At 38.5% G+C, this 57,671-nt stretch carries 57 protein-coding genes, 1 other RNA gene and 1 riboswitch (1 of these 59 running past the window's edge); of the genes, 40 read left to right on the top strand and 18 right to left on the bottom strand.

The annotated features are described in order from the left end of the window. The 7 genes from gltB to kapB all read left to right on the top strand — a co-directional run. Positions 1-2,411 carry the 3' portion of a glutamate synthase large subunit gene (gene gltB / locus N0O92_RS06830; protein ID WP_315614093.1) on the top strand. It extends 2,185 nt beyond the left edge of the window, so the window shows 2,411 of its 4,596 coding nt (coding positions 2,186-4,596); the start codon falls outside the window, past its left edge; it ends in the stop codon at positions 2,409-2,411. Positions 2,412-2,535: 124 nt separating this feature from the next. Next, entirely contained in the window at positions 2,536-4,023 is a 1,488-nt protein-coding gene (locus N0O92_RS06825; RefSeq protein ID WP_315613915.1) for a glutamate synthase subunit beta, read from the top strand. A gap of 97 nt (positions 4,024-4,120) precedes the next feature. Then, a complete protein-coding gene (locus tag N0O92_RS06820) occupies positions 4,121-4,777 on the top strand; it encodes a YpjP family protein (RefSeq protein WP_315613914.1) in 657 nt (218 codons plus the stop codon). Positions 4,778-4,918: 141 nt separating this feature from the next. After that, entirely contained in the window at positions 4,919-5,257 is a 339-nt protein-coding gene (locus N0O92_RS06815; RefSeq protein WP_315613913.1) for a hypothetical protein, read from the top strand. A gap of 94 nt (positions 5,258-5,351) precedes the next feature. Next, the gene (locus tag N0O92_RS06810) at positions 5,352-5,603 is read left to right on the top strand and encodes a hypothetical protein (RefSeq protein WP_315613912.1); all 252 of its coding nucleotides are present in this window, start codon (positions 5,352-5,354) and stop codon (positions 5,601-5,603) included. 4 nt (positions 5,604-5,607) lie between these two features. Further along, the gene (locus N0O92_RS06805; protein WP_315613911.1) at positions 5,608-5,805 is read left to right on the top strand and encodes a hypothetical protein; all 198 of its coding nucleotides are present in this window, start codon (positions 5,608-5,610) and stop codon (positions 5,803-5,805) included. Positions 5,806-5,816: 11 nt separating this feature from the next. Next, positions 5,817-6,194, top strand: a complete 378-nt coding sequence (kapB, locus tag N0O92_RS06800) for a kinase-associated lipoprotein KapB (protein ID WP_315613910.1) — start codon at positions 5,817-5,819, stop codon at positions 6,192-6,194. Positions 6,195-6,218: 24 nt separating this feature from the next. Here the strand turns inward: kapB and N0O92_RS06795 are convergent, their stop codons facing one another. Next, on the bottom strand, positions 6,219-7,916 hold the full coding sequence (locus N0O92_RS06795) for a PucR family transcriptional regulator (RefSeq protein WP_315613909.1): 1,698 nt from the start codon (positions 7,914-7,916) through the stop codon (positions 6,219-6,221). 186 nt (positions 7,917-8,102) lie between these two features. On the opposite strand from N0O92_RS06795, the gene N0O92_RS06790 reads away from it, so the two are divergent. From N0O92_RS06790 to N0O92_RS06765, 6 genes are all read left to right on the top strand, one after another. Then, complete coding sequence (locus N0O92_RS06790) at positions 8,103-9,293, top strand: cystathionine gamma-synthase family protein (RefSeq protein ID WP_315613908.1); 1,191 nt, start codon at positions 8,103-8,105, stop codon at positions 9,291-9,293. A 21-nt stretch (positions 9,294-9,314) separates the two neighbouring features. Beyond that, entirely contained in the window at positions 9,315-10,517 is a 1,203-nt protein-coding gene (locus tag N0O92_RS06785) for a M20 metallopeptidase family protein (RefSeq protein ID WP_315613907.1), read from the top strand. Further along, positions 10,507-11,544, top strand: a complete 1,038-nt coding sequence (locus tag N0O92_RS06780) for a homoserine dehydrogenase (RefSeq protein ID WP_315613906.1) — start codon at positions 10,507-10,509, stop codon at positions 11,542-11,544. The genes N0O92_RS06785 and N0O92_RS06780 overlap by 11 nt, the downstream gene beginning before the upstream one ends. 16 nt (positions 11,545-11,560) lie before the next feature. Then, complete coding sequence (locus N0O92_RS06775; RefSeq protein ID WP_315613905.1) at positions 11,561-13,012, top strand: aldehyde dehydrogenase family protein; 1,452 nt, start codon at positions 11,561-11,563, stop codon at positions 13,010-13,012. 37 nt (positions 13,013-13,049) lie between these two features. Continuing rightward, on the top strand, positions 13,050-14,249 hold the full coding sequence (locus N0O92_RS06770; protein WP_315613904.1) for a M24 family metallopeptidase: 1,200 nt from the start codon (positions 13,050-13,052) through the stop codon (positions 14,247-14,249). A 171-nt stretch (positions 14,250-14,420) separates the two neighbouring features. Next, positions 14,421-15,359, top strand: coding sequence for a DMT family transporter (locus N0O92_RS06765; protein ID WP_315613903.1), 939 nt, complete (start codon positions 14,421-14,423; stop codon positions 15,357-15,359). A gap of 28 nt (positions 15,360-15,387) precedes the next feature. Here N0O92_RS06765 and dapA read toward each other — a convergent pair whose 3' ends face one another. Both dapA and N0O92_RS06755 read right to left on the bottom strand, forming a co-directional pair. Next, complete coding sequence (gene dapA / locus N0O92_RS06760; RefSeq protein WP_315613902.1) at positions 15,388-16,275, bottom strand: 4-hydroxy-tetrahydrodipicolinate synthase; 888 nt, start codon at positions 16,273-16,275, stop codon at positions 15,388-15,390. Positions 16,276-16,410: 135 nt separating this feature from the next. Next, positions 16,411-16,593: riboswitch (Lysine riboswitch) on the bottom strand. A gap of 71 nt (positions 16,594-16,664) precedes the next feature. Continuing rightward, entirely contained in the window at positions 16,665-16,805 is a 141-nt protein-coding gene (locus N0O92_RS06755; RefSeq protein ID WP_315613901.1) for an aspartyl-phosphate phosphatase Spo0E family protein, read from the bottom strand. A 262-nt stretch (positions 16,806-17,067) separates the two neighbouring features. On the opposite strand from N0O92_RS06755, the gene N0O92_RS06750 reads away from it, so the two are divergent. Then, the gene (locus tag N0O92_RS06750; protein WP_315613900.1) at positions 17,068-17,781 is read left to right on the top strand and encodes a YhcN/YlaJ family sporulation lipoprotein; all 714 of its coding nucleotides are present in this window, start codon (positions 17,068-17,070) and stop codon (positions 17,779-17,781) included. Between the two features lie 64 nt (positions 17,782-17,845). Here the strand turns inward: N0O92_RS06750 and N0O92_RS06745 are convergent, their stop codons facing one another. Beyond that, on the bottom strand, positions 17,846-18,412 hold the full coding sequence (locus tag N0O92_RS06745; protein WP_315613899.1) for a hypothetical protein: 567 nt from the start codon (positions 18,410-18,412) through the stop codon (positions 17,846-17,848). A 118-nt stretch (positions 18,413-18,530) separates the two neighbouring features. On the opposite strand from N0O92_RS06745, the gene N0O92_RS06740 reads away from it, so the two are divergent. From N0O92_RS06740 to N0O92_RS06720, 5 genes are all read left to right on the top strand, one after another. Continuing rightward, positions 18,531-18,707, top strand: coding sequence for a hypothetical protein (locus N0O92_RS06740; RefSeq protein ID WP_315613898.1), 177 nt, complete (start codon positions 18,531-18,533; stop codon positions 18,705-18,707). 183 nt (positions 18,708-18,890) lie between these two features. Beyond that, positions 18,891-19,757, top strand: coding sequence for a Cof-type HAD-IIB family hydrolase (locus N0O92_RS06735; protein WP_315614092.1), 867 nt, complete (start codon positions 18,891-18,893; stop codon positions 19,755-19,757). 11 nt (positions 19,758-19,768) lie between these two features. Continuing rightward, a complete protein-coding gene (locus N0O92_RS06730) occupies positions 19,769-20,740 on the top strand; it encodes a YbgA family protein (protein WP_315613897.1) in 972 nt (323 codons plus the stop codon). 731 nt (positions 20,741-21,471) lie between these two features. Then, complete coding sequence (cspD, locus tag N0O92_RS06725; protein WP_034633915.1) at positions 21,472-21,675, top strand: cold-shock protein CspD; 204 nt, start codon at positions 21,472-21,474, stop codon at positions 21,673-21,675. Positions 21,676-21,927: 252 nt separating this feature from the next. Next, positions 21,928-22,383: a hypothetical protein gene (locus tag N0O92_RS06720; protein WP_315613896.1), complete on the top strand. Its 456-nt coding sequence runs from the start codon at positions 21,928-21,930 to the stop codon at positions 22,381-22,383. 97 nt (positions 22,384-22,480) lie between these two features. On the opposite strand, the gene N0O92_RS06715 is transcribed toward N0O92_RS06720, so the two are convergent. Further along, entirely contained in the window at positions 22,481-23,734 is a 1,254-nt protein-coding gene (locus N0O92_RS06715; protein WP_315613895.1) for an erythromycin esterase family protein, read from the bottom strand. A gap of 247 nt (positions 23,735-23,981) precedes the next feature. Here N0O92_RS06715 and hisD point away from each other — a divergent pair, with 247 nt between their 5' ends. The 4 genes from hisD to N0O92_RS06695 all read left to right on the top strand — a co-directional run bounded on the left by hisD (position 23,982) and on the right by N0O92_RS06695 (position 28,672). Beyond that, positions 23,982-25,271 carry a histidinol dehydrogenase gene (gene hisD, locus N0O92_RS06710; RefSeq protein WP_315613894.1) on the top strand — a complete coding sequence of 430 codons (1,290 nt, stop codon included), beginning with the start codon at positions 23,982-23,984 and terminating at the stop codon, positions 25,269-25,271. A 46-nt stretch (positions 25,272-25,317) separates the two neighbouring features. After that, on the top strand, positions 25,318-26,322 hold the full coding sequence (locus N0O92_RS06705; protein ID WP_315613893.1) for a LacI family DNA-binding transcriptional regulator: 1,005 nt from the start codon (positions 25,318-25,320) through the stop codon (positions 26,320-26,322). A gap of 149 nt (positions 26,323-26,471) precedes the next feature. Continuing rightward, positions 26,472-27,785, top strand: a complete 1,314-nt coding sequence (locus N0O92_RS06700) for a GntP family permease (RefSeq protein ID WP_315613892.1) — start codon at positions 26,472-26,474, stop codon at positions 27,783-27,785. A gap of 143 nt (positions 27,786-27,928) precedes the next feature. Next, entirely contained in the window at positions 27,929-28,672 is a 744-nt protein-coding gene (locus N0O92_RS06695; protein WP_315613891.1) for a hypothetical protein, read from the top strand. A 30-nt stretch (positions 28,673-28,702) separates the two neighbouring features. Here the strand turns inward: N0O92_RS06695 and N0O92_RS06690 are convergent, their stop codons facing one another. Next, the gene (locus N0O92_RS06690) at positions 28,703-29,242 is read right to left on the bottom strand and encodes a D-glycero-alpha-D-manno-heptose-1,7-bisphosphate 7-phosphatase (protein ID WP_315613890.1); all 540 of its coding nucleotides are present in this window, start codon (positions 29,240-29,242) and stop codon (positions 28,703-28,705) included. A 128-nt stretch (positions 29,243-29,370) separates the two neighbouring features. On the opposite strand from N0O92_RS06690, the gene N0O92_RS06685 reads away from it, so the two are divergent. Then, entirely contained in the window at positions 29,371-29,778 is a 408-nt protein-coding gene (locus N0O92_RS06685) for a VWA-like domain-containing protein (RefSeq protein WP_315613889.1), read from the top strand. A 166-nt stretch (positions 29,779-29,944) separates the two neighbouring features. Here the strand turns inward: N0O92_RS06685 and N0O92_RS06680 are convergent, their stop codons facing one another. After that, positions 29,945-30,124, bottom strand: a complete 180-nt coding sequence (locus N0O92_RS06680; RefSeq protein WP_315613888.1) for a DUF3918 family protein — start codon at positions 30,122-30,124, stop codon at positions 29,945-29,947. Between the two features lie 193 nt (positions 30,125-30,317). Here N0O92_RS06680 and N0O92_RS06675 point away from each other — a divergent pair, with 193 nt between their 5' ends. After that, on the top strand, positions 30,318-31,220 hold the full coding sequence (locus N0O92_RS06675) for a CAP domain-containing protein (RefSeq protein ID WP_396334475.1): 903 nt from the start codon (positions 30,318-30,320) through the stop codon (positions 31,218-31,220). Positions 31,221-31,259: 39 nt separating this feature from the next. Here the strand turns inward: N0O92_RS06675 and N0O92_RS06670 are convergent, their stop codons facing one another. Next, a complete protein-coding gene (locus N0O92_RS06670) occupies positions 31,260-32,333 on the bottom strand; it encodes a serine hydrolase domain-containing protein (protein WP_315613886.1) in 1,074 nt (357 codons plus the stop codon). 15 nt (positions 32,334-32,348) lie between these two features. After that, positions 32,349-33,485: an acyltransferase family protein gene (locus tag N0O92_RS06665; protein ID WP_315613885.1), complete on the bottom strand. Its 1,137-nt coding sequence runs from the start codon at positions 33,483-33,485 to the stop codon at positions 32,349-32,351. Positions 33,486-33,864: 379 nt separating this feature from the next. Between N0O92_RS06665 and N0O92_RS06660 the strand changes: the two genes are divergently transcribed. The 9 genes from N0O92_RS06660 (at position 33,865) to N0O92_RS06620 (ending at position 42,662) form a co-directional block, all read left to right on the top strand. Further along, positions 33,865-36,159, top strand: coding sequence for a DEAD/DEAH box helicase (locus N0O92_RS06660; protein ID WP_396334479.1), 2,295 nt, complete (start codon positions 33,865-33,867; stop codon positions 36,157-36,159). A 12-nt stretch (positions 36,160-36,171) separates the two neighbouring features. Next, complete coding sequence (locus tag N0O92_RS06655; RefSeq protein ID WP_315613884.1) at positions 36,172-37,434, top strand: ribonuclease H-like domain-containing protein; 1,263 nt, start codon at positions 36,172-36,174, stop codon at positions 37,432-37,434. A 395-nt stretch (positions 37,435-37,829) separates the two neighbouring features. After that, positions 37,830-38,186, top strand: a complete 357-nt coding sequence (locus tag N0O92_RS06650) for a CotD family spore coat protein (protein WP_315613883.1) — start codon at positions 37,830-37,832, stop codon at positions 38,184-38,186. Between the two features lie 66 nt (positions 38,187-38,252). Continuing rightward, positions 38,253-38,822, top strand: coding sequence for an SLOG family protein (locus N0O92_RS06645; protein WP_315613882.1), 570 nt, complete (start codon positions 38,253-38,255; stop codon positions 38,820-38,822). 78 nt (positions 38,823-38,900) lie between these two features. Next, a complete protein-coding gene (gpsB, locus tag N0O92_RS06640) occupies positions 38,901-39,212 on the top strand; it encodes a cell division regulator GpsB (RefSeq protein ID WP_315613881.1) in 312 nt (103 codons plus the stop codon). Positions 39,213-39,222: 10 nt separating this feature from the next. Beyond that, positions 39,223-39,612, top strand: a complete 390-nt coding sequence (locus N0O92_RS06635; RefSeq protein ID WP_315613880.1) for a reverse transcriptase-like protein — start codon at positions 39,223-39,225, stop codon at positions 39,610-39,612. 68 nt (positions 39,613-39,680) lie between these two features. Continuing rightward, positions 39,681-40,071, top strand: an RNA gene (gene rnpB, locus N0O92_RS06630) — RNase P RNA component class B. Between the two features lie 122 nt (positions 40,072-40,193). Beyond that, positions 40,194-41,339: a THUMP domain-containing class I SAM-dependent RNA methyltransferase gene (locus N0O92_RS06625; RefSeq protein WP_315613879.1), complete on the top strand. Its 1,146-nt coding sequence runs from the start codon at positions 40,194-40,196 to the stop codon at positions 41,337-41,339. 1,056 nt (positions 41,340-42,395) lie between these two features. Next, the gene (locus N0O92_RS06620) at positions 42,396-42,662 is read left to right on the top strand and encodes a DUF2564 family protein (protein WP_315613878.1); all 267 of its coding nucleotides are present in this window, start codon (positions 42,396-42,398) and stop codon (positions 42,660-42,662) included. Between the two features lie 49 nt (positions 42,663-42,711). Here the strand turns inward: N0O92_RS06620 and N0O92_RS06615 are convergent, their stop codons facing one another. Beyond that, positions 42,712-43,020: an iron-sulfur cluster biosynthesis family protein gene (locus N0O92_RS06615; protein ID WP_315613877.1), complete on the bottom strand. Its 309-nt coding sequence runs from the start codon at positions 43,018-43,020 to the stop codon at positions 42,712-42,714. Between the two features lie 142 nt (positions 43,021-43,162). On the opposite strand from N0O92_RS06615, the gene N0O92_RS06610 reads away from it, so the two are divergent. The 3 genes from N0O92_RS06610 to N0O92_RS06600 all read left to right on the top strand — a co-directional run bounded on the left by N0O92_RS06610 (position 43,163) and on the right by N0O92_RS06600 (position 45,477). Next, a complete protein-coding gene (locus N0O92_RS06610) occupies positions 43,163-44,665 on the top strand; it encodes a carboxypeptidase M32 (protein ID WP_315613876.1) in 1,503 nt (500 codons plus the stop codon). A gap of 73 nt (positions 44,666-44,738) precedes the next feature. Then, positions 44,739-45,038, top strand: a complete 300-nt coding sequence (locus N0O92_RS06605) for a hypothetical protein (RefSeq protein WP_315613875.1) — start codon at positions 44,739-44,741, stop codon at positions 45,036-45,038. 100 nt (positions 45,039-45,138) lie between these two features. After that, positions 45,139-45,477 (top strand): hypothetical protein, encoded by a 339-nt coding sequence (locus N0O92_RS06600; RefSeq protein ID WP_315613874.1) that lies wholly within the window; start codon positions 45,139-45,141, stop codon positions 45,475-45,477. Positions 45,478-45,602: 125 nt separating this feature from the next. Here the strand turns inward: N0O92_RS06600 and N0O92_RS06595 are convergent, their stop codons facing one another. Continuing rightward, positions 45,603-46,313 carry a YwaF family protein gene (locus N0O92_RS06595; protein ID WP_315613873.1) on the bottom strand — a complete coding sequence of 237 codons (711 nt, stop codon included), beginning with the start codon at positions 46,311-46,313 and terminating at the stop codon, positions 45,603-45,605. A gap of 31 nt (positions 46,314-46,344) precedes the next feature. Further along, complete coding sequence (locus tag N0O92_RS06590; protein ID WP_315613872.1) at positions 46,345-47,010, bottom strand: 3'-5' exonuclease; 666 nt, start codon at positions 47,008-47,010, stop codon at positions 46,345-46,347. A 239-nt stretch (positions 47,011-47,249) separates the two neighbouring features. Between N0O92_RS06590 and N0O92_RS06585 the strand changes: the two genes are divergently transcribed. After that, positions 47,250-47,612, top strand: coding sequence for a hypothetical protein (locus N0O92_RS06585; RefSeq protein ID WP_315613871.1), 363 nt, complete (start codon positions 47,250-47,252; stop codon positions 47,610-47,612). Positions 47,613-47,777: 165 nt separating this feature from the next. Here N0O92_RS06585 and N0O92_RS06580 read toward each other — a convergent pair whose 3' ends face one another. Genes N0O92_RS06580 through N0O92_RS06570 form a run of 3 tightly spaced genes read right to left on the bottom strand, consistent with a single transcriptional unit; the run spans position 47,778 to position 49,656 of the window. Next, on the bottom strand, positions 47,778-48,176 hold the full coding sequence (locus N0O92_RS06580) for a VOC family protein (RefSeq protein WP_315613870.1): 399 nt from the start codon (positions 48,174-48,176) through the stop codon (positions 47,778-47,780). Then, complete coding sequence (locus N0O92_RS06575) at positions 48,173-48,964, bottom strand: phosphosulfolactate synthase (RefSeq protein WP_315613869.1); 792 nt, start codon at positions 48,962-48,964, stop codon at positions 48,173-48,175. The genes N0O92_RS06580 and N0O92_RS06575 overlap by 4 nt, the downstream gene beginning before the upstream one ends. Continuing rightward, a complete protein-coding gene (locus N0O92_RS06570) occupies positions 48,961-49,656 on the bottom strand; it encodes a 2-phosphosulfolactate phosphatase (RefSeq protein ID WP_315613868.1) in 696 nt (231 codons plus the stop codon). Before N0O92_RS06570 ends, N0O92_RS06575 begins: the two co-directional genes overlap by 4 nt. A gap of 247 nt (positions 49,657-49,903) precedes the next feature. Here N0O92_RS06570 and N0O92_RS06565 point away from each other — a divergent pair, with 247 nt between their 5' ends. Together N0O92_RS06565 and N0O92_RS06560 are read left to right on the top strand one after the other, a co-directional pair. Continuing rightward, entirely contained in the window at positions 49,904-51,076 is a 1,173-nt protein-coding gene (locus tag N0O92_RS06565; protein WP_315613867.1) for a diguanylate cyclase domain-containing protein, read from the top strand. A gap of 293 nt (positions 51,077-51,369) precedes the next feature. Further along, positions 51,370-51,597, top strand: coding sequence for a hypothetical protein (locus tag N0O92_RS06560; protein ID WP_315613866.1), 228 nt, complete (start codon positions 51,370-51,372; stop codon positions 51,595-51,597). Positions 51,598-52,072: 475 nt separating this feature from the next. Here the strand turns inward: N0O92_RS06560 and N0O92_RS06555 are convergent, their stop codons facing one another. From N0O92_RS06555 to N0O92_RS06545, 3 genes are all read right to left on the bottom strand, one after another. Then, entirely contained in the window at positions 52,073-54,445 is a 2,373-nt protein-coding gene (locus tag N0O92_RS06555; RefSeq protein ID WP_396334478.1) for a S8 family serine peptidase, read from the bottom strand. Between the two features lie 574 nt (positions 54,446-55,019). Then, positions 55,020-55,145 carry a hypothetical protein gene (locus N0O92_RS06550; RefSeq protein WP_315613864.1) on the bottom strand — a complete coding sequence of 42 codons (126 nt, stop codon included), beginning with the start codon at positions 55,143-55,145 and terminating at the stop codon, positions 55,020-55,022. 280 nt (positions 55,146-55,425) lie between these two features. Next, entirely contained in the window at positions 55,426-57,471 is a 2,046-nt protein-coding gene (locus N0O92_RS06545) for a molybdopterin oxidoreductase family protein (RefSeq protein ID WP_315613863.1), read from the bottom strand. Between the last annotated feature and the right edge of the window lie 200 nt (positions 57,472-57,671).

The raw sequence follows: 57,671 nt of genomic DNA, 5'->3' as shown, positions 1-57,671 counted from the left end.
AAGTACTATCAAAAATGGGGATTTCTACTATTCAAAGTTATCGTGGTGCACAAATCTTTGAAGCGGTTGGTGTACATGAGTCTGTTGTGGATCGTTACTTTACGTGGACAACAACGAGAATTGGCGGAGTGAACCTAGAAATCATTGAAAAAGAAGTTCGTACTCGTCATGAGCGTGCTTACTCTAAACAAGAAGGTGTCGACAAGGCATTAGATCCAGGTGATGATTTACAATGGCGTCGTAATGGGGATCCGCATCAATACAACCCTCATACGATTCATATGCTTCAAAATGCTTGTCGTAACAATAAATATGACTTGTTTAAGAAGTATTCAAATGCTATTAACGAGCAAACAAAAGAACAAACAACCTTGCGTGGACTTCTCGCGTTTAAAGAAGGACGTAAATCTATTCCGTTAGAGGAAGTTGAACCAGTAGAAGAAATCTTCAAACGTTTCCGTACGGGAGCTATGTCTTTTGGTTCGATCTCTAAAGAAGCTCATGAAACACTTGCGATTGCAATGAATCGCATTGGAGGAAAAAGTAATACAGGAGAAGGTGGAGAAGATCCAGCTCGTTTTACTCCTGATGAAAATGGGGATTTACGTAGAAGTGCTATTAAACAAGTAGCTTCTGGTAGATTCGGTGTAACAAGTCACTACCTTGTTAACGCAGATGAGATTCAAATTAAAGTAGCACAAGGAGCAAAGCCAGGAGAAGGTGGACAGTTACCAGGAAACAAAGTGTATCCATGGGTAGCAGAGGTTCGAGGATCTACACCTGGGGTTGGACTTATTTCACCTCCTCCACATCATGATATTTACTCAATCGAAGATTTAGCTGAGTTAATTCATGATCTCAAAAATGCGAATCCGACAGCCAAAGTTAGTGTTAAGCTTGTAGCTGGTACTGGGGTTGGAACCATTGCTGCTGGTGTTGCAAAAGGCCGTGCAGACGGAATTATTATTAGTGGGTATGATGGTGGAACGGGTGCTGCTGCTAGAACTAGTATCAAGCACACAGGATTGCCGTGGGAGATTGGTTTGGCAGAAACTCACCAAACACTACTATTAAACAACTTGCGTAATCGTGTCACTCTTGAAACAGATGGGAAGTTAATGACAGGTCGTGATGTGGTTGTTGCTGCTATGTTAGGGGCAGAGGAATTTGCTTTTTCAACAGCACCGCTCGTTGTATTAGGCTGTATTATTATGCGTGTATGTCACTTAGACACATGTCCTGTAGGTATTGCTACGCAAAACCCAGAACTTCGCAAAAAGTATATGGGAGAAGCAGATCATGTGGTGAACTTCATGCACTTTGTTGCTCAAGAAATCCGTGAACTTATGGCTGAGTTAGGATTCAAAAATCTAGATGAGCTAATTGGTCGTACAGATTTACTTCAACCAAATAAAAACGTAGATAACTGGAAGGCAGAACATATTGATTTATCTAACCTTCTTTATCAACCAAATCCTGAAGATCATGATTCAAACTACTGTACAAAGAGCCAAGACCATCAACTTGAATTGTCATTAGATGCTAGAGAACTGTTAGTGGCTAGCAAACCAGCTCTTGAAAATGGTGAAAAGGTTCATGGCACGTTCTCAATTCGCAACATTGATCGTGTTGTCGGAACGATTGTAGGTAGTGAAATCAGTAAGCGATATGGTGCTGAAGGATTACCTGAAGATACGATTACATTTGACTTTAAAGGTTCTGCAGGTCAGAGCTTTGGAGCGTTTGTACCTAAGGGTATGACATTGCGCCTTGAAGGTGACGCGAATGATTACACAGGAAAAGGATTATCAGGTGGTAAAGTGATCGTTTATCCTCCAGCTGTATCTTCTTTTAAAGCAGAAGAGAATATTTTAATTGGAAATACATCGTTCTATGGTGCAACTAGTGGAGAAGCGTACATCAACGGAATTGCCGGTGAGCGATTTGCTGTTCGTAACTCTGGCGTAAGCGTTGTGGTTGAAGGTGTTGGTGACCACGGTCTGGAGTATATGACAGGTGGGGTTGTCGTTAACCTGGGATCAGTAGGGAAAAACTTCGCAGCTGGTATGTCTGGTGGTATTGCTTTTGTTCTAGATGAAGATGGAACGTTTGATGCAAAATGCAACAAGGAAATGGTTCACTTAGAAGAAGTAGTAGAACAAGTAGATATAGAACTGCTTCGTACACTTCTTGAGAAACATACTTCTTACACGAAGAGTGCTAAAGCAGCAACAGTTCTTGCAAACTGGGAGAATCAATTACCGAAGTTTGTGAAAGTGATTCCTAAAGATTATAAGAGAATGTTAGAAGCCATCAATCGTGTAAAACAAGAAGGCCTAACGGACAGTGATGCTGTAATGGTTGCGTTTGATGAGAATAAAAGTGACAAGTCTCGCGTAAGCGGAAAATAGCAAAGTTCACTCAAGAGACGGTATCTGGTCTTATAGTCATAGATAAAAGATTGTAAGACTAGAATCGTTCCCTTGAGGGTCTTTTTCTTCTCAATTGAGAGATATAGAGATTGGAGTGAATGCGATGGGGAAGCCAACTGGATTTATCGAATACAAAAGAGAGAATCCAACGAAACGAGATCCGTTTGAACGGACTAAAAGTTGGAAAGAGTTTCAAATTTTAATGCCAGAACCAGCTTTACGTCAACAAGGAGCTCGCTGTATGGACTGTGGTGTTCCTTTTTGTCAAACTGGAACATCCATGGACGGGTCTGGTGAAATTGGATGTCCTGTATACAACCTAATTCCTGAATGGAACGACTTAGTGTATCGTGGCAAATGGAAAGAAGCATTGGATCGACTGCACAAGACGAATAACTTCCCTGAATTTACTGGAAGAGTTTGTCCTGCGCCTTGTGAAGGATCATGTACTGTTGCGATCAGTGATGATGCTGTATCGATTAAAAGCATTGAATATCATATTGTTGAGCGTGGATTCCAAGAAGGCTGGATTGTTCCACAACCACCTTCAAAAAGAACAGGAAAAAAGGTCGCAGTCGTTGGATCTGGACCAGCTGGTCTTGCCGCTGCTGCTCAGTTAAATAAAGCAGGTCACTCTGTTACCGTTTTTGAACGTGAAGATCGCATTGGTGGTCTCCTAACATATGGTATCCCAGATGTGAAGCTTGCCAATCACATTGTAGAGCGACGTGTGAAAGTTCTTTCAGAAGAAGGGATTACGTTTAAAACAAATGTTGAGATTGGAAAAGATATTTCAGCTACTGAGTTAAAAAATGACTTTGATTCTGTACTTTTATGTACAGGTGCGACAAAGCCACGTGATGTTGAAGTAGAAGGTCGTGAGTTAAACGGTATTCATTATGCAATGGACTTTCTAACGGCGAATACCAAAAGTCTTTTAGACTCAAATCATCAAGATGGCAATTACATCTCAGCAAAAGGAAAGAATGTAATTGTAATTGGTGGTGGAGATACAGGGGTTGACTGTATTACGACGTCGGTTCGTCATGGTGCAAAATCAATTACTCAATTTGATATTAATCGTCAGAAACCAGATGAGCGTGGAGATAAAAATCCTTGGCCATTATTCCCAATCATTCATACAGTTGAAGATGGGCAAAAAGAAGCTACAGCTGTATACGGAACAGATCCTCGTAGTTACCAAGTAAGCACAACTAAATTTGTTGGTGATGAAAATGGCAATGTAAAAGAAATTCATACGATCGGAGTAGAAACTACGATTGATGAAAAAGGCCGAAAAATTCGTACACCAATTCCTGGTACAGAGAAAGTATGGGCTGCAGATATAGTTTTACTAGCAATTGGGTTTACAGGTCCAGAAGAGCGGATTATCGAAGAATTATCAATTGATACGACATCACGTTCTACGATTGATGCAGAGTATGGGAAATACATGACGAGTGTTCCTGGTGTGTTTGCTGCTGGAGACAATCGTCGTGGACAAAGTCTAGTCGTTTGGGCAATCCATGAAGGACGTGAAGCAGCACGAGAAGCAGATCGTTATTTAATGGGAAGCTCGAATTTACCATAGAATTTCATTAGTTGTAATCGGATTGTAATGGCGTTTTCATAGATTTCATGAGAAAATAGATTTATAGACTATTGAAACTATGAAAGGGCGTATCGATATGTTTCGTCAAATGAAACGTGGACTCGTCATTTCATCAGCTCTTCTATCTTTTGGTTTGTTTGTTCCATCGATTGATGTTGTGAGAGAAGTACAAGCCGAAGAACCACAGAAGACACAAGGTGAAAGCAACGAGAACCCATTTATATATGAAGTAAATGAAGATAGCTATGATTTATTTGGTGAAGTTTTGCCTGCAAAAACAGATCATTACATTCACAGAAACGCTTCTTCAGCTGATGTGCTAAATGATTTTATTATGAAGCAGGCAATGGAGCAAAGCTTGTTGAAGTTTGGAACGGTCATATCTGAAAAGATTCATTCTCCGTTTCAAAACATAATTTTTCCTAAATTGGATACAGTAGTGCGTGAAACAACAAGTACGTTATCTGATCAGGAATGGGAACAATTAAAGATATCAACAAGTCCTTCTTCTGGTTTAGGGGAAAAGATTTTTCATCTCTATAATGAAACAAGTGGTGAAGATATTTTTCGTTTTCATGTTCGTAGAGATCAACCTCCTAAGCAAGGCTATACTTTTAATTTTCATTATCATACGTATTTAGATCAACATGAAAAACATCATACGATTGGTAATATTGAATGGGGTAAAGATATGCCTCCTAGATGGAGTAATTATGACCGTGTATATTCTTAATATACACGGTTTTTTGTCTTTTAAAGTTATTCAAAAAGGGGAAAAATGACACTGTTCAACATATGTTGTCATTTGTGTAGAGAATTAGTAATGGGAATATGGTATGATTAGATGATTAAAAAGTGAAAAAGAGGGTTACGTATGGTTAAACAATTAGGATTACTTTTGCTCGCTAGTGGGATGTTCGTAATCGTTTGGGTTCTTGTTATTGTACAATTCAATGAAACTCCTGAAATTGATTCATCCTTAAACTATGTATCTAACATTGAACTTAAAGATGAATTTGAACAGGATATGAAAGAGACACATAGTAGTAAGCATGATGTTGAGCACGAAATGGAAAAAGTTGAGAAACAAGAAGAAATATCGAATCAGATTACCTCAAATGTGATTAACTTGCAAGAATACGATTTTAGTCATGTCTCTACCCCAGAAGGTGTACCGATTGATGCGATTTTAAACGAATTGAATTTAAATTAACGATGTTCACGCTTTTTTCGGTAAATATCGATTTATTTCTCCCTTATTTTTGATAGGATATAAGGTAAGAACTAAATGTTTTGGAGGGATTGCTTTGGAATCACGTATGGAGGGAAAGAATCGTCCACAATGGTTAAAGTGGACAATTCGAGTGCTTATAGCCTACGCGCTTCTGTTAGCCTTAGTCTTAGCTGTTACGATTATTGCCATTTTAATTACGTTTACTTTTATCGTCATTGACAGCTTTTCGGACACGAGTTCATTAGGAGCGATTTCTGAACAATACTTTGTACCTATCTCAGAATTTATGTGGCAGCTATTCACGTGGCTGGTACCGGGTTTATAAAGATATGTCACAGGAATTAGAAATTGTTATCGTTGTCTCTGTCTTTTTATTGTTTTTGCTAACAGGTTTGTTCGGTGGGATAGGTATTTTTAGTATTTTGCATCAAAAAAAGAAGCGAGCGATTTGGAGCTTTGCGATCGGATTTTTCTTGATTATCGTCTATTTATTAGCTATGTTCATAATAGGCTTTGGTGGAGTATAAGGAGTGATTACATGTCAGAACTAGTACGTGCATTTTATAAAACGGGAGCATATATTGCAGAACTGATTGAAAAGCAAGAAGAAAATGGTCGTGCTCTCGTAAAGGTTAAAGCAGTAGTAAAGCACCCGATTCAAGGCGATCTACATCATCCAAAAATGACAGATGTTCCGCTTTTTCATCAGCGCAAAGCCCTAGCGGAGTTTGAAAAGACGTGGGTGCCTCTTTCGTCATTAAAGGCGTATGAAGGAACTGTCCCGAGTTATCAGGATTCACTATTTGAAGCGTTAGAAGAAGAAATACGTAAAGTGCAATTAGAGGATAGTGAATGGGCTTCATTGTCATTAACGAAACTACAAGAGTGTAAGAAAGAATATGGCTTCACATTATAAAGAGGAAAAACCGAGTATCGAACGTCATGACGTTCGATACTCGGTTTCTTTCATATCTAAGCCGTGTAACCATAAACGAATGCTTAAATCTAATAAAAATACATCATCTGGATGATCGAGCGAACAATTCGTGAGAGATTCAATTTTTCGTAGTCGATATAGCAAAGATTGCCGATGTAAATTGAGTTCGCGTGCAGTTTGACTAACATTGCCATGGTTTTGGTGATAAGTTTTGAAAGTATACAACAGATCGATTTGCCTTTCATTCGCATAACGTAGTAAAGAATCTAATATATTTTTGGCAATATCAATCAATTCATCGTTTTTTAGCAAACTTTCCATAACCCGATCGACTTTTGTATCGGCATAGACTGAAATTGTATTTCTTCCATTTCTTTTTCGTCCAATTTCACGTGCTTTCTTTGCTTCTTGATAACTAATAGCAAAGCATGAGTATCCATACTGTTTGGCAATTCCCCACGTGATAGATAAGGAGGGATTTAAAAAGTGAAAACGGCTTTGAAGCTTGTTAATATATGTTTTTGCTTGTTCAATCACTTGTGGATGGTTCACTTCTAAGAAAATGATCAATTCTTCATTTTGATACGTTACCATCGATTTTAGTGCCATTGACTTAGCAATGGATTCGGCTTCTTCTTCCATGTGACGAATCCATTCGTGTAACCAGTGATCAAAGGTAATCGATAAATGGGTCATCGCATGAAAGCTTTCCTGAACTTGTTCTGGTTTTGCGACAATACATATATAGGGTAAATTAATATGATAATTAAGTGATTTCGCTCTAGATTTCATTAGTTCAATGGAAGGTATGGCATCTCTTGATAATTCCCATACGAAATCATCACGCAAGCGCCATTCTGCTTCTTTAGCTGCTTGTTCGTGTAAAAAATGAATCGCCACTGCTGTTGTGACGTGCTCTAAAAGCATCACCCATTCGTTGTGTTCTTCCTCACTAAATGGTTCGGCCCCAAATCCTCCTACAACAATATACCCTTGAATGTTGCCCGTTGAATGAATGGTTAATTGCAAAGCATAACCTTCATTATACTCAATCCAATCAAATGTTTGATCTAACGAGTGATAAATTCCATCTTCTTGTAATTGTGTGTGCAAAAAATCAGCCCAGCTTTCTACTAAGTGATCTGAAAAAGACTGAGATTTTCCTCGGATCACTCCGCGTTTGTCGGCAATTAATACTTGAGAATGAATGGATGAAGCAACATGATCAGCAACTATGTTTAACGATTTACCTGAAAGGATAAATTCAAGTAAGGATTTACGTAATTGTTCAATTTTTTCAAGGTGTTGGTGCTTTTGATCATGAATTAGTCCAAGAACATTCTCTAAAATGTCTGAAAAACGAATCGACCAATCCAATTCAATGAGGATAAACTGGTGTTTTTCTGCGAGTTGAATAATCGAATGAGGGATCGTTTTGATAAAAGGACCAATGGCAACAGCTAAGCCAGAAGCACCTGAATCAATAATTTCTTTCACAAAATCATAAAACAACTTCTCATTGTCTGCACATCCGACACCTGAAGTAAGAACAAGTTCGTTTTTGCGAACGAACGTTTCAACAGGTGTTTCAATAACGGATACCCATTTCACGGGGGTCGTTTCTAATTCTAGTTCTCCCGTGCGAATGACGGCTGAATTTAAGATGTCTAATGACTGAACTTGATTCATTGTAATTGTCATAGAACGGCCCTCCTTACAACAGCTTATTAGGTGAGGTCATATTTATGATTACGTTCTATTGTAAACTAATTTCAGAACATTTGTAAAAAAAGATGAATAGATTGATTGATTTTTCATACAAATTGTTGAATGTTTTGCTTCTTTTAATTGAATATGATGAAAGTAACAATAGAAAGGGGTGGCAACATGGAAAAGAAGAAGCAATGGAGTGCAGCAACAGAGTCTGTTTGGGCTGGAGAGAAGGATTATTTGGTGCATGGAGCAACACAAGTTCCAGTTGTTCACAGTGTTGCTTACAATTATGATGATGTCGATGAATGGTATGAAGTAGCGATTGGAAAACGAAAAGGTCATATTTATGGCAGAAATACGAATCCAACCGTTGAATCCTTTGAACAAAAAATAAAAATCTTGGAAAAGGCAGAAGCAGCTACGAGTTTCTCAACAGGGATGGCAGCCATTTCGAATTCTTTATTAACTGTTCTGAAACCAGGTGATCGAGTTGTTTCTATTAAAGATACGTATGGAGGAACCAATAAAATATTCTCAGAGTTCTTACCTAGATTGAATATTGATGTTGAGTTAGTTGAAACCGGAAACCACGAGGAAATGGAAAAAGAGATTGCCAAAGGCTGCAAGTTAGTTTACTTAGAAACACCGACCAATCCGACAGTGAAGATTACAGATTTGGAACGAATCACAAAAGCAGCAAAGGCAGTGAATGCTCTAGTCTTTGTTGATAATACATTTGCCACACCGATTAATCAAAATCCACTTGCTCTTGGAGTAGATCTCGTTATTCATAGTGCGACAAAATTTCTTGGAGGCCATGCAGATGCGTTAGGTGGAGTCGTGTGCGGGGGGGAAGCTCTTGTTCATGATATCTATCATTATCGCGAAATTAATGGTGCTACCATGGATCCGATGGCTGCCTACCTCATACTTAGAGGGATGAAAACGTTGAAGCTTCGTGTGGAGAAACAACAAGAAAATGCCTTGAAGGTAGCTCAATTTTTACAGAGGCATGAAAAAGTGGAGCAAGTTTTTTATCCAGGACTAGAAAATCATGTGAACCATGATATAGCTAAAAAACAAATGAAGGGCTTTGGTGGAATGCTTAGTTTTGCTTTAAAAGGAGAATTAGATGCGGTTCGACAATTCCTTCCTAAATTACAAATTGCCCACCGTGCAGCGAATTTAGGAGCAGTTGAAACAACGGTTGGTCCAGCTAGAACAACTAGTCATGTTGAAAATACTCCAGAAGAACGGGCGGCACTAGGAATACCAGAAGGATTGGTCCGCTACTCAGCGGGGATCGAAGAGATTGATGATTTACTTTTTGATTTGAAGCAAGCGCTCGATCAAATAACGATTTAAACAAAGAAGGGTGATGAGCAAATGGCATTCGAACAATATAGCAAACGTTTAATACAGTGGCGAAGACATTTGCATCACTATCCTGAGTTAAGTTTTGAAGAATTTGAAACAACAAAGTATATCATTGAGCAATTGAAAGGCTTGCCAGGAGTAACGATTCAAACTGGAAAAGGTCAGTTAGGAGTTGGTACGGGAGTTCTTGTTACAGTTGGAAGTGGAAAGAGGCCCATCGTTGGCTTACGAGCAGATATTGATGCACTGCCAATTGAAGAGAAGACAGGAGCTTCCTATCAATCTTCTAAAGTGGGTGTTATGCATGCATGTGGCCATGATGGTCATACAGCAATGTTAATGGGGGCCGTCTATTTTCTATCTACACTTTATGAATCGAACGTACTACAAGGAACGGTTAAGTGTTTGTTTCAACCAGCAGAAGAAACAGAAGATCAAAACGGGAAAACAGGGGCGCAATATGTACTAGAAAGCGGAGTCCTTCAAGATGTGGAAGCGTGTTTTGCCTTGCATATAGATCCTGAAATTCCATTAGGAGAAGTGAAAATTAAGCCTGGCATAGCAATGGCTAATGTTGATACGTTTACTCTTACAATTGAAGGGACAGGTGGACACGGAGCTTATCCAGAACAATCGATTGATCCCATTTATTTGAGTTCACTCGTCTTGCCTTATTTATATAGCTTATCGTCAAGAAGGCTCTCAGCCCTTGAGCCTTCTGTTCTAAGTATTTGTCAAATTACAGGAGGGGCTTCATCAAATGTCATTCCATCAACTGTTGATATTAGAGGAACAATTCGAACGTACTCGGAAGAAGCTAGAAAACAGTTATCGTCTGAAATAAGAAAAGGGCTCTCTCAAGTTGAGGCGTTAGGTGGATCATATGATCTTCACATCCACCACGGAGAACCAGCTCTTTTCAATGACTCAAATATGGTAGACCTCTTTACGGAAGCAATTCAATTAGTCGAACCAAACGTAGTCATTCATTCGCAGCCATATGGAATGGGAGGAGAAGACTTTAGTCACATCGCCAAACAAATTCCAGGTGCGATGATGTTTATAGGTGCAGCTGATCCAAATCATGAACCAACAAGTCTTCATCAACCATCATTTTGTTTTAATGAGCGTGTCCTAGAGAAGGGAGCTCATACACTTGTAAAAGCAACCTTACTTTATATGAAAAAGGGAGGGGAAGAACATGGCACATAAACTAGACTTAATTGGTTTTGGTGGGGTGGGTCAAGGATTCGTAGATATTTTAAGAGAAAAAGGCAAAAAGCTTAGCAACGAACAGAATATTGATTTTACAATTGTTTCTATTTGCGATCTATATAAGGGATCTCTTCACCACCCAGATGGACTTTGTTTAGACGCTGTCATGAAAGCGATAAATGAAACAGGAAGCCTTCATGCTTATCCAGATCAAACAGGTTTAATCAGGGGTTTGTCAAGTCAAGAAACGATTGAGAAATCCAATGCCGATTCTGTTATCGAGATGACGTTTACGGATGTGAAAACAGGTCAACCAGCTATTGATCATTGCACATGGGCTTTCTCGAATAAAAAAAATGTTGTGATGACAAATAAAGGTCCTGTCGCGCTTGCTTATGAACAATTGCAGAACCTTGCGAAAGAAAATGGAGTTCGTTGGCTCTTTGAAGGAGCCGTTATGAGTGGGACACCTGCCTTACGATTGCCTGAAGTAACATTGACAGGCAATGATATTACAGAAGTCCGCGGCATTTTAAATGGAACGACAAATTATATGTTAATGCGGATGGAGGAAGGGATGTCATATGAAGAAGCGTTAACAGAAGCACAGTCAAGAGGTTATGCGGAGGCAGACCCAACAGCAGATGTTGAAGGGTACGATGTGTTATATAAAGTGTTAATCATAGCGAATGTGATATTAGGCTACCCTCTCAAACGAGAAGAGGTAACATGCAAAGGGATTTCAGATCTTACAGAAGAAGAATTAACAACAGCCAAAAGAGCAGGAAAAAAGTGGAAACTAATTGGATCGGTAAAGCGAACAGATGCAGGGGTGAAGGCTTGTGTAGGACCTGAAATGGTCTCTTTAGATGATCCATTAGCAGGAGTTTCTGGCGCGATGAATGCCATCACCTATCAATGTGATTTATCTGGACCGATTACCCTTGTCGGAGCAGGTGCCGGAATTAAAGAGACGGGATTTGCGGTCCTTATCAATTTGATTCAAATTGTACGTGATAACTAAACGAGGGGGGTTACCTATGGCAAAACAAATCGTTCAAGAAAGAATGTTAATTGGTGGCGAGTGGATTGATAAAGAGGAAGCAATAGATGTAACGGACCCCGGCACAGGTGAGTTAATTGCCACCGTACCGTCAGCAACGGTCGAAGATGTGAAAAAGACGATCTCCCTAGCGAGGCAAGGGGCAGCAGAATGTGCAAAATTACCGATTCATGAGAGAATGAGCATTCTTCATAAAGTAGCGTCTTATATAGAAGAGAACAAAGACGTTTTTGTAAGAACGATCGTAATGGAAAGCAGCAAAACAATTAGAGAGGCGCGTAAAGAAGTACTTCGCTGTATAGAGACGCTGCGTCTGAGTGCAGAAGAAGCACGTCGGATAGATGGAGAAACGATACCCTTTTCGCAAATGCCTGGTCATGAAAGTAGGGTCGGTTATGTGTATCGCTTTCCTGTTGGAATTGTAGCAGCCATCACACCATTTAATGATCCTCTTAATCTAGTGGCCCATAAAGTAGGCCCGGCGATCGCAGCTGGAAATGCAGTAATCGTCAAACCAGCTTCGCTCACCCCGTTAAGTGCATTACGATTAGCAGAAGCCTTTTTGAAAGCAGGATTACCAGCTAATATATTATCTGTCATCACAGGGCACGGTTCTATTATATGCGATCCTTTAGTGGAACATGACGATGTTCGGTTTGTTTCTTTTACAGGAGGCTATGAAACGGGAAAACGAATTACAGAAAAAGTGGGTGTAAAGAAAACAGGAATGGAACTGGGCTCCAATTCACCGACAATTGTTCTAGAAGATGCGAATGTAAAAGAAGCTGTTTCAGCAACGGTTTCAGGCGCATTTGGTGTAGCGGGTCAAAATTGTATTGGGGTTCAACGAATTTTTGTCGAAAAGCCGTTGTATAAACGGTTTTTAAAAGAATTCGTAGAGGAAACGAAAAAATTGAAAGTCGGTTTAAAAACAAATGAAACGACAGATATAGGGCCAATGATTTCTGAGAAGGAAGCGAGAAGAGTGGAATCTTGGATCGACGAAGTAAAATCGGCAGGAGGAACGATTTGTTTTGGGGGGAAACGAACGAAGGCTTATGTTGAACCAACTGTATTAACAAATGTTCCTGCAAATACAACGATTGCAAATGAAGAAGTGTTCGGTCCAGTTGTCATAATTGAATCTGTGAATTCGCTTCAACATGCGATAGAACGATCAAATAATAGTAATTACGGTTTACAGGCTGGTATTTTCACGGAAAAATTAGAAACGGCCTTTCAAGCAATTCATGAGCTACAATTTGGTGGAGTCATGATTAACGATAGTAGTGATGTGAGAATTGATGGAATGCCTTTTGGCGGGATAAAAGGGTCTGGAATTGGACGTGAAGGAGTTCGATATGCAATAGAAGCGATGACAGAACAGAAAGTAGTCGCATTTAAATTACAAAATTCGCCGTTCTTCTAATGGATAAAAGAACGGGGCGAGAAAGAGGGTGAAATCTTTGTTTGCATTAGAAGAGTACAAAAGAAGGTTGGAGGCTGTCAAGAAACGAATGGTTGATGAAGGAGTGGATGTGCTCCTTATTTCAAACCCTTCTAATATGTATTATTTAACCAACTATTCGGCTTGGAGTTTTTACGTTCATCAAATGATGGTGGTCACACTCGAGGATGCTCAACCGATTTGGATTGGGCGCCAAATGGATGCCAACGGTGTGGCAAAAACAACCTGGCTCGATGAACATCACATTATTGCATATCCTGATTATTATGTTCAATCAACAGAAAGACACCCCATTGATTTTGTAGCCAATATCTTAACAGAAATTGGCCAAAGCAGAAGAGCGATTGGTGTTGAAATGGATGTTCATTATTTTACCGCTCTTTGTTACGAACGGATCAAGCTTGGTTTGCCCGATGCTACATTTAAAGACACATCTAGTTTAGTTAATATGATTCGCCTCATTAAGTCAGACGATGAAATAACGTATATGAGAAGAGCTGGAAAAATTGTTGAACTTGCGATGACAGCAGCTTATGAGAGTGTTCAAGTAGGTGTAAGGGAATCGGATGTGGCGGCAGCGATATACGAAGCTCAAATTAAGGGAACTCCACAGTTTGGCGGGGACTATACCTCAATTGTACCGATGATGCCAACAAATGAGAACACATCTTGCCCTCATTTAACTTGGACAGATCGACCTTATCAAAAAGGAGATTTTTTAACGCTAGAAATTGCAGGAGCTTATAAACGATATCATGCGCCAATGGCAAGAACGATGGCAATTGGAACCGCCCCAAATGAGGTAAAAGAACTTTCTGCCGTCGTAGAAGAAGGGATAGAGGCAACATTAGACTTTATAAAACCAGGTGTTCGGGCAGAAGAGGTCGAACGAATTTGGAGTAAAACAATTGGAAAATACGGGCATAGGAAAAGTTCTCGACTTGGTTATTCGGTCGGCCTCAGTTTTCCACCTGATTGGGGTGAGCACACAGTTAGTTTTCGCCCTGGAGACGAGACGTTGTTAAAACCAAACATGACGTTTCATCTAATGCCTGGTATCTGGTACAACGATTATGGGGTCGAAATAACCGAAACGATTCGTATTACAGAAGATGGTGTAGAACTGTTAACGAATTTCCCGCGAACGTTGTATGAAAAACCTAATTTATCGATCATTACAGATGAGCATACGTCTTAATAATACAAAGTGACTCTAAAAAGGTATATTCCTCTTTAGAGTCACTTTTTTTGTAGATGAAAGTGTAAGCGTTTTAAATAGAAAATTATTACGGTATTCGAAAAAAAATCGTGACCTGCAGATGGGAGGGTGGTAAGATACAACTACGAAAAGTAGAGAGGACGGTTCATTATGAAAGATCAATCCCTGCTCTTCACATACAGCATTGTTTTTTTTGTGATGATCATATGGGGTCTAAATGTTGTTATGTTAAAAGTGTTAGTCGATACGTTTCCTGCCGTTACGATGACGGTGTTTCGTATTATGACTGCCGGAATGGTAACAGCTGCAATCATACTAGCTAGTAAAAACATGAGAAAACTCACAAAAAAGGAATGGAAGTATACGTTTTTAGGAGCCTTGTTTGGTGTGGTTGCGCATCATTTCTTTTTGTCTGTCGGTTTAACGTTAACGAATGCATCGACTGCAGTATTGATATTGGCTCTTCTCCCGCTTTCAACGTCGATTCTTGCGATAGTGTTTTTAGGAGATCGATTAACGAAGTGGCGAACAGTTGGAATCGGTTTAGCTTTTGTAGGCGTACTGTTTATTCAAGGTGGAGGTGGCGAAGGAGTGTTTTCTCTAGGAGAATTGTATATTTTCCTGGCGATGATCGTTCAAGCGATTAGTTTCATCTTTATTAAAAAAGGGACAACAAGCCTTGATTCTAAACAAATGACAAGCATGATGCTTTTAATTGGGTCCATAGGACTACTCTTTATTAGTCTCGTGTTAGAGCCAGGCAGTATCGGGGAAATGCTTGGAGCGCCTTTAGGAGCTTATGTTATTTTTTTCGTTTCAGCAATTTTGGCTACTGCTTTAGGTCATTTCTTATTTAACGCCGCGATTCAGAAAATAGGAGCGGGTCAAGCGGCCATTTTTAATAATTTTGTTCCCTTTTTTGGTCTAATTAGTTCAGCCTTGTTTCTAAACGAACAAGTCTATTGGTATCAATCCTTTGGGTTTATGTTTATTGTTATTGGTGTATTATTTGGAACAGGCTACATAGAATCTATGTTTCTGAAACGAAAGCAAAATCAAGAGCCTACACTTCAGAAAAAAAGCATGTAGCGAATTAGCTACATGCTTTTTGGTTATTTTAGCTTACAAAAAAGGTAACTGTTGGCTGAACTACGTTTTGTAGTTCTTGTTGTTGCTCAGCTGTAAGAGGGACTAAAGGTAAGCGTACAGGGCCAGCTTTAATTCCTTTCATTTCCATTGCAGCTTTAACAGCTGTAGGGTTAGGTGCAATGAATAACGTCTTCATAATAGGAAGTAACTGACGGTGCTGCATCGCAGCTGCTGTTACTTGACCGGCTTGATAATTTCGCACCATTTGCTGCATTTCGTTCCCGACAATATGAGATGCTACAGAAATAATTCCTGTACCGCCAATAGCTAAGATTGGCAATGCTAAGCTATCGTCTCCACTATAGACTGTAAAGCCTTCAGGAGCATGCTCGATCAGTGTAGCTACAGCATCCAAGTCACCACTTGCTTCTTTCATTGAAACAACGTTCGGAAGTTGTGCTAAACGCAATGTCGTATCAACATCCATATTAACGGCACTTCTTCCTGGAATGTTATATAGCATAACTGGAAGCTTTGTTGATGTGGCAATTGCGTGGAAGTGCGCATACAGTCCTTCTTGTGAAGGTTTGTTGTAATAAGGAACAACAAGCATAACGCCATCTACACCAAGTTCTTCCGCTTTTTTCGTTAATTCAATGGAGGCTTGAGTGTTATTTGAACCTGTTCCAGCAATGACAGGAATTTGACCATTTGCGGTTTCAACAACCGTCTTAAAAAGTAGCAATTTTTCTTCAGTGGAAAGAGTAGGAGATTCTCCTGTCGTTCCAGCAACGACAACGGCATCTGTTCCGTTTGCGATAAGATGTTTTACAAGTTCTTTTGTTGCAGGTATATCTAGTTGTCCATGTTGATTAAATGGTGTAACCATTGCAGTAATAATACGACCAAAATTCATCCAATTCACCCTCAATTCAAAAATTTTTTCCATATACGTAGGGGGAAGATGGGCTACTGGTAGGCACAAAAAAACAACAATGAGGCCTCTACTCATTGTTGTTAGGTTTAGCAATTGAAGCAAAACCAATTCAATGTGTGAGATAGCCCTCCATATAGCGCTATAGCTATATGACAGTACTGCCCTTATTCAGAACAGTCCCAGCTAATGAGACATGAGATCTCATGTAGCTTCGGCAAGTATCCCTTTCGATTAGCATCTGTGGATCTCATTCTCCTCCACTAACGTACTAATGATCCTTGCACCTCTACCCAAACTTCAAATGTATGAAGTAAGATAATACGTGATTTGTGTCTACCTTACCAAATGTTATCAATGATTGCAATGCTTTAGTAAGAATTTCTTTGTAATAAATTAAGCAGCTTGTCTAGCTCTTGGCTACATTCGACGGTTACTTTAGCTGTCAGTCCGTATTTTTTAGCAAGATTCAACATTTGTAATCGTTTTTGCTCTATTTCTATACATAACATATTCCACTCCACCTCGACAAATATAAAAAACAGACGAATTGGTTAGGGTTAAAATGGGAGTTATATCGCTGGTGTGGCTAAGCAAATTGTCTATTTATAAAATTATTATACCCAACAGAAATTTGTTGAAAAGTGTTTCTGCTAAAGTAGTCAGGAATAGATGAAAAAAGAAATAAATCGACAAAAAATGCAAATTACTTTCTAAATATTTTCAGGTTGGAAACACGATTAACATCGCACACTAGGGATAGGAGGGATTGTCATGAAATCTGTAACTTACTTGTTCATAGCAGCAGCTGTATTAACAGGCTGTACGATACCACAACAAGCTGATATGGGGGCAAGCCCAGATCGTAATGAGGCCTTTAATGGTTATGGAGTGAATCATGTACGAGGATTGGAAGGACCTCTTTCTGATCTAATGGTTCCAGATCAATCTCCCAAGGGATTAACTGATCCGGTACTGCATTCTACAGGAGAAGGATCTCACGTAACCCGCCAACGTAACTTGAGTATGAAGCACGAAGGGGTGAATCATCAAGGACCACGTATCTTAAGCAATCGTCCTGGTGTGTTGCGAGATAAATATTCATACAGCAATGATCCGAATGTTGGTCGACTAGATAAAGGGCAACAAGCTCAACAAGCAACAACAGAGCTCACAAAAGAAATTGAAAAGAGAGTCGAATCCTTGCAAAATGTAAGGGATGCTCATGTCATGACAGACGGTGACCAAATCGTTATTGGAATTGAATCAAGTGAGCAAGACCGTGTGAAGTTAAAACGTGTAGTGGAAGAAGAAGTACAGCAAGTGACCGATATACGACGCGTTCATATTACAACCGATCGAAAATTAATTAACCGAATGAATGCGCTTGAACATCATGTGGGAATGGACAAACCATTTGACTCCATTGGTGGTGCCGTTGGTGATTTAGCTGACTTAGTTGACGATGCAGCGCATAGAAGAAGATAAAAACAGGGAAACATTTACTTCCCTGTTTTTTTTTTGCGTGAACCGGGGTCAGACCCCCATCCATTTAATGGATACCGTAATCTTCTGTTACAGCTAGGTACTCTCGTTCCATTAATTTATGTGATAAAACAGCATTTTCATAATAGACGCGTGCATTTGTTACTTGAAGAGGATGAATGGGCTCTTTCATATCTGATAAGATCCTCTCAAGTGCATCAATTTCCATTAAGGTGGATACGTGTACATGGTGCAACGCATCAAAAGGTTCAGGGCGACTAGTGTTAATAAACTCTTCACCTTTATTACGAAGGAGCTCTATTTTATCCATTGTCTCATCAACATCTGATGTTTCAACTGTTCCTTGATCAAAAAATGTGGCAAGGTCTTCTAACAACACAGCCGTTTCACTAATATAATGACCTGCTTCATCTGCATAACTTTGCATCGCTGTATAACGCGGAACTCGTTGTTTATTTTGGTCTCTTATGCTTGGAGGAGCTGGAGTATCATGGTAATCCGATCTAAATTGCTGGGCCTCGACATCATGGACAATTTCTTCCTCCGAATCAGCTCCACAACTCGCAAGCACTAAACTCGTTCCAATTACGAACAGGACTTGTCTCTTTTTCAAGGTGCATCAACCTCCGATATACAAACGTTTCCCCTAGTATGAAACATGCAGGAAAAAGTATGCATTAATCACCAAGTTCCTCCGTATGATGTATCAAAGGGAATGAGGGGGCTAGCTAATGTATATAGCGTTGTTAATTGTTTCAATCTCATTGCTATTTCTTCTGTTTTTTGGTGTTATGATGCTCGGTAACAAAGTAGCACATACTATTGAATATTTACAGGCAAAAGAAGCAGATCAAGAGTTAGCGGAAATTGATGAAATGATGAAGCAATTCAACGAAAACGGACCCTAACAGAAAAAAATGAAATAGATATGAAGCTCAACCAGGAGTATGGAACGCATGCTCGTGGTTTTTTCATTTCTATTGAAAAATTGTTCATCGTGATAGTCAAAAACAATATATGGTATAGTGAAAATGAAAAGAAAATAATGATATAGAAGCAAAAAGAGAGAAATATAGGAGTGAGTACGCTTGGTGAAAGTAATTGCAATTGATATGGATGGTACACTTCTTGGAAATGTTCATGAAGTAACAGCAGAAAATGCGAAGGCAGTGAAAGAGGCACAACAACTTGGTGTAAATGTTGTGATTGCAACTGGGAGAGATGAAAAAGAAGCTCGTTCTCCATTAAAACAGGCCGGAATCATCTGTCCGACTATTACGGTAAATGGGGCTCAGGTCAGGGATGAAGACGGAAACGTTTTATCCTCTTATCCTTTATTAAAAGAGAAAACAAGACATGTCTTTGATGTTTTATTAACTAATGATATTTATTTTGAGCTATATACCAATCATGGAACCGTTACGGACAACTACGATAAAGCAATCCAAGCTATCATCGATTTTTTCCATGCGGCTAATCCTGCTCAAGACATAAACACGATGCAACAGTTTGCGAAAGAGCGTTTTGAAACGGGAGCGATCTCGTTAGTTGCTAGCTATGATGAATTGCTTGAGCAAGAAGATACTGAAATTTTAAAAGTTCTCGCTTTTTCTAAAGATGAAGAAAAATTGTCTAAAACAAGAGCTCAACTCCACGATATTGACGGACTTGCTGTTAGTGCTTCAGCCCCTGATAATATAGAGATTACGCATAAGCAAGCTCAAAAAGGACTTGCTGTTACAGCTTTTGCAGAACGCCTAGGAATTTCCATGGATGAAGTCATGGTTATTGGAGATAGTTTTAATGATGTCTCTATGTTTAAAGTAGCAGGGTATAAAGTTGCGATGGGGAATGCAGAACAGGCCATAAAAGATCTCGCAGACTTCATTTCAAAGTCAAACGATGAAGATGGAGTCGCATTTGCCATTCGTCAAAAGCTTTCTCATATGAGTAGATAAGAGGTGAAGGTGTGCGGACGTTTGCAAAGCCAAAGGTTGTTGTTAGTAAATGTATGGAGTTTGCTGCCTGCAGGTATAACGGTGACAAAATTAATGATCCAACTGTAGCTAGGCTAGCCGACTATGTTGAATTTATTCCTGTTTGTCCAGAAGTAGAAATTGGATTGGGAACACCTCGTGAAGTGATCCGTCTTGTTTCAGATGGCGATGAAAGCAAATTAGTCCAACCAAAAACGAGAGCGGATTTGACAGAACAAATGAATGAATTCGCTCATGAATTTCTAGGTGGCTTAGAAGAAGTAGACGGGTTTTTGCTGAAAAATCGGTCACCTACTTGTGGGGTTTCTGATGCAAAAGTATATAGCGGTCTAGAAAAATCACCTGTTGTTCGAACGGAAAGTGGTTTGTTCGCTAATCGAATTCAGCAACTTTTTCCGTTAATGCCTCTTGAAGACGAAGGGCGATTAAGAAACTTCCTATTAAGAGAGCATTTTTTTACTCATTTATTTACGATTTCGGATTTTCGAAAGGTTAAGAACCAGGAATCTATAACAGAATTAATGTTGTTTCATGCAAAAAATAAATACTTATTTATGGCTTATCATCAAGAAAACGTGAAAAGATTGGGCAGGATTGTGGCCAATCATGCTCACCTTGCAATAGAAAAGGTGATCCAGCAGTATGAAAATGCCTTACACGATTTATTTCATACACCTGCAAAAGTAACGTCCCATATTAATGTTTGTCAGCATGTGTTCGGTTATTTTTCTGATCAGCTATCGAAAGCAGAGAAGCAACATTTTGATGAAATGTTAGAGCAATACCGAAATCAAAAGATTCCATTAAGTAGTGTACTTGCAATTCTCCATTCGTGGTGTCATCGTTTTGAGAATGAATATTTATTAAAACAAACATACTTCGAACCATACCCAGTAGGATTGATAGCTATTAGTGACTCTGGTAAGGGACGAGCATTATCCTAGGTTGGCAGCTGCCAGCCTATTTTTTTATGCTCTGTATTAGAGTAGAAGAAAGAGTGAGACAAAAATGTATTAATACAAAGGTGAAAAAATCGTTGACTATTATAGAACAGACGGAGTATAATGAAAACAAGAAAAAGAGATAAAATATTCTAACAATAAAACGGAGGGTGAAGAAAAGTGAAAAAAGAGAACAAAAAATCAGCACAGAAACCAGTAGAAATCAAAGAGGATCAGTCTATTCTTCAATCAATTAATGATTATTACAGTCGCAATTAATACATGAAGAAACAGAGCTTATGAAATGAAAAAGCTCTGTTTCTTCATAAAATGTGTTGTGGTACAGATTGAGCATTTTTTTTAGACAAGTTATTAACATAAAAATGGAATGTGACTTGCAATTATTAACTAAATGAGCTATAGTTAAGCTATCGGTCGTCAAAATTAAGTCATGTGAGCGCTTTTCATTCAGCTGGCGCGGTCAAGGAACCGCAAGGATGAACGAGAGGTAGGGCTTTCATCGTCTGGAGATTGATTGATGGATCCTTATATTCCATAAGTAAAAACAATTGCATCAATTAGCAACACTTAATGAGTTCAGTATTCACATGTTATAAGGGATATTCACTCGATTCGTGGTTGATGTTCCTTATAATATGTGAATTTTTATTTACCTCGGATTGTAAATACAATTGCATATTAAGTAAATAATTTTTAGATTGGGGTTTTTAAGCATGGCACAAACTGGTACAGTTAAATGGTTTAACGCAGAAAAAGGATTCGGTTTCATTGAAGTAGAAGGCGGAAATGACGTATTCGTACACTTCAGCGCTATCACTGGCGAAGGTTTCAAATCACTTGACGAAGGTCAATCTGTTGAATTTGAAATCGTTGAAGGCGACCGTGGACCACAAGCAGCTAACGTTGTAAAACTATAAATGCTTTAACAAAAGACAATGTCTCATTTTTTGAGGCGTTGTCTTTTTTCTTTATTAAGATGATTGTCTATGCCCAATCTAGTAAGAAAGAAATGTGGCATGTTTTTAAAAACATGAATATAATAATGTTGTAAGGGCTTACATTACTGCGGTAAGCATGCTTGTTTATTAGAATCATAGTCTATAGAGTTGTTGTTTGTATACACATAGGAAATACATGTTACGTATTCTAAATGTGAGGGGTGTTTTCAAATGGAAGCAACACATTATGATGATCTATCGATTTATGTCCCAAAAAATCAATTAGATAAATTAATCAATGGGGTGCTCCAAGATAAATATCGTATATTCTGGGGATTTAACAAAGGGAAGATGATTTTAAATATTTACAATAGTGAAGTGAATAATAAATTAACGTTTAAACGACATAAAGGATTTCTTGAACTAGTTGAGGCGCGGCTAAAGAGCCCGTATGTATTAAAAGTATTAGATGAAGATATTGACTTTTCAGTTAAAGCAACATTAAAGCATAATGAGGATGTGAAAAGGAACAAAAAAGTAATTTATAGTGAAATTGATTATTTTCTACTTGAACTGCTTCATTTTAAAAAAATGGGGGATGAGCAATCTGTTCAAAACATTAAAGATCGATTAGCTGAGTTAACTCATGAATGGAATAGGCTAACACTGCAGAAAGCTCGTTCATAAAGCATTTCAAAAATAAAGACAATAGAGAAGGATTGTAAGAAGTGATAACGTCCTTCCTCTATTGTCTATTTTATAATGGGCGTATACATTGAGCTGGTTACTGTAAAGGGGTTAACGCTTTTGATTGATCTACATGGATAAAAGCATTGTAACGGTCAGAAATTCTTGATGGGACATAATTACCAAGATGTTCATATTGGCTATTATAAACAACACCAATTGCCCAGTGACCAATTGTATTGGAAAAGAGCTTCTGATTTGTTTCGTTAAACATAATGAATTTATTATAAGCTCCTGCTTGATGAAGTTGATCTTCGAAACTTCCTGATACTGCTTTGGGGACAGACATCGTTTGTGCGGGTTCTCCCCATTTCGTTCCAGCAATAACTGATCCTTCGTATGTGCCAAAACCAATGGCATACACCTCGTTTGCCCCATATTTCTCACGCGTTAATTGCCCAACATTGACCATTCCTACACTGGCCATATCAGTTGCTCGCGCATCACCAATATGAGTATTGTGTTCCCACACAATTCCTTTAGCTTCCTTACCGTAATAATTAGATAGTTCGTCTAATGCTTCGACCATGTGTTCATCTCGTATGTTCCATGATTCACTATCATTGGTCACCATTGTACGATAATAACGTTCTGCGTTTTCAACAGCAAGTGCATTTATTTTTAGATTCAATTCTGCTTCATCATCGTTCATGTTCATGTGGCGATTTTGATGAAGCGATTCTAGTAGGTTTACTAATTCTTCAAAGCAATCTTGTCCGTAAAACGTAGATGATACACCGTACAATTGCATTTCTTTGTGGTAAGGCTCAAAACACACAAAGGCTTCTTTCGCTTTTTCGATATAGGGTGATTGAATTTTTTCTAAATAGGTAACGATTTCGGTCATAGATTCCCAAAGGCTATAGACGTCAATGCCATGAAACCCTACTTTTTGCTTTCTTGCCTTTTCATTGTTGTGTTGCTTCAACCAATCTAGAAGGGGGATGATTTCTTCATTTGCCCACATCCAACGAGGCCAACGTCTAAAAGCTTGAAGGGCATCCGTTGCTTTCTTATACGTTGGTGAAAATGATTTAATATATCGATTTACTTCATAACAAGAAGGCCAATCTCCTTCGACGGCGATGAACTGAAATCCTTTATGAGCGATAAGCCATTTTGAAATGTCGGCACGTATGGAATAGAATTCAGACGTTCCGTGTGTAGATTCACCTAATAACACATATTTTGCTTTGCTTGCTTCCTCTAATAAAGGCAGTAAATCTTCAATTGTGTGAAAACGAGAGGCGTGGTCAGATATAGCTTTTGTCAGGTCTAAAGTGTGAATCATGAGAAGGCTCCTATCTATTGTAGAATGGGTGTTGAACACTAATAGTATGGAAAAATATCGACATAAAATAGTCATTTTTTGAAAGAAAGGGTTTACAGAATAAAAAAAGATCTATATAATTTGTTTTGCATACGTATTCAAATTTAAATATTTTAAATATTCTACTCTGGAAAATAGTGTTATATAGGAAAAAAAATTTTTAGGGAATTTTGAATACGTATGCAAATTTAAAGGGAGAGTGAAAAAAATGGCTATCTATTTAAAAACAGGAAAAAGTGAAGTGGAAGTAAAAGAATCGAATACAAAGGTACAAGAAATAGTAAGTGGAATTATTCAAGATGTGGAAGAAAATGGAGATAGAGCAGTTCGTGCTTTAGCTGAAAAGTTTGATAACTGGAAAGCAGAAAGCTTCCGTCTAACAGACGAGCAAATTGCTGAAATTGTTAAATCAGTACCAGAACGTACGATTGAAGATATTAAATTTGCGCAAGCGCAAGTACGTAACTTTGCTGAAAAACAAAGAGAAACGATTCAAGATCTTGAAGTAGAAACATTGCCAGGCGTTACATTAGGACATAAGAATATCCCGGTAAATAGTGTAGGCTGTTATATTCCTGGAGGGCGCTATCCGATGGTAGCATCTGCTCATATGAGTATTCTTACAGCAAAAGTGGCGGGAGTTAAACGAGTGATCGGTTGTACGCCTCCTATAAAAGGGGAAATTCCAGCTGCAACGGTAACAGCAATGTATTTAGCTGGCGCTGATGAAATTTACATTTTAGGTGGCGTTCAAGCTATGACTGCTATGGCAGTTGGAACAGAAACAATCGAGCCTGTTGATATGATCGTCGGTCCTGGTAATGCATTTGTAGCAGAAGCGAAGCGTCAATTGTTTGGAAGAGTGGGGATTGATTTGTTTGCTGGCCCAACAGAAACACTTGTTATTGCTGATGAAACATCGGATGCAGAAATTATTGCAACAGATTTACTAGGCCAAGCAGAACATGGTCCAACATCTCCATCTGCATTAATTACAACATCAAGAGAATTAGCAGAGGAAACGGTAAAAGAAATTGAACGTCAATTAAAAACGTTACCTACAGCTGATGTAGCTAGTGTATCTTGGAATGATTACGGTTCGATTATTTTAGTGGACAGCTTAGAAGAAGCGGTAGTAGAAGCGGATAAGTTAGCATATGAGCATGTTGAAGTGTTAACGAAAGACCCTGATTATTTCTTAGAGAACATGAAGAATTTCGGTGCTTTATTCTTAGGACCTGAAACAAATGTAGCTTACGGAGATAAAGTAATTGGTACAAACCATACACTTCCAACTAAAGGAGCAGCAAGATTTACTGGAGGACTTTGGGTTGGTAAATACTTAAAAACATGCACTTATCAAAAAGCAACACCAGAAGCGAGTGTCGTTGTTGGGGAGTACGGTTCGCGCCTATGTGAAATTGAAGGATTCATGGGGCACAAAGCCCAAGCGGATCTTCGTGTAAGACGTTACAAAAAAGAGACGGTTAATAACTAAAAAAGAAGTGTGATATAATTTCCCTGTTAATCAAGGGGGAATCATCATGTCAAAAAAGAAGATCACTTCAATGGATGTTGCTAAATTAGCAGGTGTTTCGCAATCGACGGTGTCAAGAGTGTTCGGATCAGGAGCGAACGTTTCGGAAAAGAAACGAAATCAAATTCTTGAGGCTGCTGAATTACTAGGTTACCAACCCAACGCAATCGCAAGAGGGTTGATAACGAATAAAACGAACATGATTGGGATCGTCATGCGCAACATCCAAAATCCATTTTATCCTGAAGTGCTTGAAAAGTTTTATACTAGGTTAGCTGAAAAGGGCTACCATTTAATTTTTATGAATTCTGAACATAACTTCGTTCAGGAAGATGAGATTAGTCATTTAATTGAATACCATGTTGATGGTGTGATTATTACAGATGCTCTTCTTTCTTCATCTGCTGTTCAACGCTTTCTAAAAAATGATATTGCAATCATTCTTTTTAATAGATATATTGAAAATCCCGATTATAGCGCAGTTTTTTGCGATAACTTTTACGCGGGGCAAGAAATAGGCAATTATTTAGTGAAAACCGGACACAAACATTTTGCTTTTATTTCTGGACCTTTGGAAACATCAACGACCATCGATCGTAAAAAAGGGTTTGAGCAAGCATTAGCTAAACATGGGTACTTTGATATCGCTGTTGAAATTGGAAACTATTCATATGAAAGTGGGTTTGAAGCTGCCAAAAAACTATTACAATCGAATAAAATCGTTGATAGTATCTTTTGCGGTAATGATATAACAGCTCTTGGAGCCATTGATGCAGCTAAGTCTTTAGGGTATAACATTCCAGAAGATCTTTCAGTTATAGGTTTCGATGACATCAATATGGCTAGTTGGCCATCTTACTCATTGACGACTTGGAAACAGCCAATTGAGGATATGGTGAATCAGACGATTGATTTATTGCTGCATGAAATGGATGAGGAAGAGAAGAGTGTATCGAGTCATGCATTACCTGGTGAACTCATCATTCGAGGTTCTGTGAGACAGAGAGAGTAAATATTTTGGCAAAGAGAGTGAATCTGGATCTCTGTTTGCCAACCTTTTTGGGTTTATTTTTTAAAATGAGTGACCAGAAAAGAAAGCGCTTAACAACATAATAGAATAACTGCTATTTGAAACTTGGCAGGTATAAAGGAGAGAGAAACATGCTAAGTTTTATTGGACTAATTGGCGGACTGGCACTGCTAATTATTTTGACGATTCGGGGAATGAATTTATTAGTGGCCGCACCTTTTGCTGCTTTACTTTGTGCCATTTTTAGTGGATTGCCGATTTTTCCACAATTGGCAGAGGCAGGAGCGCCTGATTTTGTATCCAGCTACATGAATACATTTTCTGGCTTTGTTTTTTCGTGGTTTTTAATGTTTTTAGTTGGGGCGATATTCGGTAAATTAATGGAAGATAGCGGAGCCGCTGATAGCGTTGCGCGTTGGATTGTTGGGAAAATTGGGATGAAGCAAGCCGCTCTTGCCATTGTTATAGCCTGTGCGGTTTTAACATACGGGGGAGTAAGTTTATTCGTTGTAGCTTTTGCTGTATACCCAATGGCTGTCAGCTTATTCAAGAAGGCAGACTTACCTAGACGATTTATACCAGCAGCATTAGGGTTTGGGTCTGTTACATTTACGATGACGTCTGCAGGTTCGCCTGAGATTCAGAACTGGATTCCAATTGAATTTTTAGGTACCACTCCTTATGCAGCATGGGAAGTAAGTTTAATTGTTGCCGTCTTTATGATCATCTTTGGTTATTGGTGGCTAACAAAGATGATTAAGAAAGCAGTAAATAACGGGGAGCGATTTGAAGCAAGAGATAATGATCCAGAAGATAGCCGTACAGAATTACCTAATCCATATGTTAGTTTAATTCCACTAGTTGTTGTACTAGTTGTAACATTCTTTACCCATGGGGTCTTAGAAAAGTCAGCACTAATCGTAGCACTCTTGTCAGGGGTCATTGCAACCTATGTTTTAAATTATAAATATTTTAAAAATTTCTCGAATGCGATTCAAGAGGGGACAACAGGTGCCCTTATCGCTATTGGTAATACGGCAGCGGTAGTAGGATTTGGAGGTGTGGCTCGAGAAACGCAAGCATTTTCTGATGCGGTAGCGTTTATGACGAACCTACCTGGCGATCCACTAATTGGAAGTGCCGTTGCTATTTGCTTAATTGCTGGAGTAACAGGATCTTCATCAGGTGGACAAGCGATTGCCTTGCCACTTCTAGCTCCACATTACTTGGAGATGGGAGTTAATGCTGATGCTATGCATAGAACAGCAGCTCTTGCATCGGGCGCACTTGATTCTCTTCCGCATGGTGGATATGCTGTAACTACGATTCGAGCCATTGCTGGTGAGACTCATAAAGATGCCTACCCAGCATTTGGAGCGCTCACAGTTGTCGTACCTTTACTAGGTGTTGTTTTAGCGATTGCTTTGTTTGCTATTGGTTTATAAGAATAAGAGGATGCCAAGAGAAGGGAGTAGTAGACCTTTTTCGGGGCATCTTTTTTCTTTAAAATGTAAGAAATTTAGAACGCTCGATAGGTGTTTGCATAGCATAGGTATTGTAACTATGTTTTGAAAGGGGCTCTTTTACTATGAATCATTTTTCACATAACCAATTTCAACAACCGGTGAATCAGTCGACATGTGGAAACTGGGAAATGACAAAACCAGCAACCCAAACGGCTCACGATACAACTAAGCATGCAAAAGGATGTCAATGTGGTTGCCAAAAGCATTCAACAGCAGGAGCTGGAATGCCAAACATGACAGGACACGGAGGAGCATCACCTTATGCGCATCAGGCTCAACCAGGTGTTGGAATGCCGCAAGCACAGTGGGGAGCACCAGGAGGATATGCGCCAACTCCAGGGTTTCATGGAGGAATGTCACAAGCGCCATGGGGAGCGGCAGGATCTACACCAACACCAGGGCTTTCTGGAGGGATGCCACAAACACCTTGGGAAGGTCCAGGTTATGCACAAACACCAGGGTTCCATGGGGGAGTACCGCAAGCACCACAAGCACAATGGGGAGCTCCAGGTCATATGCCGACACCAGGCTACCCAGGGCCTGGTATGCCGCAAGCTCCACTTGGTCAATGGGGAGGAGCAGAACATTCTGTAACGCCAGGTTACCCAGGACCAGTGGCACCATATGCACAAACACCAGGTTTTCCTGGAACTGGAGAACCAACACCCGATAGCCCGCATTGGCAATGGGATGCGATGAATCCTTATAACACGAGTCAATCGAGCCATGATCAATGGAATAATTGGGATAACAACAATTGGGATAACAACAATTGGGATAACAACTGGAATAACAACAATGAATAGTATAACGAAGCAAGGGGACTTCCTCTTGCTTTATTTTTCTTGGAAGTGAGTGAGTATCCATGGTGTAGCGTGTAACAAACTAGGAAAAACCATATCAGCTTGAGCATGATTTTCCATTTCCGAACCAATAAAAACGGTTGTACATCCAGCTTTTTTACCTGCTTCAATATCTGGTTCCCGGTCCCCAACCATAATACTTGATACAAGGTCAACTTGATGTTTTTGAGCTAAATCAAGTAACATTTGTGCCCCTGGTTTTCGACAAGGACACCCAGCTTTAGGTTTATGTGGACAATAAGCAATGTCATCAACTTTTGCGCCAAATTGTGCCAAGTCCTTTAGTAATTTTTTATGTACGTCTTGTAGGGATGATTCTTTCATAAACCCAAGTCCTACTCCACCTTGATTCGTAACAACAAAAGTTGGGATGTTTGCCTCATTCATTTGTCTAATGGCTTCGCCAACACCTTCTAATAAATACAGTTGACTTGGTTTATTAACGAACTTTACGCGACTTGTTAACACTTCGTTTAGTACTCCATCTCTGTCTAAAAATACAGCTCTTTTCATTTTGCATATCCTCCTCTTGGATACAACGTCTTTTTTTAGATAATATCCTAAATAGACAAGAATATCTTTAGCTATAAAAAAACAAAATAATCATGGCACGATAAGCTAATAAGAGGAGAGATGCTTCCGTGAAATGGCAAAAGTCACTATTAACAACCCTTCAACGCCACAAAGGAGAGAAAATCGCCTTAGCTGTTGATACATCAACAAATGAAGTTAGTACAGAATTAATCAATAATATTGTAGCTTTGTTTGCTCAATTAAGTCCGGAGACAAAGCTCGTTCAATCAGACTTTAAAATAAGGGACATTTCAACGATTGACCAAGCCAATATTACGTATTATAAGCACGGGAAATCTTCTTACACGGAAGTGCTTGAATGGGCAGAAGAAGAGAACATTGATATTTTATTTTATATAACAGATGTAACTGGGTATTTTTATGATGAATTAAAAGTGGATTATGATGTTATGTGGCTCGTTCCGAATGACTTTGTTCCAAAAGTACCATTTGGAAAAACACTTAAAATTGCTTAAATTGTCTATTTAAAAAGACTATTTAAAACAGTGTTTTTTGCCTTGAGAGGAGATCATTCTTCTTTCAAGGCTTTTCCTAATTTTCGTGATCATTTATGTTTGGGAGAATGACTGCTTTTTAAAAAGGAGAAGAGGATAAGTCGACGTGACTTATCCTCTACTGCAATTAACGTTGGTTTTGGTTTTGGTTTAACATGTCTTTGATGGGCTCCATCATGTTCATGTTGCTCCCACCATTGTTACGATTTCTCATCATTGTGTATGCAGCTGCTCCTACTCCTAAGCCTACTACTGACATCATTAAACCATTACCATTCTTTTTACGTTTACGACCAAACATTTGCATTTTCCTTCCCCCTTCAAACTTGTTTGAATCAATGTATCAAACATTCCTTATGATCAGTCTTTTAGCCTTTCCCTATTCGAGGATATCCTTGCCATCTTCGGCAAAAAAATCGGTAAGTATTACCAATGAATATTTGCAATTTTTTATAACGCTTTAGAAAACAATAATAAAAATTAGAGTAAGGAGAATGATTATGAAAAAACAAATTTCGATTATGACCATGATAGTGGTGTTGCTATTCCTAACTGTTGCTTGTCAAAACGACAACAACGCAATGGAAGGTATGCATGTAGGAGAAGGGCAAATATCCAGTGATTTTACGACTGCCTCAAGCGAACAGTTTCCACATACGAAACCCATTCAAGTTCAACACGCAAAATACGAATTTGATATTCAACATTCGGTCCAACTATCAAGGGAAGAGATCGCCAATCTTCTTCCAGGAGATGTGATGCAGCATTTACCAGAGGGAGCACAGCAGCTAACACCTGAAGATATTGCGCGTTTTGTTCCTGAAGAGGCGTTACGACTTACACCTGAGCAAATAGCTGAACGTCTTCAAGTAGGAAGACCAGTTAGAGAAGGAGATGGACCTGCGCCGGAACCGGGTGTGGCTCAACCTGAGGCTCCTGCACAAGAACAGCCTGAAGTTGCCCAACCAGAACAACAAGAAGAAACACCTCAAGCAGAAACACCTCAAGCAGATGCAGGTCATGATATAAGTGCCATTGAACAACAAGTAATAGAACTAACGAATGTGGAGAGAAGAAATAATGGGTTATCGGATCTACAATTAGACCGTTCGTTAAGTAACGTAGCGAGAGTGAAATCTCAAGATATGCAAGAAAATAACTATTTTTCTCATACGAGTCCAACCTATGGGTCTCCATTTGATATGATTAGGGATTTTGATATATCTTATCAATCTGCAGCAGAAAATATTGCTCAGGGTCAGCGTTCGGCTGAAGAAGTTGTCCAAGCATGGATGAACAGTGAAGGACATCGTGCCAACATCTTAAATGGAAGTTTTACACATATTGGTGTAGGGTATCATGAAAATGGCCACTATTGGACGCAAATGTTTATTAGTAAATAAAAAAGAGAAACAGGCTCATTGTTGTGAGCCTGTTTCCGTTTATTCATTAGGTTGTTTAGCATCTAAAATCATCTCTAATAGCCTTAACCGATTACGATCATTGACATGATTAAGTGTTCGATTTAAAAAACGGTCTGAATCAACTCGGTGAACAAAAACGAGGTTTTTATCTGGTATGATATCAATCGATTGGCCGTAGCGACCAATAGCAGAGTATAGGCCGACATCCTCAAAATGACCATTATCAGCCACCCACCACATATAACCATATCCATATACTTGTGAAGTTCGAACGGGTGTTTGTACAGACGTGCTTTGTTTGACCCATTCTTTTGGGATAAGCTGTTGCCCAGCCCATTGTCCATCTTGAAGATACAATTGACCGAACCTCGCCATGTCGCGTGCGCTCATTCTAAATAAATAAGAAGGGTGAATGGAACGATCTTCCTCAAATTTATAAAAAGAGTCTTCTGGAGAGTAATCTTCCATTCCAAGAGGGATGGCAATTTTCTCATAAAACTCTTGAAATAAATCAGATTTTGTTTGCTGATTAAAGATCGTTCCTAATACATTGAAATCCCAATTATTATAATGAAAATAGGTTCCAGGTACATGAGCCTCACGTTCCGGTCGGTTCCATCTCATAAATAAAGATTCTTCACCCGCTCGTAAGAAGATCCCTGAGCGAGAAGTAAGAAGATCTTCTACTGTTGCTTCTTGTTCAAAAACAGATAAGGGACTTCTATCTGTAATTTCTAACTCCTTTAACGTGTCTTCAATATGAATAGTGCCAACATTTACATGAATTCCGTAAAGAGCACTTAAGAAACTCTTTCTAACAGAATGAATATTGCTTTTTCTTGAAACGTCACCCCATTCAAAAAGGACTTTCCCATCATAAATAACCATCGCTGCTGTTGAGCCAAGCGAATCATAAAACTCTTTAGCTTCTTGTAGCTTTTTATCAGACCACCCTGCTTCTTCAGGAGTGGAGTGATAATCCCAAGTTGATTCCGTTTGAGAACTAGAATTTTTACAGCTAATTAAAAAAAGAGCTAAGACATTTGCTACCCCTACCAGGAGTAGTAACTTTCTTTTTTTGCGTCCAAGCATGTTCGGTCACCCTAACTAAATGTGTTTATCGTTATATGTTGAATGCTGATTGTTGGCAAGAACAGTGTTAGAGTCAACTTGATGGATCTGTTTAGGCTTGACGTCTACTTTTCCAACAATGTACTTTCCAATTCTCATATGATTAACATAATAGATGGTCATGATTGAGCAAGCCGTACTAACAACAAATAAAACGATAATCGTGAAAATCCCCATATTAAGTGATAATAATGTAAATAACACAATTAAAATCGAGATGTAACTTGTGTGCAATAAGTAGATTCCGTACGAGTATTTATTAATTACTAGAAATAAAGAAGGAATGGACTTCATTTTCCTAGCGAAATAAATAACAAAGGCAATGACACTTAACGTATGAAATAAAATATCAATTCTCTTAGAGCTGTGAATGGTAATCATGCCACTATGATAAAAATACAAAAGAGCTAGCCCAGTAACAAAGGGAGCAATGAGAACAATGACTTTATATTTATAAATAGATTGTATAAAAGATTCATAGTTACGACCAATATAATAAGCTATAGAAAAGTAAAAAATCCAGCCAGGGAAAGGAATCCAGTAAAAACGTTCCCAAACATAATCACTAAATACGATATCAACCGGTTTCGTGAAATTAAAAATCACTAAATAGGCGCTATTAATAAGAAAAGAATACAAAATAACTTTACTAGGATGAGTTTGGTCTAACCATTTCTTCAAAAATACAAATAAAAGATAAAATTGAAAAATAATTAATACAAAATAAGCGTGAAAATCTCCAATAAAGATATTTAAGAGTACTTTTAAAGAAAATTGCTCGAACGACAGAAGAGCATATGGGGAAGCATAAAGAAACGCCATACAAATGTACGGGATTAAAATAAATTGCAATCTCTTAGAAAGGAAACCTTTTGAAAGGGTCATTTTATCTTTATAGCTATAACCTAAAATAAAAGCGGTAATAAAGATAAAAGTAGGTGTACCATAGTACAAAAGCACATTAATGGAATCTAAGATTGTCTTACTAAGTTCGGGCAAGTTTAATAAAAATCCGACATACTCCATCCCCCAGGCAATAGAGTGCAGAAGGACAATGCTTAAACAAGCGATGCTTCTTAAAAAAGATATTTCGTTAATATGTTTTTTCCCCATTAAGAATCAACATCTTTCTATCTATTCTTTTCTCTCGAATAGCTTGGAATAAACAAGTCGCCCTCGTGAGTATATGGATGAAATTGATTATAATAGAAAAAGGTCTATTCCGAACTTCAAGAAATCCATTGTCTCTCTACCCTTTTGAGCAGAAACTAAAAACCTGACACATATTAATAAACAAAACTTTCATTTCTACAAGCGTAAAAGGTAGAAAAAAATATGTCAATGGTCCCAATTTGATTTACATGATTTCCTACAATGGGAATTATAAGTTGAAATAGCTACCTCCTTGTTTTCCAGTGGTTTCCAAGGGTGTTCATACTAGAAAAACAAACAAACATTCGCTAAAATAAAAGGACGATTGTTTGTTCTCATTATGTGGGAGCAAGAATTAGGAGGGAAGCCATTGTTTAAAAGTGATCTGCAAGATATATTAGAGGATTTTAAAATGAATGAGGAGTGGAAAGAACGAATTGTTCATTGGCATGAAATGGAAGCAGTTGAAGCGAATTCAGTACCTTATCCGGAATCATTAGACATTCGGCTTCAACAGGCACTGACTCGTCGCGGGATCTCATCTCTATACTCTCATCAGGCAGAAGCCTTTATGTATACAAGAAAGAAAGAGAATGTCGTGGCAGTTACACCCACTGCTTCTGGAAAAACGCTTTGCTATAATTTGCCTGTTCTACAGGAAATCATTGATCACGAAGAGAGCAGAGCTCTTTATTTATTTCCAACAAAGGCACTTGCTCAAGACCAAAAAAGTGAGATTAATGAAATCATCGATGAAATTGGTATCGATGTAAAGTGCTTTACCTATGACGGAGATACGGCACCGAACATTCGACAAGCAGTTCGAAAAGCTGGGCATGTCGTTATTACCAATCCTGACATGCTGCATTCTGCCATTTTGCCACATCACACGAAATGGGTAGCATTCTTCGAAAATTTGAAATATGTCGTCATTGATGAACTTCATACATATCGCGGTGTTTTTGGTAGTCACGTAGCGAACGTAATTCGAAGGTTAAAGCGAATTGCTCATTTTTATGGAAGTAACCCAACGTTTATCTGTACATCTGCTACCATTGCTAATCCGAAAGAGTTAGCTGAAGGATTGACAAGGAGTCCGATGCGTTTAATCGACAAAAATGGAGCCCCAAGGGGAAAGAAACACTTTTTGTTTTACAACCCGCCCATTGTCAATCAAGCGTTAAATATTCGAAAGAGCGCAACAGTCGAAGTAAATGAACTAGCTAAACGCTTTTTAGAGAATAAAATTCAGACGATTGTTTTTGCAAGAAGTCGAGTGCGGGTAGAAATTATTTTAAGTCATCTTCAAGAGTTAACCAAAAAGTATATTGGTCCAGATACGATCCGTGGCTATCGGGGAGGGTATTTACCGAAACAAAGAAGAGAGATTGAGCGTGGCTTACGTCAAGGAAATATTATTGGTGTTGTAAGTACAAATGCGTTAGAGCTGGGAGTGGATATTGGACAGCTTCAAGTTTGTATTATGACTGGGTATCCAGGGTCCGTAGCGAGTGCTTGGCAACAAGCAGGGCGTGCAGGACGGAGACAAAATGAGTCTGTCATTATTATGGTGGCCAGTTCGACGCCGCTTGATCAATATATCGTTAGTCATCCCGAATACTTCTTTGATAAAAACCCTGAGTCTGCAAGAATTAATCCAGATAATCTTGTGATACTTGTTGATCACCTGAAATGTGCTGCCTATGAGCTACCATTTAAAAGAGGAGATTCTTTTGATGGTGTCGAGATTGAAGAAATTCTTGAATTTCTAACAGAAGAACAAGTACTTCATGAACGTGCGAATAAATGGTATTGGATGAACGACGCTTTCCCAGCTCATGGCATTAGTTTGCGATCAGCATCACAGGAAAATGTGGTTATTATTGATCAAAGTCAGGCCGGCTCGCCAACGGTTATCGGCGAAATGGACCGTTTTAGCGCGATGACGTTACTACATGATGAAGCCATCTATTTACATCAAGGTGTACAGTATCAAGTGGAATATTTAGATTGGGATGAAAAAAAAGCGTTTGTACGCGAGGTTGATGTAGAGTACTTTACAGACGCAAATTTAGCTGTTCACTTGAAAGTACTTGAAGAAGACGAGGTGCGAGAGCAATCAGAGATCACAGTCAGCTACGGAGATGTGATGGTGAATGCGAAGGCAACTATCTTTAAGAAAATACGACTATCAACCTTTGAAAACATTGGTTCAGGACCGATTCATTTGCCTGAGGAAGAACTACATACCAGTGCGATGTGGATCAGTTTTTCAGATGAATTGACGAACCGTTTCGGGGAAGGGGCTTTTGATCAAGCACTGACCGGATTGGCTCAGCTCATTCAACAAGTTGCTCCAGTTTTTGTCATGTGCGACCGTCATGATCTTCATGTAGTCCCACAAATGAAAGCTGATCATTCTGAACAACCAACTATTTTCTTGTATGATCGTTATCCTGGTGGTATCGGATTAGCTAAGCAAGTCTATAAGAATTTGCCCACCATATTAGGTCAAGTTGAACACCTTATTTCTGCATGTGCATGTGAACAAGGTTGTCCAGGTTGCGTAGGAACAAGTGAAGGAAACACGAAATCGTTAGTTTCACGTTTCATTCGGTTGCTTAAAGCGGAGTAGGGGAGTGAGAAAATGTTAAAAAATAAGTTACAACGCATGAAGCAGCATATGGGGATGGAGAACGTAAAGATTGAAAGAGAACCAAAAAAGGTTCCAACTTTGGAAGAGAAGAAAGCTGTTCCTTTTGAACAAGAATGGAAATCATTTGATACGACACCGCAATGGTTTGATGGCAATTATACATTAGTTCGTGAAAAACAATATCCTCTAAGCCATCAACATGGGAAATATCAATTTCAGGAAACGTCAGAAGCGGTTAGAAGGTGGCAAGATCATGTGCAATCTCATCCATTATCAGCGAAAGACCGTCATGTGGAAGAGTTGCTTTTCTTTGACACAGAAACGACAGGACTAAGTAGTGGCGCTGGGAATACGATTTTTTTGTTAGGGCATTGTCAGATTGAGTCGGATCATGTCAGTGTAAAGCAGTTTTTTTTGCCCGGACCAGAATCAGAAGTAGCGTTATATCACTCTTTTTTAACAGATGTGGGTGTATTGAGGAACCTCGTTACTTATAATGGCAAGGCATTTGACTGGCCTCAAGTAAAAACACGTCATACCTTTGTCCGTGATCAAGTTCCGAAACTTCCGAAATTCGGACATTTTGACTTGCTTCATGCAGCGAGACGTATGTGGAAAGATACGCTGCCTTCTTGCAAGCTTTCTGTTGTTGAAAAAGAGATTTTACAATTTGAACGAGAAGAAGATATCCCTAGTTATATGGCACCGATGCTCTATTTTGATTTTTTACAAGATCCGGATCCAGAGTATGTGAAAGGGATCTTTCAACATCACGAATGGGATGTATTATCTTTACTTACGTTGTATACGCATTTGTCTTCTGTCATTTTGCAGTGGGATCCTAGTTCCCTTACACAAAAAGAAAAGTATGAAGTTGCCAGGTGGTACGAAGCAATAGGGGAGTCTGAGATTGCCATGGCACAATATGAAACATTAAAACAAATGGGCACTACAACGGGTGAGGCGAGTTTGTTTGCTTATGCAAATGGATTAAAAAAACAAAAAAGATGGAGTGAGGCGTTAACTAGTTACGTTTCTTTAGTTGGAACAGAGCAATATTCGTATTATGCCGCGATTGAGTGTGCTAAATTGTATGAACACCAAGTGAAGGATTATGAAAAAGCAGCCTATTATTGCAAGCAGGCAATCGTAGACGAGGGGTTTGTTAGGAAACAGCCAAAAGAGAAACAGTTAAAGATGCAAAAAGAAGGGAAACTGAGATTAGATCGGATACAGAAAAAAATGGCGAAATAAAGCCTGTTTTCACATTTCCTGGGGAAGCGCATAAACGGCGGTTTTTTTACAAGTTACAACATTGTTAAAGGTTGTAACTTGTAAGTTTATGTAATGTAAAAAAAGGAATTGTCAAGAAGTGTAGAAACGATTACAATATGTTTCGGTAATTCTTTTTAGGAAATGAGTGATTAGAAATGTATCGAGCTATTTTAGTGTTATTTTTTGTCATGATTGGATTAACGTTATTTATTATGAGTGAAATTAGGGATTCGGCTTTCTTTCTTTTGTAGACAGAAACCCAATCCGTTGATATTAAAAGGATTAGGCGGTTAATTAGGTCAAATATCTAGTACACGGAATGCATTTCATACATAGGTTAATATTGACTCAAATATAAAAGGAGGAATTAACTTATGTTTTGCAGACCAAGACCTAAAGTTTGTAAGTTACCAACGACGACTCAAGTGATGCCAGCACAAGTATCACCAACACAGCACAAGATCGTTGATAAGACGTGTGAATATATCGTACCACATGTTCATCCATCACACACTCACTACAACACAAACCATGTATATAAGCATGTTGCGAGCTTCCCGCATACAACATCACAAAGCCAACAAGTGTTTCATCAACAATTTGTTCAACCAGCAGGTCCTGGATTTGGCCCAGCGGCAGGCCCAGGATTTGGCCCGGGAGCAGGTCCTGGATTTGGTCCAGCGGCAGGCCCAGGATTCGGCCCAGGATTCGGTGGATTCCGTAGACGTTAATCATTTTCAAGTGAGAGCGAACTGATATCAGTTCGCTCTTTCTTAAAGAAAGAGGGGGGGATGTTTGTGAGGACGATTGCAATCTCAGGATATAAAGCGCATGAACTCGGAATTTTTGATCAAAAACATAAAGGTATTTATTACATAAAAAAAGCAATCGAAAATCGCCTTCGGACACTGGTGGAAGAAGGGGTCGAGTGGGTGATTATTAGTGGACAGTTAGGAGTGGAATTATGGGCCGCTGAGGTAGTGATTGCATTGAAAGCGGAATATCCACAGGTGCAATTGGCTGTTTTAACTCCGTTTTTGCAGCAAGAAGAGCGATGGCAAGATGCAACCAAACAATACTACCAAGAAATTCTAAACCAAGCTGACTTTGTAGATAGTATTACGAAAAGAGCGTATGACAACCCAGCTCAATTGCGTCAGAAAAATGAATTTATCATCGCAAAAGCGGATGCTTTGTTATTGCTTTATGATGAAGACAAGCCTGGCTCACCTACGTATTACTTAGATATAGCCAAAAAACGTCAAGCAAATGAGGATTTCCCAATCTTCTTTATAACTCCGACAGACCTTGATTTATTGGTACAGGAGGAACAACATGAACATGTTGATTCGGAGTGGGATGTGTAATTTTAAATTGACAAGAAGGCTACTTTTTGGAAAAATAGAACGTAAAGCTGTTCATACACGCGGGTAGAGGTGAAGGAAATGAACCAACAAAACATTCGTTTTACGGCGAAAGAAATATTGGAAAAAGATTTTAAAACAAGCATGAGAGGGTATAACCCTGACGAAGTTGATAAATTTTTAGACTCCATTATACAAGATTACGAGCTTTTTCAACGAAAAGTAGAGCAATTAGAACAAGAAAATGCTCAATTGAAACGAGAAGTAAAAAAACTGTCTGACAGATCGCAACGACAAGCTCCAGCTCAAACAGTTGGAAGTACGAATTATGACATCTTACAACGATTATCGAACTTAGAGAAGAAAGTATTTGGAAGTAAATTGTACGAGTAGGTGCGAAAATATGATCGACGTTTATATTGACGGCGCAAGTGCTGGGGACCCTGGACCTTCCGGAGCGGGGGTTTTTATCAACTTTAAAAATGGAAATGTAGAAAATCATTCGATTCCACTAGGTGAGATGTCTAATCATGAGGCAGAGTATGAAGCTCTTATTATTGCGTTAGACTTGTGCATCGAGCGTGGAGTAAACATGGTTTCGTTTCGCACGGATTCAAAGTTAATAGATGATGCCATTGAAAAGCGTTATGTCAAAAATAAACGATTCCAACCGTACCTAGAAAAAGCTATCGCTCGAATCGAACAATTTGACTTGTTCTTTATAAAATGGGTCCCAAGTAATCAAAATAAACAGGCAGACTCATTAGCAAGAAAAGCTATTAGGGAAAATTGAAATAATTTCCTGTTGAATCATTCATGCTTTCAAGGTATACTAAGTCTTGTCGCTTAAGACAACGTTAAACATTCAGGTAATCGCTGCATGCTTGTCGTGTAGAGGAAAGTCCATGCTCGCACGGACTGCGATGTCCGTAGTGATCGTGCCTAGCCAATTCATAAGCTAGGGTAGTCTGGTTTTGACTGGACTAACGGCAAGGTAAGCACCTACGTCCAATCGGATATGGTGTGATGCCTTTGAAAGTGCCACAGTGACGGAGTCCATTTGGAAACGAATGGAGTGGAACGAGGTAAACCCCACGAGCGAGAAACCCAAAATATGGTAGGGGCATCTTCTTAAACGGGAATTGAACTGTTGAGAAGGACAAGGGAATACCCTTGTAGATAGATGATTGCCACCGGAGTACAAGGTTCATCACCGTTTGCAGTACAAAGGTACAGAACATGGCTTATCGAATGTTTAACGGATGATTTATTTTAAAGAACCCCCTAATCGGGGCTTTTTTTATTTTCCGACGTTTGTCATTACTCGTTAGAAATCGTATAATGAAAGCACTATGTTTGTGTAAGGAGTACATAATGGAAAAAGTTACATTAATTGCAACAGCAACGATGGGCCTTGAAGCTCTTGTTGCTCGAGAAGTAAAAGACTTAGGATATGAAGATGTTCAAGTTGAGAATGGGAAAGTAACGTTTACAGCCGATGTGTCAGCAATTCCTAGAGCGAATCTCTGGCTGAGAACAGCCGATCGAGTCAAGTTAAAAGTGGGGGAATTCAAAGCCTACACATTTGATGAATTATTTGAAAAAACAAAAGCTCTTCCATGGGCAGATCTTATTCCAGTTCATGCGGAGTTTCCTGTTATAGGGAAATCTGTAAAATCGAAATTGTTTAGTGTTTCCGACTGTCAGGCCATTGTGAAAAAAGCGGTCGTAGAAAGCATGAAAAAGCGATATAAGCGTGGATGGTTTGATGAAGATGGTCCATTTTACCGAATTGAAGTAGCTCTTCATAAAGATGTTGCTACGTTAACGATTGATACGAGTGGGACAGGGCTTCATAAACGTGGGTACCGTTATCTTCACAATGAAGCGCCACTGAAGGAAACGTTAGCAGCCGCTATGATCATGTTAACACCTTGGAAGCCTGATCGTCCATTTGCTGATCCTTTTACCGGTTCTGGCACTATTCCAATTGAAGCTGCGATGATTGGACAAAACATTGCACCAGGTTTTAATCGTGACTTCGTCTCAGAAGACTGGCACTGGATTGGGAAAGACCGTTGGAACGAAGCTCGTCAAGAAGTAGAAGATGTTGCGAACTATGATCAACCTTTAGATATACTAGGAGCAGATATCGATCACAGAAGTGTGGAACTTGCTAGTAACAATGCGATGGAAGCTGGATTTGGGGATATGATTACGTTTAAGCAAATGCAAGTAAAGGACTTCAGGCATCGTGGTGAGTACGGTATTTTAGTTGGAAATCCTCCATACGGAGAACGCCTTGGCGAACGCCCAGAGGTTGAGCAAATGTATAAAGATATGGGGAAAACATTTCAATTGCTTGATACATGGTCCATTTATATGTTAACGTCTCACGAAGGATTTGAAGACCTTTATGGAAAAAAAGCAACGAAAAAACGTAAGCTCTATAATGGGAATTTAAAGGTCGATTATTACCAATTTTTTGGACCGCGACCACCGAGGAAAGCGGATGAATAACGAAGAAGAAGGAGCTTTAGCTTCTTCTTTTTATTTCTGAATAATTTCACGTACCGTATGTGAAAATGGAAGATGTTTATAGCATAACTAAGGTCAAAAATCAACATTCTATAAGTGAGGAAGCAGGAAACTGCAACCTCCCAAACCATATCCCATCAAGTTGATGTTAACATATACAATAGGTAGACAACGATCCAGGTCACGTGTTTGTGACGGTGTTCTAGTTAGACTATGTTTGTTCGTCAGTAGAAAGAGAAATCGTTTTGAGCCAGATTGTCATATGTAATAAGATTCTTGAAATTGATCATGGTTAAGAGGAGAAGTCAATTCGACGTTCTCCTCTTTTTTAGTTTTTAAAGCAAAAAAAGAAGGGATGACCAACGAAAATGTGGTCATCCCTTCCTAAACCATTCACCAAAAGAAACTACTCTCTGCGGCCGTATCGATTATTGCGTTCCATAGACACCCCTCATTTCATTTATGTTTCAAAGAACACTCTTGAAATTTCTGGATCCTGTACAACGCTATCACCTCATAACGAGTTGAATAAAATCGAATAGTTATTACTTATAGTACCCTCTGCGGTCGTAACGATTATTGTCTTTCACAGACACCCCTCATTTCATTTATGTTATAAATAACACTCTTGAAATTCCTGGATCCTGTTCAACGCAATCACCTCATTAAAAGAGTTGATAAAAATCGTTAACATATACTATTTCGTAAATCTTCTGCGGCCTTAACGATTATGGTCTTTCACAGACACCCCTCATTTCATGTATGTTATTACTAACATTCTTGAAACTCTTGGACTGTGTCCAACGCAACCACCTCAATTTGAGTTGATCAATCGTTTGCTGAATTCATTTACTTACGGTGTTTGGCTTATGAGAAGCACTAACGGCTCCTCGTGTATTATGATGTCCGCTTCGTTTAAGAATATACTTCTAAAGTTAAAAATTTTTTGATCGCAAATTTCAGTTGGGAACGGTATGATTTGTGAGCAGTTGGACAACCTGAGACGGAAGATGGTTATTTAAAGAAGGAGTGTTAACTATGACAGAACGTCAAAACAATCAATCAGGTTTTAATGATATAAAGCAAGTTGAGATGTCCGTATTATCAGCTGAGCATATGGTAGGTCAAGCGACAAGAACCATGGATGAAGAACAATTAGCAGCAGCAACAAACGCTGTAAATGATGCGAAAGAACAACTTCATAAGGCAATGGCTCACGAAACAGGTGTAGACCAACACTTTTTCGAAATGTCTCAGGAATTATTGTCAAAAGCAGATCATCAATTAAAAGAAGCAAAAGAATAAACGAAAGAAGAAAAAGGACGATACCTTTTAGGAACGTCCTTTTTCTTCGCTATTTTTTATCAGGGTGATCCAATTGCTCAATGTTTGGATTAGAAAAGCGGAGAAATCCTAAGTCTTCATCGTAGTCAATCGACATACCATCTAAGTACCAAAAGTCGTCTTCATTCACAAAAAACGTAACCCCTTGTTTTGATACTTTGTATGAGGTAGGGGTGGGTTCTTCTTTCAGGACTCCAACAGAAAAACCTCCTGAACCAACTCCACCAACTCTTACATAAAGTCTCAGCGTATCCCCTTGTTTTAATGGAATTTCTTTTATATATAACGAAACAGCTGAATCTGTAATCGTAATCTCCACACAAATCCCTCCTTCATTTAGACGATACCACAGCTATCGACATTTTTCTATCTTGCCGTCACAGGCAGGAAAAACGATTCGGTTGTCGAAGTAGTACAGTATGTAAGACCATATTTAAGAGTAGAAAAGGTGGAGCGCCAACATGACACTTGAAACAGAATTTAGACAATACGTAAAAAAAATGGAAGACTACGGACAAGCCCTAGCGCTTTTAGCTTGGGATTCTAGAACGGGCGCACCTAAAAAAGGGGTAGCTCAACGCTCGGAAGTGATCGGAACCCTTTCTTCAGAAGTATTTGCAATGTCAACATCGGAAGAAATGGGGCGTTATGTAAATGAATTACGTCAAGAAGGAACATATGAGCAGCTATCCTTAATTACGCAAAAAACAGTAGATGAATGTTTAAAAACATATGAGCGAAATATGAAAATTCCTAAAGAAGAGTTTAAAGAATATGTTATGCTTCAATCTCAGTCTGAATCGCTATGGGAAGAAGCAAAAGACAAAGCAGACTTTGAGTTATTCCGACCAAATTTAGAAAAATTGGTTGAATTTAAGAAGAAATTTGTTAGCTACTGGGGCTATGAAGGGCATCCTTACAATACACTTTTAGATGATTATGAGCCAGGTGTATTTGTTGATACGATTGATCAAGTGTTTGGTGAATTACGTGACCAACTCATTCCATTAGTAAAAGGGGTAATGGAATCTTCTCACCAACCAAAGACTGATTTTCTTTTTAAGAAATTCCCGAAAGAAAACCAACAAGCATTAAGCTTAGATATATTAAAAGAAATTGGATATGATTTTGAAGCTGGTCGTTTGGATGAGACCGTTCATCCATTTGCGATTGGGATTAATCCAAATGACGTTCGCGTTACAACAAAATACAACGAAGACGATTTCCGCGTCGCCCTTTTTGGAACGATTCATGAAGGCGGACATGCCCTGTACGAGCAAAATATTTCTCAAGATCTTATAGGAACACCGCTTGCTGATGGAACTTCCATGGGAATTCATGAGTCGCAATCTCTTTTTTGGGAAAAATTCGTTGGGAAAAACTTTGGCTTTTGGGAGCGGAACTACGATGTTTTAAAGAAACATTCGTCAGGTCAATTTGATGACGTTTCTTTAGAGGACTATTATTTTGCTGTAAACCAAGCAAAACAATCTCTTATTCGAATTGAGAGCGATGAACTAACGTATTGTTTGCATATTATTTTACGGTATGAACTTGAGAAAGCATTGATGGAAGATAAATTAACCGTTGCTGAACTTCCTGAAGCGTGGAATGACAAAATGGAAGAATACCTAGGCATTCGACCATCTCATGATGGAGAAGGAGTACTTCAAGATGTTCACTGGTCCTTTGGAGCATTTGGTTACTTCCCATCATATGCGTTAGGCTATATTTATTCCGCACAAATAAAAGAAGCGATGGTTAAAGACTTGCCTCATTTTAATCAACTTGTAAAAGACGGTGATTTTGCACCTATACGTGAATGGCTAACAACGAAGGTCCATCAACATGGAAAACTAAAGAAACCAGCTGAGATTATCAAAGATATTACCGGCGGAGGTATTGATTCAAAACCATTGGTACGTTATCTTGATGAAAAATATCGTAGACTTTACAAATTTTAATAACGGTCATGATTAAAGTAGGAAAATGTAGGCAATACTAACGGAAAATCTTTTTTTGTGGAGTGAATCTCACATGCGTATTGTTGAAATGTTTCCTAGGGAAGAAAGCACCGTGACATTCCTTGAAACAGACCTACAATCTTATTTTCAAGGAGAAGAGAAAATTTTACAATTTTCGTTAGGAGATAAGAAGTATAGCTTCCTATGTCATCAAGATGGAGTACAAACGAGAAATAGCGAAGTGAAAGCACTATATGGACCAGTAGTGGTCTGTTCAGAGCAGCTACAAGGACTAAGCGAGGAAGAGGCAAACCTTGTGATGCGTTACATGAATAACAATGAATTTGAATTATCAAATATAACGTTACATTAGAAAGAAGGCCAATCGGTCTTCTTTTTTTAGTATAAATACTTTGAAACGATTTGTCAGATTTCATCGTTTCATCAATAAATAAAGGGAAGAGGTGGATTACATGTTTTTACTAAAAGAAACAGGCAAACTTTCTGTTCTTCTCTCTTATTTCTATAGCAAAAAACAAAAGCCACAACATCTCGATATGAGAAAACCTGATATTGTAGGGGAGGTACTGGTAGTGGAAGATCATTGGCTTTTAGTTGATGATATTTATATAGATGTGAGAGAAACTTCATTTGTAAACGAAAAGAACGAGTTTATTTGTCAGTTACACATCGAAGAGGGAGTAGAGGTGGCAGTTTGGATTGAAGAAAGTGAAGTGATTCGAACCTATCCTGCTTTAGCAACCGCTCAATCTGTTCAAATTAGAAAGGGAAGGGATGTAACACATTCATGAAACGCGTTTGTTCTGTATTACTTATTGTTTCTTTTTTAACCATTATGACGGCTTTCACCTATATTGGTAAAGGAGAAGTATCCCCGCAACATGTGGACGAAATTCAATCTTCCTTGAAGTGAACCTTATTGCTTTTTCTTCGCTTTAATAAGAAAAGGCAAATAAAGGAGGGTGAACATGAGAAAGGCAATAGCTTCAAGTGAAAGGATATACCATGGATAAGGCCCTAGTAGATCAAGAATGCTTTCATTTTGTGGCTTTCTCGCAAGAAACATATAATTAGCTCCTGTTAATTGGTTAACGAAAAAAGCAATGATAGCAATAAAATTTAAAACGAGAAAAGATTTCACAAGAGAAGAGAATGTAACGAAAAATTGTTCTACCCAAACCATATACAAAATAGAGAAAATGATAGCGAAATGTGCAATGAAAAAATGCAAATAACGAAAATGAGGAAAAGTATAAAATAAGTCAGGTGTTATGAGAGCTTGCAACGCTCCCGCCAGCCCGAAAAAATAGACAATCTCAAAAATCCCTCTATGTTTGAACAAGAGCATACCTACACATAAATAAAGGCTTATCGTACAAAGTTGTAATGGAAGGTTAAACCGAATGTCCCAAAGTCCAACAGCGACACTCCAAAAAATGATGCTGATTTCAGACAAAACTAACAAGAAGATTAGAACGGTTCTGCCATAGCTTTTCATATGTACATTTTTTCTAAAACGATAAAGTAGGATTACTAATATGATAAAGATGACTAAAGTTGCAATGTGGACAGGTGAAAGAAAGAGGGCGTCGTCCCAATGAGCCCCCCGTTCAAACATAGATGGCATGTTCAGTCCCCCTAGTACATGTTGATATCGGTTAGTTTTCTGTAGGCGATTTAGAAGCAGGGTGTGTGTGACTCGTTTGCTGCTTTTGATCTTTGTGACGAAAGCGAGATCGCTTGTATTTTTGAAATTGAGTATGAATTTCTTTTTGTGACAGAGAGTTTTCTTTTAATTCAATTTTGTCAATAAATTTAATAAATAGCTCTGCTGTATTAATCGCATCATCAATTCCTCGATGCGCTTTACCAGTTGGTTCAATACCGGCCATTTTCAGGGCATTTTTTAATCCAAGTTGATTAGTCAGATCTGAACTCATTAAGTTTCCGATTGGTTTTTGAATATCATTGTAATTACGAAACCAATCTAAGTTCATTTTTTGCTGTGCAGATTGATTAATAAAATGAGCCTTGTCGTCTTTTCCCCAGGAGCATAAATAATATTTGTCTCCAAGCCACGTTACAAATTGCAATATCGCTGTTTCATAGGAAACAGCCTTATTTATATCCTCGTCTTTCATCTTAATAAATTTTCTTGTACTTTTAGATATGTGACCACGCTTAGGGTTCACGTATATTTGAATTTGATCAATGATCTCCTTTTTCTCAAGATCCACTTTACATGCTCCGATTTCGACGATTTCGCTTGGTTGTCCTTTTCGAAACCGCTTGATTAATTCAAGGTCAAAAATAACGGCTACCACCAATGATCATCCTCTCTTTTCCTATTACTACTCTGCACTGTTACTGCTTTTAACATGCAAACCATATCATCTATTATAAACCAAATCACGGTTTGGATGAACGAGTAATCAAAGTCCGAAAAAAAAGCATTCTTCCGAAAAACACTAAAATATTCCTAATGTCATCACATATTTAGCTTTCTTACAGGTTAATTTACCTTTGTACTACCAAAATCAAACACCCTTTAGGAGGAACAACTATGTTACAACAACCGAATCAAATGAACGCAATGCACACTATGAACTCAATGAATCCAATGAACCCAATGAACTCAATGAATTCGTCTTCGATGACGGGGCAAATTCAGCAAATGCTACAACAAATGCAGCAAATGGAACAACAACATGCTTCACAACTAAAACAAATCACGACACAACTTCAACAAATTGCCCAACACGAGGGAATGGCAGGTCAACAAATTCAACAACTATCTCACATGTGTAACCAATTAATTCAAGAAAACCAACGTTTAACTCAGTCTCATACTATGCACTCAACTCATACTCCTTACACGCAAACCAATACACATAATCCAAGTTACATGGGCAACCAATATCAATAATTGACTTGTATGTAGCAAAAAAAGAGAGGAATCCTCTCTTTTTTAATGGCTTTTTCGTTAAAATTGTTGCGTTATAAAATATTTCTAATAGTGAAATGGAGCGCAATGGAACGAACATGTGGAAAACACGTACCTCAAAAAACAAAGCATGCGAAAACAACCTTCTTAATATACCATTGAAACATCATGGTAATATTTAAATTCAAGAAGATTATTGGCTGGATCAATTAGAAAGAAAAGAATGTGTTCCTCTTGTTTTCCTTTAAATCGTGTTGTTGGTTCTTGAAAGAAAGGTAATTGATTTTCTTTTGCTAGATCAAGAAGCTTGTGAAACTCCTCTTTATTCGTTAAAGTGATACCAAAATGACGTGGATACATTTTAGGGGATTGATCAATATGATCTGGGCTTAAATGGCAAACAACTTGATCACCGAAAAAATTAAACGTCACTCGGTCATCGTATCTTCTTGCAAGTTGACAGCCTAATTTTTCATAAAACTCCACTGTTTCATCTAATTCCTTGCAGGGAATCGCTAAGTGAAATAATTTGTTTGTTTCTCTCATTTTATTACCTCCACTTCATCAAATAAATAAAACGTATCTGAGCGTAAACCTAATCGTAACGTCTCTAGAGAAATCACATCTGAAAAGGGGATGTTTGCTAAATTTACGTTTGAACCGAGTTGTTGAATGAAAAACGTTTGCATTTTTTTAGTTGGTGCTTCAAAAATCACATCCTCTTTTTTTATACAGGAAGATAAAATATCGTTAATAATATCAAGACGAAGGTCTCCATTGCTTTGACAAATCCCACTAGTTCCACTTTCTCTAGCTTCCGTAATCACTTTCGAGGATCCAGCTTCCAAATCTTCTAGCAAATACTCAATCCATTCGGTTGTGCAAAAGTTATCTGATTTTTGAGAATTTTTACTACCTACTTCACTAAAAACTTGAAAGTCAGATGAGAAATCAGAGATGTAGGATGCTTTTTCTCGATTTGAGATGTCAATTGTACCATTGGATATCTCAATATATTGACAGTTGTATAGTTTGCAATAACGATAAAACTGTTCAAGCTTATTCTGACTTAAAAATTTTTCGAAAAGGGTACCTCCGAAAAAGAATTGAACATCATGATCTAAGAGGCAATCGATCTTTTGTTGAAGCTGCTTTGTAATAAGAGATGTGCCCCAACCAAATTTCACAAAATCAACTAACTCAGATGAACTTGAAATGGTATCTTTAAATACTTGTAAGGAGATCCCGTTGTCAATTAAAATCGTTAAGCCTTTTTTTCTCGGCTTCAGTTGTCGCTCTGGTAAGCTAAGTCCAGAATTAGATGATATATTCATATGCGTTTCCTCTCAATCACCGGTATTTTCGTATGTTTATTCACTTCCATTACAAAATCACTATTCTTCTCTTCTATACATAAGCGAATATCGTCACAGTCGAATTCTGGTTTGTCTACATTAAAAAATTTCTCCGTTACGTGAGAGTTTGTAATTCTCTGCATGACTTCTTCAGGTCTAACGGTTGATTTTCCTAAAATGAGATCTTTGATATAGTCAGCGCATGCTAAATCATCATCACCGGTCGGATGTGATGCAATAATATGAATGACAGCATCCTCTTTGGTTTCCTCAAGCAATGTTCGAACATGGTTTGCTGTTGTTTTGGCATTTGAAAAGCCTGTGACAAATAGGTGTTTCGTATTCAAAGAGTGTAATGTGGCTTTGACGCCATTTGTTGTTTTTTGAACTAATGTTTTATCAAACAACCTTTCTTGTGAAATTTGTTTAGGAGAGTTTCCTAAATCAAACCCTTTAATCGGGATTCCTTTTTCTTCACCCGCTAAGAGAAAGTCAGGATAAGAATGTTTTAATAAAAAAGCATCTTCTGTTGAATTCACAAGAAAGATTTGGTTTACACCACCTAAAAACGCATAATGAGCAACAGTAAAGGCTCGGATTACATCAATCACAATGTTGATATGTGAGCGTTGTAAGTGAAGATCGTTGCCTTGATGAATCGTAATTGTCATGATCATCTCTCCTAAACGTTCATAATCTCAAGCTACTATATTCGCCTAACATTGCAGTGGTTACTACAATGGGTAATAACCTAAAAAGTTTGTGACAATTTAACTGGCCATTGGTTAGATCAAGGGAAATATGGTTTTTAAGTATGATGTAATTTTATCGAATATTGTCGAATTTATAGTTACGTTCAAGCAAGTTATATAGTAAGATGAACCTAAATACTATTAATCTTATGAAAGTGTTGATTGCATGATAAAACCGATTGCTTTTAGTTATCTGTTCCTTTTAAGTTTGTACATCATTTATTTACTTTTTGTTGGTCAGTTTACTACTTACATGATTGTTCTTTCTATTTTTCTTATCATTCCTATTATTGGCTTGCTTCGTTCTTATAAGATAAAAGCAAGAGAAACGAAGAAGACTATGGACGAAGTTATAGAGTTAAAGGCAAAAATGAAGGAAATGGAGCAGGAAGTTGAAAGACGAAATCAAATTATTCATCACTTGGACTTGGTTCATCTAGAGTATGATGTCCCAACAGACACGGCTCGTGTTTCAGGTGGAGTAGAGCATATTTATCAAGTGTCAAAAGAAGAGTTTGAACAAAACATATTCTTGTGGCAAGATCATATCCATCCTGAAGATATGAAGATGGCTCTTCATAAAGAGAAACAATTACTGCTTGGCAAATCAATTAAATATACTCATCGAATACAGCTGGAATGTCAAAAGATCAAATGGGTTATAAATAGCGCGACTCCAGTTAGTGATTCAAACGGCAAATTAATGAAAATTTACAGGACATTTCACGAAATTACCGAACAAAAAGAGAAAGAAGAGCAATTGCAGCAATTGGCTTTTTATGATGATCTAACAGAATTACCAAATAGAAAACTATTAGATATCCAATTAAAAAAGGCATTAGCCAGGTCAAAACGACATGACCATACACTCGTCACAATGTTTATTGATTTAGATGGCTTTAAAAATGTTAATGATACCTACGGCCATGAGAGTGGGGACCTTTTGCTCAAAGAAGTGGCCACAAGGTTAAATGACAGTGTTCGTGAAGAAGATCTAATTGTAAGACTAGGCGGGGATGAATTTATTATCGTTTGTGAAGAAGCAGAGAAAGAAGAAGCAGAGGGAATTGCCAATCGCATTATTGAATTTGTATCAAAACCATTTTCGGTAAATGAGCAAGAGCTACATGTTTCTCCAAGCATTGGGATTAGCCTTTATCCCGAAGACGGAGAGGATCGCGAAGAACTTATTCAAAATGCCGATAAAGCAATGTACCATGCGAAAAGAAAAGGCAAGGGCAATTTTCAATTTTACAATGAGAACCTACGTGATGTACAACCTCGTAAATTTGATATCTTTGAAAAGTTACTCAAAAGTGTTTCTAAGAAAAGAAATTAGACTAGATAGGATAAACCACTTCTATGACACAGAAGTGGTTTTATTTGTCGTGAGTTGTTCACACAATTCCTAAATTCATATGCAACCTTGTCGAATGAACGGAATATAATAAGCTACTTCTATTGAAAAGTAGAGATCAGTTTTGTCCAAAAAGTGAAAAGGTTCGATTATTTGCTGATATAAAACCTAACGAAAGGTTTGAGGGGACGACCATTTCAGATGTAAGATTCTAAACAACGACAATAACGATGTAGTTGAAAATAGAAAAAAATGAAATGAAAGGTGTGATTTCTTTGATCGAACATTATTTAGAAGAACGGTTTGGCATTGTCCAGGAAGATATTTTGATCTCTCCATCAACGAATAGAAAAGCGACTGTAAAAGAAGTGCTGCACTCTGTGGAACAAAGCGGACATGCAGAAAAAGTACTAGCAAAAATTCAATCAATCCAATCATTAGGGCGCAAAGGAGTGATTGTTTATTTAACAGGGTTGTCAGAGCGGCATAAGGCGAAGGGCTAGAAAGAAAGTGCAATAAGGTGAACTGAAATAGAGATGTTGAGTAGAGGGGCTGAATCTTTTGATTTTGTCTCTTTTTTGTTTGAATGAGGTGGAGGAGTAGATTTTGGGGAGATGAATGAAAAGGAGTATAGGGGATGGATTCCTGAAATGTGAAAGAAATGAAGGAGGAGAGAAACAAAAAGAGTTTAGTTTCCTGAAAATGTGAAAATAATGTTGAGGAAGGAAGCAAAAGGAGTTTAGTTTCCTGAAAATGCGAAAGAAGTGTTGAGGAAGGAAGCAAAAGGGTTTTTGATTCCTTAAATTAGGAAGAAGTGAGGAGGAAGGGAAACAAAAGGAGTTTAGCTTCTTTAAATGATGAAAAAAAGTGGAGGAAAGGAAACAAAAGAGTGATGGCAATCCCACAGTTACGGAAGATTAAAAAATAGAACAAATAAAGGCAAGGAAAGTGTCCTTTCCTTACCTCAATTAGCTGTAATTATTGTATTGTTAAAACGCCTCCTGGAAGCTCGAATTCATTAATACCCGTTTTTGCATAAGCATTAATTTGATAACGACCAGGAGAAAGGGGCTGCCCATTAATAGTCATATCCCAGCTAAAACTGTGCATCCCAGGAGCAACATTCGTAGCGCTAGCAGGTTGATCTAACAACACCCCAGTATCCGCATTACGAATACGAAGATTAAACACTTCAGCTCCACCAGGAACATTAACCGTACCTACAAGGTTGCTTCCTGAAATTCCAAGTGATAATGCAGATAGCATTGGGTAATCAGGCTCTTGTACGAATAAAATAGTTGGTACTTCAATTGTTTGCGTTCCATCACTTAACAAGAATGTACCTTCATAATAACCAGGTGCTAGGTTACTTGCATCCACTTGAACACCAAAGTTAATGTCTTGTGTACGACCAGGTTGTACTTGTAAGTTGTTACTTGTTTGTATTTTAATACCTTCGTGACCAGTGAACTCAAGAGAATACCTCTTACGCTCGTCTGAAAGATTATGAACCTTAAAGCTTTGACGTTGAACTTCTTTCTCGCCTTCTTTTGAGAAAATACCAAAAGAGTGACTGCCAGGAGTAACAAGGACTTCGGCATTAATCGCATCAAGCACACGAATACTTCCTGCACCTTGGCTGTTATGCGGATAAAGATTATCATTTGCATCGTACAAGTTTTCAGCTGTGTTCATTAACGCAGCTTTAACAAATTCGACACTCCAATCAGGATGTGCTTCTAAAATTAGAGCCGCTGCACCTGCAACGTGAGGAGCTGACATGCTTGTTCCTTGAAGAGATGCATACCCATGTGGGTTAGCAGGATTGTGCGTAGGAACGGTACTTACGATGGCAACACCTGGTGCTGAAACATCTGGTTTGATCATCCATGTGTTCATTACTGGACCACGAGATGAGAAATTTGCCATTGTTTCGCCCACTTCTTTAACGAATTCAATGTCAAAAGAAACAGTATTAATACCAGCTTCTAATTCAGCAAGAAGTTTTTCACCATCTGCTAATGTTGTCATAATCATTGGAATAGCTGTTCCAGGAACCTCTGGTTGTACACCAGCGACGTTGTTATAAATAATCGCACCAATGGCGCCACGAGCTTTTGCATTTGTCGCTTTATCAACAAATGCATAGTCACCACGCTTCATTAACGCAATTTTCCCTTCCAGATCTTTTCCTTCAAAATCAGCATCTGTTCCAGCTAATCCTACATCAACAAATTCAAATTCACCTTCATTTAAAGCTAGTAATTCATCTAAGCTAGGAAATCCCATAATAGCTGAACTTGGATACTCTACACCTTCAGAAGTGAAAATGTCAGCACTATAAAGATCATACGGCAACTGAGTAGCCCCAACCGAGATCGCTTCACGCGACGTACCAGGAGAACCAACTGTCCAGTTATTTGGACCACTGTTTCCATTTGATGTGACCGCTACAACACCTTCAGCCATAGCCCAGTCTAACGCGATACTAGTTGCAAAATCAGGATTGTTTTGCGTGTTTCCTAACGATAGATTCATAATATCAGCTCCGTCTTGAACCGCACGTTCAATCCCAGCAATGACGTTTTCAGTCGTACCACTTCCACCAGGTCCAAGTACACGATAAGCAAGTAATGTAGCATCAGGAGCTACACCTTTAATCCCACCATTTGCTGCAACCGTACCAGCAACGTGTGTACCATGGTTTGTTGAACCACCACGTGGATCGCCAACAGGAGTTTCTTGTGGATCATCATTGTTATCTACAAAATCCCAGCCTTTGTAATCTCCAAAGTTTTCAGCTAAATCAGGATGAGTGTAATCAACACCTGTATCAATAATAGCAACTTTTACACCTTCTCCAGTAAATCCAGCTTCCCAAGCTTCATCTGATTGAATAAACGGAGCACTATCCATCATAGCAGGGCTAAACATTTCTGGATCAATGAGTACAGCATCTTCAGAACTTACTTTATAAGTCTCATTCGGATATACAGCTTTAATACCATCTACAGCTAACAACGCTGATACTTCATTTTCAGCAATCTCAACAGAAAAGCCAGAAAAAACATAATCGTACTCTTGATTCACTTCAACTGTAGCTACTTTTTCTAACTGAGCAATCACATTGCTACGTTCTGCAGCTAAATTTTGTTTTGATTGTGATTTGCCTTTATGTTTTGCTTCGACAATGGATTCTTCCTCTAACTCTACGATAACTGTGACAATGTCGCTCGATCTCTCATCTACTTCTAAATACAACGACGTGACTGTTGCTGATTGATTTGCTTTTGCAACTGTGCCGAAGCTACCAAAGCTTGAGATTGCTAATACAAAAATTAACGTATACATGACTAGTAATTTGCATTTTTGTCCCACTGTGTAACAACTCCTTATTCTGTTTTAACATGAAGGGAAAGAAGCTATGTACCTATCATTCACCTCGATTCACATGATTTGTTTCCCACAATGTTTGAGGAATTTCTGCATTGTTTTATAAGAATCCTTTCATTTTTCAGAAAATGAGAAAAAGATCCTAAAGGCGAAAATTTCAGGAGTCGAAATATTAGTTATGGTAAGAAAGTCCTGTAAATTTCTATTGTTACTACAAAGGAATAAGTATAGGGAATGTAATAGTGACAACATAAAGTTGATTGTCAAAAAAATAGTTTGGGAATTTTTTCAAAAAAATATATTAAAATAAAATAAGGGGATAGGTCTTAGACTACGGATCAAAGGTCATGAAAGGTGTATAAAAATATAACAAATGTTTTTTAAAAAAAGAAGTGGGAAGAAGATAGAGGAGAAGGAGACAATAAGAAAAGAGACTGTCTAGAAGACGAGCCTCAGATTGATTGACAATCGTTCAATTAGCATTCTGCTAAACGAGGGCAACGTGTTTCATTTAGACAATCTCTTTTTTTACTTATTCAGCTTGATCGTTCTTTTTTGCTTTAAACAAATCTTTTAAATTTACTTTTGTTGAGATTTTGCTATCTTCTTTCTTTTCATGTTTCGTTTCTTTGTGCGCATACCATGAAATAATCTTCAATTTAAGCACCACCGTTCATTGTTTTGGAAAAGTCGTTTACTAGATAAGTAACGCTTTGTCCAAGTATATGAGACAAACGTGAATTTATGATAAAAAAGCTTCATAGAATTACGAAGCAACTGAAAGTTCCTTTTAGCAGGTTCGGTGATGTGCAATGACTTCACCGAACCTGCTATGAGAAACTCACTCATAGCAGACTGAAAAGAAGGCAACGGTTTTCTCATTGTTGAAAGAGAGCTGAGAAAGGCGAAAACCATACCTTTTTCAGCTCCCCTCAAAGTTACTGAAGAAGCTTTGCACAGGCGACACGACCAGAAAAGAAGGTAGCTCCTCCGCCCATGTCAGACAATCGATCCGGCGTAAGTGCATTAACAAGTTGTTTCTTTCCGTCCATATCTGCCCATAAACCTTGGCTAACAATTACACCAGGAAGGACGTTTTCTCCAACTGCGACAGGGAGTTCACATTCACCACGATCATTCCAAATACGAACCATTTCTCCTTCTGAAATCCCAAGTTCTTTGGCATCCTGTTGGTTCATATGAATTTTCGGTTGTTTTTCTAGCTTAATATGTTTCTCGTTATTGGAGAAAGTAGAATTTAAAAAATTATGATTTGGACCTGGTACGAATAAAAATGGGTACGTGTCATCTTCCATTAAAGCCGTATAAGTCGGGAGAGGAGGATACCCATCTTTCTCCATCTTTTCTGAATATAATTCGATTTTCCCACTCGGCGTTCCTAACTGGTCTAGTGAAAAAGTGGTTCGATCTGCTTTTATATAATATTCCTTCACTAATGTTTCATAATCTATATTAGTATAATACGGACTTTCGGGATGGGTAACAGCTTGTCGAATCAATTCTTCATCAGACTCTTGTAAAGCAGGATCATCAAATCCCATTGCATGAGCTAATAAACGAAACACGTCTGTGTTTGATTTACTTTCCCCATAAGGTTCCATTACCGGTTGTTGTAGATGAATGTAATGGTGCCAATACGATGTGTAGAAATCACGGTTTTCAAACGCAGATGTAGCAGGCAAGACTAGATCAGCAAACATGGCTGTTTCCGTTAAAAATAAATCATGAACAACAGTAAATAAATCATCACGCATGAGGCCTTCACGCACTTTGTTGCTATCAGGTGTAACGACAGCTGGATTGCAATTATATACAAACAAGGACCGAACAGGAGGAGAAGGCTCATGCAATACTTTGCCTAACTCATTCATATTAAACACACGTGTTTGTTTGTTTTTTAACAAATCTGGTCGCTGCAATTGAGACGTGTTATACGATAAAAAGGCTGAATTTGATTTAATAGCACCGCCACCTTTTTCAAGCCAAGCTCCTGTTAGGGCTGGTAAACAAGAAATTGTCCGAATTATCATCCCACCATTGTCATGGTGTTGCAATCCATTCCCGATTCGAATGAGAGAAGGAGAGGTCATCCCGTATAGGCGAGCCAATTTTACAATATCGTCTACAGATACCCCTGTAATCGCAGCAACGGTTTCTGGATCATATTGTTTGACATGCTCTTTCAGCTCGTCATATCCGATTGTGTAGTCTTGTAAGAAAGACTGATTCACCAGGTTTTCTTTAAAAAGAATATGCATCATACCAAGAGCGAGTGCACTATCTGTACCAGGTTGGATTGGAATGAACCAATCTGCCATTCGTCCTGTTTGGTTTTTATGAACATCAATCACAATGATCTTTGCTCCATTTTTACGTGCTTTTTGTGCTAACGTCATTTGATGCATGTTCGTGCTGACAGCATTAATGCCCCACATAATAAAAAGCTTCGTTTCTGTTGTCTCCTCAGGGTCGGTTCCGAATGAGCCACCCATTGTATATTGATATCCTACGGAACCAGCAGCTTGACAAATCGTTCGATCTAACCGACTTGCTCCTAAATAATGAAAAAAACGACGATCCATTCCTTCTGCTTGAATGTTTCCCATATTTCCATAGAAGCTGTATGGGAGAATGGATTCTGGACTTTCTTGGTCGATTAGCTTTTTCCATTTCGTCGCAATGGTCTCAAGTGCTTCCTCCCACGAAATAGGAACAAAGCGGCCTTCTCCTTTTGCACCAATCCGTTTAAGTGGTGTTGTGAGTCGTTTTGAATCATAAAGTCGTTCTGGCATATGCCGGACTTTGTTACAAATTGCGCCTTTTGTGATAGGGTGATCAGGGTCCCCTTCAATTTTAACGATTTTCCCTTCTTTTTTGTGAACGAGTAGTCCGCATTGATCGGGACAGTCTAACGAACAGACAGAAGGAAAAACACCATTTTGTTCAGAAATAAATGATTGCATATTATGATCCCTTTCTGTTTTTAAGTTAGTAGATTATAACATTTAATACATTCGTAGAAAAGATTCATAGCTGAAAAGAGGCTGGGACAAAACTCAGTAAATTGAAATAAAAGAGGCCCGAGAACATTTTTGTTCTTGGGGCCTCTTTCCTATGTATGTTTTTCATTTTATAAAACAAAAAAAGGACAATCTCTGATAAA

It is taken from the genome of Alkalihalobacillus sp. MEB130 (assembly GCF_032335535.1).
Lineage (GTDB): Bacteria > Bacillota > Bacilli > Bacillales > Bacillaceae_D > Halalkalibacter.
The sequence above is the reverse complement of the archived record's forward strand: the minus strand, read 5'-3'. Positions and strand labels throughout refer to the sequence as shown.

Bases quoted from the DNA above. Each gene is read 5' to 3' on its own strand.
- N0O92_RS06785 (WP_315613907.1), top strand. From the start codon at position 9,315: ATGGCATTCGAACAATATAGCAAACGTTTAATACAGTGGCGAAGACAT.
- N0O92_RS06600 (WP_315613874.1), top strand. From the start codon at position 45,139: ATGTTTTTACTAAAAGAAACAGGCAAACTTTCTGTTCTTCTCTCTTAT.
- kapB (WP_315613910.1), top strand. From the start codon at position 5,817: ATGTCAGAACTAGTACGTGCATTTTATAAAACGGGAGCATATATTGCA.
- hisD (WP_315613894.1), top strand. From the start codon at position 23,982: ATGGCTATCTATTTAAAAACAGGAAAAAGTGAAGTGGAAGTAAAAGAA.
- cspD (WP_034633915.1), top strand. From the start codon at position 21,472: ATGGCACAAACTGGTACAGTTAAATGGTTTAACGCAGAAAAAGGATTC.
- N0O92_RS06575 (WP_315613869.1), bottom strand. From the start codon at position 48,964: ATGAATATATCATCTAATTCTGGACTTAGCTTACCAGAGCGACAACTG.
- N0O92_RS06780 (WP_315613906.1), top strand. From the start codon at position 10,507: ATGGCACATAAACTAGACTTAATTGGTTTTGGTGGGGTGGGTCAAGGA.
- N0O92_RS06620 (WP_315613878.1), top strand. From the start codon at position 42,396: ATGACAGAACGTCAAAACAATCAATCAGGTTTTAATGATATAAAGCAA.
- N0O92_RS06700 (WP_315613892.1), top strand. From the start codon at position 26,472: ATGCTAAGTTTTATTGGACTAATTGGCGGACTGGCACTGCTAATTATT.
- N0O92_RS06805 (WP_315613911.1), top strand. From the start codon at position 5,608: ATGTCACAGGAATTAGAAATTGTTATCGTTGTCTCTGTCTTTTTATTG.
- N0O92_RS06690 (WP_315613890.1), bottom strand. From the start codon at position 29,242: ATGAAAAGAGCTGTATTTTTAGACAGAGATGGAGTACTAAACGAAGTG.
- N0O92_RS06775 (WP_315613905.1), top strand. From the start codon at position 11,561: ATGGCAAAACAAATCGTTCAAGAAAGAATGTTAATTGGTGGCGAGTGG.
- N0O92_RS06655 (WP_315613884.1), top strand. From the start codon at position 36,172: ATGTTAAAAAATAAGTTACAACGCATGAAGCAGCATATGGGGATGGAG.
- N0O92_RS06650 (WP_315613883.1), top strand. From the start codon at position 37,830: ATGTTTTGCAGACCAAGACCTAAAGTTTGTAAGTTACCAACGACGACT.
- N0O92_RS06825 (WP_315613915.1), top strand. From the start codon at position 2,536: ATGGGGAAGCCAACTGGATTTATCGAATACAAAAGAGAGAATCCAACG.
- N0O92_RS06565 (WP_315613867.1), top strand. From the start codon at position 49,904: ATGATAAAACCGATTGCTTTTAGTTATCTGTTCCTTTTAAGTTTGTAC.
- N0O92_RS06610 (WP_315613876.1), top strand. From the start codon at position 43,163: ATGACACTTGAAACAGAATTTAGACAATACGTAAAAAAAATGGAAGAC.
- N0O92_RS06625 (WP_315613879.1), top strand. From the start codon at position 40,194: ATGGAAAAAGTTACATTAATTGCAACAGCAACGATGGGCCTTGAAGCT.
- N0O92_RS06605 (WP_315613875.1), top strand. From the start codon at position 44,739: ATGCGTATTGTTGAAATGTTTCCTAGGGAAGAAAGCACCGTGACATTC.
- N0O92_RS06815 (WP_315613913.1), top strand. From the start codon at position 4,919: ATGGTTAAACAATTAGGATTACTTTTGCTCGCTAGTGGGATGTTCGTA.
- N0O92_RS06545 (WP_315613863.1), bottom strand. From the start codon at position 57,471: ATGCAATCATTTATTTCTGAACAAAATGGTGTTTTTCCTTCTGTCTGT.
- N0O92_RS06635 (WP_315613880.1), top strand. From the start codon at position 39,223: ATGATCGACGTTTATATTGACGGCGCAAGTGCTGGGGACCCTGGACCT.
- N0O92_RS06755 (WP_315613901.1), bottom strand. From the start codon at position 16,805: ATGTTATGTATAGAAATAGAGCAAAAACGATTACAAATGTTGAATCTT.
- N0O92_RS06740 (WP_315613898.1), top strand. From the start codon at position 18,531: ATGTATATAGCGTTGTTAATTGTTTCAATCTCATTGCTATTTCTTCTG.
- N0O92_RS06570 (WP_315613868.1), bottom strand. From the start codon at position 49,656: ATGACAATTACGATTCATCAAGGCAACGATCTTCACTTACAACGCTCA.
- N0O92_RS06765 (WP_315613903.1), top strand. From the start codon at position 14,421: ATGAAAGATCAATCCCTGCTCTTCACATACAGCATTGTTTTTTTTGTG.
- N0O92_RS06670 (WP_315613886.1), bottom strand. From the start codon at position 32,333: ATGCTTGGACGCAAAAAAAGAAAGTTACTACTCCTGGTAGGGGTAGCA.
- N0O92_RS06660 (WP_396334479.1), top strand. From the start codon at position 33,865: ATGTGGGAGCAAGAATTAGGAGGGAAGCCATTGTTTAAAAGTGATCTG.
- N0O92_RS06675 (WP_396334475.1), top strand. From the start codon at position 30,318: ATGAAAAAACAAATTTCGATTATGACCATGATAGTGGTGTTGCTATTC.
- N0O92_RS06705 (WP_315613893.1), top strand. From the start codon at position 25,318: ATGTCAAAAAAGAAGATCACTTCAATGGATGTTGCTAAATTAGCAGGT.
- N0O92_RS06680 (WP_315613888.1), bottom strand. From the start codon at position 30,124: ATGCAAATGTTTGGTCGTAAACGTAAAAAGAATGGTAATGGTTTAATG.
- N0O92_RS06580 (WP_315613870.1), bottom strand. From the start codon at position 48,176: ATGAGAGAAACAAACAAATTATTTCACTTAGCGATTCCCTGCAAGGAA.
- N0O92_RS06790 (WP_315613908.1), top strand. From the start codon at position 8,103: ATGGAAAAGAAGAAGCAATGGAGTGCAGCAACAGAGTCTGTTTGGGCT.
- N0O92_RS06595 (WP_315613873.1), bottom strand. From the start codon at position 46,313: ATGCCATCTATGTTTGAACGGGGGGCTCATTGGGACGACGCCCTCTTT.
- N0O92_RS06795 (WP_315613909.1), bottom strand. From the start codon at position 7,916: ATGACAATTACAATGAATCAAGTTCAGTCATTAGACATCTTAAATTCA.
- N0O92_RS06820 (WP_315613914.1), top strand. From the start codon at position 4,121: ATGTTTCGTCAAATGAAACGTGGACTCGTCATTTCATCAGCTCTTCTA.
- N0O92_RS06555 (WP_396334478.1), bottom strand. From the start codon at position 54,445: ATGTATACGTTAATTTTTGTATTAGCAATCTCAAGCTTTGGTAGCTTC.
- N0O92_RS06695 (WP_315613891.1), top strand. From the start codon at position 27,929: ATGAATCATTTTTCACATAACCAATTTCAACAACCGGTGAATCAGTCG.
- dapA (WP_315613902.1), bottom strand. From the start codon at position 16,275: ATGAATTTTGGTCGTATTATTACTGCAATGGTTACACCATTTAATCAA.
- N0O92_RS06585 (WP_315613871.1), top strand. From the start codon at position 47,250: ATGTTACAACAACCGAATCAAATGAACGCAATGCACACTATGAACTCA.
- N0O92_RS06750 (WP_315613900.1), top strand. From the start codon at position 17,068: ATGAAATCTGTAACTTACTTGTTCATAGCAGCAGCTGTATTAACAGGC.
- N0O92_RS06720 (WP_315613896.1), top strand. From the start codon at position 21,928: ATGGAAGCAACACATTATGATGATCTATCGATTTATGTCCCAAAAAAT.
- gpsB (WP_315613881.1), top strand. From the start codon at position 38,901: ATGAACCAACAAAACATTCGTTTTACGGCGAAAGAAATATTGGAAAAA.
- N0O92_RS06665 (WP_315613885.1), bottom strand. From the start codon at position 33,485: ATGGGGAAAAAACATATTAACGAAATATCTTTTTTAAGAAGCATCGCT.
- N0O92_RS06715 (WP_315613895.1), bottom strand. From the start codon at position 23,734: ATGATTCACACTTTAGACCTGACAAAAGCTATATCTGACCACGCCTCT.